The sequence below is a fragment of the Isoalcanivorax pacificus W11-5 genome (genome assembly GCF_000299335.2).
GTDB classification, from domain to species: domain Bacteria; phylum Pseudomonadota; class Gammaproteobacteria; order Pseudomonadales; family Alcanivoracaceae; genus Isoalcanivorax; species Isoalcanivorax pacificus.
In genome coordinates this window covers 573,193-629,630 of sequence record NZ_CP004387.1, presented here as the reverse complement: position 1 = coordinate 629,630, position 56,438 = coordinate 573,193, and the positions used below count along the sequence as shown (strand labels likewise).

57 protein-coding genes, 5 tRNA genes, 2 rRNA genes and 1 pseudogene (2 of these 65 only partly in view) are annotated in these 56,438 nt (G+C 60.4%); 3 read left to right on the top strand and 62 right to left on the bottom strand.

All coding sequences use genetic code 11. The features are described 5' to 3' along the window. A protein-coding gene (locus S7S_RS03000) for a hypothetical protein (protein WP_008740022.1) crosses the window boundary here: on the top strand, positions 1–325 show its 3' portion. It extends 482 nt beyond the left edge of the window; only the last 325 of its 807 coding nucleotides appear in the window; the start codon falls outside the window, past its left edge; the stop codon is at positions 323–325. A gap of 152 nt (positions 326–477) precedes the next feature. Here S7S_RS03000 and rplQ read toward each other — a convergent pair whose 3' ends face one another. From rplQ to S7S_RS02755, 50 genes are all read right to left on the bottom strand, one after another. Then, positions 478–870: a 50S ribosomal protein L17 gene (rplQ, locus tag S7S_RS02995; protein ID WP_008740009.1), complete on the bottom strand. Its 393-nt coding sequence runs from the start codon at positions 868–870 to the stop codon at positions 478–480. A gap of 70 nt (positions 871–940) precedes the next feature. Continuing rightward, positions 941–1,948, bottom strand: coding sequence for a DNA-directed RNA polymerase subunit alpha (locus S7S_RS02990; protein ID WP_008740007.1), 1,008 nt, complete (start codon positions 1,946–1,948; stop codon positions 941–943). A 20-nt stretch (positions 1,949–1,968) separates the two neighbouring features. Continuing rightward, entirely contained in the window at positions 1,969–2,595 is a 627-nt protein-coding gene (gene rpsD / locus S7S_RS02985; protein WP_008740005.1) for a 30S ribosomal protein S4, read from the bottom strand. Between the two features lie 16 nt (positions 2,596–2,611). After that, positions 2,612–3,010, bottom strand: coding sequence for a 30S ribosomal protein S11 (rpsK, locus tag S7S_RS02980; protein WP_008740004.1), 399 nt, complete (start codon positions 3,008–3,010; stop codon positions 2,612–2,614). Between the two features lie 25 nt (positions 3,011–3,035). Further along, complete coding sequence (gene rpsM, locus S7S_RS02975; RefSeq protein WP_008740003.1) at positions 3,036–3,392, bottom strand: 30S ribosomal protein S13; 357 nt, start codon at positions 3,390–3,392, stop codon at positions 3,036–3,038. 133 nt (positions 3,393–3,525) lie between these two features. After that, positions 3,526–3,642, bottom strand: a complete 117-nt coding sequence (rpmJ, locus tag S7S_RS19080) for a 50S ribosomal protein L36 (RefSeq protein WP_008740001.1) — start codon at positions 3,640–3,642, stop codon at positions 3,526–3,528. Between the two features lie 39 nt (positions 3,643–3,681). Then, positions 3,682–5,055 carry a preprotein translocase subunit SecY gene (gene secY, locus S7S_RS02970; protein ID WP_008739999.1) on the bottom strand — a complete coding sequence of 458 codons (1,374 nt, stop codon included), beginning with the start codon at positions 5,053–5,055 and terminating at the stop codon, positions 3,682–3,684. A gap of 15 nt (positions 5,056–5,070) precedes the next feature. Then, positions 5,071–5,505, bottom strand: a complete 435-nt coding sequence (gene rplO, locus S7S_RS02965) for a 50S ribosomal protein L15 (protein WP_008739998.1) — start codon at positions 5,503–5,505, stop codon at positions 5,071–5,073. Positions 5,506–5,507: 2 nt separating this feature from the next. Beyond that, positions 5,508–5,693, bottom strand: coding sequence for a 50S ribosomal protein L30 (rpmD, locus tag S7S_RS02960; protein ID WP_008739996.1), 186 nt, complete (start codon positions 5,691–5,693; stop codon positions 5,508–5,510). Between the two features lie 28 nt (positions 5,694–5,721). Further along, positions 5,722–6,219 (bottom strand): 30S ribosomal protein S5, encoded by a 498-nt coding sequence (gene rpsE / locus S7S_RS02955; protein ID WP_008739994.1) that lies wholly within the window; start codon positions 6,217–6,219, stop codon positions 5,722–5,724. An 11-nt stretch (positions 6,220–6,230) separates the two neighbouring features. After that, positions 6,231–6,581, bottom strand: a complete 351-nt coding sequence (gene rplR / locus S7S_RS02950) for a 50S ribosomal protein L18 (protein ID WP_008739992.1) — start codon at positions 6,579–6,581, stop codon at positions 6,231–6,233. 17 nt (positions 6,582–6,598) lie between these two features. Next, positions 6,599–7,132 (bottom strand): 50S ribosomal protein L6, encoded by a 534-nt coding sequence (gene rplF, locus S7S_RS02945; protein ID WP_008739986.1) that lies wholly within the window; start codon positions 7,130–7,132, stop codon positions 6,599–6,601. 31 nt (positions 7,133–7,163) lie between these two features. Beyond that, positions 7,164–7,559, bottom strand: a complete 396-nt coding sequence (gene rpsH, locus S7S_RS02940; RefSeq protein ID WP_008739983.1) for a 30S ribosomal protein S8 — start codon at positions 7,557–7,559, stop codon at positions 7,164–7,166. A gap of 38 nt (positions 7,560–7,597) precedes the next feature. Then, positions 7,598–7,903 (bottom strand): 30S ribosomal protein S14, encoded by a 306-nt coding sequence (gene rpsN, locus S7S_RS02935; protein ID WP_008739980.1) that lies wholly within the window; start codon positions 7,901–7,903, stop codon positions 7,598–7,600. Positions 7,904–7,914: 11 nt separating this feature from the next. After that, positions 7,915–8,454: a 50S ribosomal protein L5 gene (gene rplE / locus S7S_RS02930; RefSeq protein WP_008739978.1), complete on the bottom strand. Its 540-nt coding sequence runs from the start codon at positions 8,452–8,454 to the stop codon at positions 7,915–7,917. Between the two features lie 15 nt (positions 8,455–8,469). Further along, positions 8,470–8,784, bottom strand: coding sequence for a 50S ribosomal protein L24 (rplX, locus tag S7S_RS02925; protein WP_008739976.1), 315 nt, complete (start codon positions 8,782–8,784; stop codon positions 8,470–8,472). Between the two features lie 15 nt (positions 8,785–8,799). Beyond that, entirely contained in the window at positions 8,800–9,168 is a 369-nt protein-coding gene (gene rplN, locus S7S_RS02920) for a 50S ribosomal protein L14 (RefSeq protein WP_008739974.1), read from the bottom strand. 51 nt (positions 9,169–9,219) lie between these two features. Next, positions 9,220–9,489 (bottom strand): 30S ribosomal protein S17, encoded by a 270-nt coding sequence (gene rpsQ, locus S7S_RS02915; RefSeq protein ID WP_008739973.1) that lies wholly within the window; start codon positions 9,487–9,489, stop codon positions 9,220–9,222. Between the two features lie 2 nt (positions 9,490–9,491). Continuing rightward, complete coding sequence (gene rpmC / locus S7S_RS02910; RefSeq protein ID WP_008739972.1) at positions 9,492–9,683, bottom strand: 50S ribosomal protein L29; 192 nt, start codon at positions 9,681–9,683, stop codon at positions 9,492–9,494. Positions 9,684–9,686: 3 nt separating this feature from the next. Beyond that, positions 9,687–10,100, bottom strand: a complete 414-nt coding sequence (rplP, locus tag S7S_RS02905; protein ID WP_008739971.1) for a 50S ribosomal protein L16 — start codon at positions 10,098–10,100, stop codon at positions 9,687–9,689. A gap of 13 nt (positions 10,101–10,113) precedes the next feature. Further along, positions 10,114–10,809: a 30S ribosomal protein S3 gene (gene rpsC, locus S7S_RS02900; protein ID WP_008739970.1), complete on the bottom strand. Its 696-nt coding sequence runs from the start codon at positions 10,807–10,809 to the stop codon at positions 10,114–10,116. 4 nt (positions 10,810–10,813) lie between these two features. Further along, positions 10,814–11,158 (bottom strand): 50S ribosomal protein L22, encoded by a 345-nt coding sequence (gene rplV, locus S7S_RS02895; RefSeq protein WP_008739969.1) that lies wholly within the window; start codon positions 11,156–11,158, stop codon positions 10,814–10,816. Between the two features lie 16 nt (positions 11,159–11,174). After that, a complete protein-coding gene (gene rpsS, locus S7S_RS02890; RefSeq protein WP_008739968.1) occupies positions 11,175–11,450 on the bottom strand; it encodes a 30S ribosomal protein S19 in 276 nt (91 codons plus the stop codon). Positions 11,451–11,465: 15 nt separating this feature from the next. Then, positions 11,466–12,293 (bottom strand): 50S ribosomal protein L2, encoded by an 828-nt coding sequence (gene rplB, locus S7S_RS02885; RefSeq protein WP_008739965.1) that lies wholly within the window; start codon positions 12,291–12,293, stop codon positions 11,466–11,468. A gap of 6 nt (positions 12,294–12,299) precedes the next feature. Beyond that, positions 12,300–12,602, bottom strand: coding sequence for a 50S ribosomal protein L23 (gene rplW / locus S7S_RS02880; RefSeq protein ID WP_008739956.1), 303 nt, complete (start codon positions 12,600–12,602; stop codon positions 12,300–12,302). Beyond that, on the bottom strand, positions 12,599–13,201 hold the full coding sequence (rplD, locus tag S7S_RS02875; RefSeq protein WP_008739951.1) for a 50S ribosomal protein L4: 603 nt from the start codon (positions 13,199–13,201) through the stop codon (positions 12,599–12,601). The genes rplW and rplD overlap by 4 nt, the downstream gene beginning before the upstream one ends. Before the next feature lie 15 nt (positions 13,202–13,216). Next, on the bottom strand, positions 13,217–13,852 hold the full coding sequence (gene rplC, locus S7S_RS02870) for a 50S ribosomal protein L3 (RefSeq protein ID WP_041025924.1): 636 nt from the start codon (positions 13,850–13,852) through the stop codon (positions 13,217–13,219). A gap of 46 nt (positions 13,853–13,898) precedes the next feature. Continuing rightward, on the bottom strand, positions 13,899–14,210 hold the full coding sequence (gene rpsJ, locus S7S_RS02865) for a 30S ribosomal protein S10 (protein WP_008739947.1): 312 nt from the start codon (positions 14,208–14,210) through the stop codon (positions 13,899–13,901). A 206-nt stretch (positions 14,211–14,416) separates the two neighbouring features. After that, on the bottom strand, positions 14,417–15,610 hold the full coding sequence (gene tuf / locus S7S_RS02860; RefSeq protein WP_041025923.1) for an elongation factor Tu: 1,194 nt from the start codon (positions 15,608–15,610) through the stop codon (positions 14,417–14,419). Between the two features lie 52 nt (positions 15,611–15,662). Continuing rightward, positions 15,663–17,765, bottom strand: a complete 2,103-nt coding sequence (fusA, locus tag S7S_RS02855; protein ID WP_008740419.1) for an elongation factor G — start codon at positions 17,763–17,765, stop codon at positions 15,663–15,665. 77 nt (positions 17,766–17,842) lie between these two features. Then, positions 17,843–18,313 (bottom strand): 30S ribosomal protein S7, encoded by a 471-nt coding sequence (gene rpsG, locus S7S_RS02850; protein ID WP_008740418.1) that lies wholly within the window; start codon positions 18,311–18,313, stop codon positions 17,843–17,845. A 269-nt stretch (positions 18,314–18,582) separates the two neighbouring features. Beyond that, positions 18,583–18,957, bottom strand: coding sequence for a 30S ribosomal protein S12 (gene rpsL, locus S7S_RS02845; RefSeq protein WP_008740416.1), 375 nt, complete (start codon positions 18,955–18,957; stop codon positions 18,583–18,585). 188 nt (positions 18,958–19,145) lie between these two features. Beyond that, positions 19,146–23,348, bottom strand: coding sequence for a DNA-directed RNA polymerase subunit beta' (gene rpoC / locus S7S_RS02840; protein WP_008740410.1), 4,203 nt, complete (start codon positions 23,346–23,348; stop codon positions 19,146–19,148). Between the two features lie 88 nt (positions 23,349–23,436). Continuing rightward, positions 23,437–27,576, bottom strand: coding sequence for a DNA-directed RNA polymerase subunit beta (gene rpoB, locus S7S_RS02835; RefSeq protein WP_008740405.1), 4,140 nt, complete (start codon positions 27,574–27,576; stop codon positions 23,437–23,439). A gap of 250 nt (positions 27,577–27,826) precedes the next feature. After that, positions 27,827–28,198, bottom strand: coding sequence for a 50S ribosomal protein L7/L12 (gene rplL, locus S7S_RS02830; protein WP_008740403.1), 372 nt, complete (start codon positions 28,196–28,198; stop codon positions 27,827–27,829). A gap of 47 nt (positions 28,199–28,245) precedes the next feature. Continuing rightward, positions 28,246–28,752, bottom strand: a complete 507-nt coding sequence (gene rplJ, locus S7S_RS02825; RefSeq protein ID WP_008740402.1) for a 50S ribosomal protein L10 — start codon at positions 28,750–28,752, stop codon at positions 28,246–28,248. Between the two features lie 244 nt (positions 28,753–28,996). Then, positions 28,997–29,692 carry a 50S ribosomal protein L1 gene (gene rplA / locus S7S_RS02820; protein WP_008740401.1) on the bottom strand — a complete coding sequence of 232 codons (696 nt, stop codon included), beginning with the start codon at positions 29,690–29,692 and terminating at the stop codon, positions 28,997–28,999. A 2-nt stretch (positions 29,693–29,694) separates the two neighbouring features. Continuing rightward, the gene (gene rplK, locus S7S_RS02815; RefSeq protein WP_008740400.1) at positions 29,695–30,123 is read right to left on the bottom strand and encodes a 50S ribosomal protein L11; all 429 of its coding nucleotides are present in this window, start codon (positions 30,121–30,123) and stop codon (positions 29,695–29,697) included. A 128-nt stretch (positions 30,124–30,251) separates the two neighbouring features. Next, on the bottom strand, positions 30,252–30,785 hold the full coding sequence (gene nusG, locus S7S_RS02810) for a transcription termination/antitermination protein NusG (protein ID WP_008740399.1): 534 nt from the start codon (positions 30,783–30,785) through the stop codon (positions 30,252–30,254). Positions 30,786–30,794: 9 nt separating this feature from the next. After that, a complete protein-coding gene (secE, locus tag S7S_RS02805) occupies positions 30,795–31,169 on the bottom strand; it encodes a preprotein translocase subunit SecE (protein ID WP_008740398.1) in 375 nt (124 codons plus the stop codon). Positions 31,170–31,207: 38 nt separating this feature from the next. After that, positions 31,208–31,283: transfer RNA gene (locus tag S7S_RS02800), tRNA-Trp, on the bottom strand. Positions 31,284–31,364: 81 nt separating this feature from the next. Beyond that, positions 31,365–32,558 carry an elongation factor Tu gene (gene tuf, locus S7S_RS02795; protein WP_041025923.1) on the bottom strand — a complete coding sequence of 398 codons (1,194 nt, stop codon included), beginning with the start codon at positions 32,556–32,558 and terminating at the stop codon, positions 31,365–31,367. 163 nt (positions 32,559–32,721) lie between these two features. Then, positions 32,722–32,797: transfer RNA gene (locus S7S_RS02790), tRNA-Thr, on the bottom strand. Between the two features lie 62 nt (positions 32,798–32,859). Beyond that, positions 32,860–32,933, bottom strand: a tRNA-Gly gene (locus tag S7S_RS02785). Between the two features lie 468 nt (positions 32,934–33,401). After that, positions 33,402–33,485, bottom strand: a tRNA-Tyr gene (locus tag S7S_RS02780). A gap of 135 nt (positions 33,486–33,620) precedes the next feature. Next, positions 33,621–33,696: transfer RNA gene (locus S7S_RS02775), tRNA-Thr, on the bottom strand. Positions 33,697–33,796: 100 nt separating this feature from the next. Further along, entirely contained in the window at positions 33,797–34,432 is a 636-nt protein-coding gene (locus S7S_RS02770) for an SPOR domain-containing protein (protein ID WP_008740279.1), read from the bottom strand. A 23-nt stretch (positions 34,433–34,455) separates the two neighbouring features. Further along, on the bottom strand, positions 34,456–35,220 hold the full coding sequence (locus S7S_RS02765; RefSeq protein ID WP_008740295.1) for a type III pantothenate kinase: 765 nt from the start codon (positions 35,218–35,220) through the stop codon (positions 34,456–34,458). Then, entirely contained in the window at positions 35,217–36,203 is a 987-nt protein-coding gene (birA, locus tag S7S_RS02760; RefSeq protein WP_035206048.1) for a bifunctional biotin--[acetyl-CoA-carboxylase] ligase/biotin operon repressor BirA, read from the bottom strand. The genes S7S_RS02765 and birA overlap by 4 nt, the downstream gene beginning before the upstream one ends. Further along, positions 36,203–37,891, bottom strand: a complete 1,689-nt coding sequence (locus S7S_RS02755; protein WP_008740297.1) for an AMP-binding protein — start codon at positions 37,889–37,891, stop codon at positions 36,203–36,205. The genes birA and S7S_RS02755 overlap by 1 nt, the downstream gene beginning before the upstream one ends. A gap of 350 nt (positions 37,892–38,241) precedes the next feature. Between S7S_RS02755 and S7S_RS02750 the strand changes: the two genes are divergently transcribed. Next, entirely contained in the window at positions 38,242–38,673 is a 432-nt protein-coding gene (locus S7S_RS02750) for a hypothetical protein (protein ID WP_008740298.1), read from the top strand. A gap of 67 nt (positions 38,674–38,740) precedes the next feature. Here the strand turns inward: S7S_RS02750 and urtE are convergent, their stop codons facing one another. The 10 genes and pseudogenes from urtE to S7S_RS02700 form a co-directional block, all read right to left on the bottom strand. Then, entirely contained in the window at positions 38,741–39,451 is a 711-nt protein-coding gene (gene urtE / locus S7S_RS02745) for an urea ABC transporter ATP-binding subunit UrtE (RefSeq protein ID WP_008740299.1), read from the bottom strand. Continuing rightward, a complete protein-coding gene (gene urtD / locus S7S_RS02740; protein ID WP_008740300.1) occupies positions 39,448–40,287 on the bottom strand; it encodes an urea ABC transporter ATP-binding protein UrtD in 840 nt (279 codons plus the stop codon). Before urtD ends, urtE begins: the two co-directional genes overlap by 4 nt. 13 nt (positions 40,288–40,300) lie before the next feature. Continuing rightward, a pseudogene (gene urtC / locus S7S_RS02735) lies at positions 40,301–41,406 on the bottom strand (urea ABC transporter permease subunit UrtC). Beyond that, a complete protein-coding gene (gene urtB, locus S7S_RS02730) occupies positions 41,406–43,127 on the bottom strand; it encodes an urea ABC transporter permease subunit UrtB (protein ID WP_008740302.1) in 1,722 nt (573 codons plus the stop codon). The pseudogene urtC and the gene urtB overlap by 1 nt, the downstream one beginning before the upstream one ends. A 59-nt stretch (positions 43,128–43,186) precedes the next feature. Next, a complete protein-coding gene (urtA, locus tag S7S_RS02725) occupies positions 43,187–44,479 on the bottom strand; it encodes an urea ABC transporter substrate-binding protein (RefSeq protein WP_008740303.1) in 1,293 nt (430 codons plus the stop codon). Positions 44,480–44,738: 259 nt separating this feature from the next. Continuing rightward, a complete protein-coding gene (locus S7S_RS02720) occupies positions 44,739–45,470 on the bottom strand; it encodes a GntR family transcriptional regulator (RefSeq protein ID WP_238582930.1) in 732 nt (243 codons plus the stop codon). A gap of 11 nt (positions 45,471–45,481) precedes the next feature. Beyond that, a complete protein-coding gene (gene uca / locus S7S_RS02715; protein ID WP_008740305.1) occupies positions 45,482–49,099 on the bottom strand; it encodes an urea carboxylase in 3,618 nt (1,205 codons plus the stop codon). A gap of 5 nt (positions 49,100–49,104) precedes the next feature. Further along, positions 49,105–50,943 carry an allophanate hydrolase gene (gene atzF / locus S7S_RS02710; protein WP_008740306.1) on the bottom strand — a complete coding sequence of 613 codons (1,839 nt, stop codon included), beginning with the start codon at positions 50,941–50,943 and terminating at the stop codon, positions 49,105–49,107. Positions 50,944–51,188: 245 nt separating this feature from the next. Continuing rightward, positions 51,189–51,707, bottom strand: a complete 519-nt coding sequence (locus S7S_RS02705; protein WP_008740307.1) for a hypothetical protein — start codon at positions 51,705–51,707, stop codon at positions 51,189–51,191. A 29-nt stretch (positions 51,708–51,736) separates the two neighbouring features. After that, complete coding sequence (locus tag S7S_RS02700; RefSeq protein ID WP_144401573.1) at positions 51,737–53,239, bottom strand: hypothetical protein; 1,503 nt, start codon at positions 53,237–53,239, stop codon at positions 51,737–51,739. A 339-nt stretch (positions 53,240–53,578) separates the two neighbouring features. Here S7S_RS02700 and S7S_RS02690 point away from each other — a divergent pair. Then, positions 53,579–54,690, top strand: a protein-coding gene (locus S7S_RS02690) for an IS3 family transposase (RefSeq protein ID WP_238582929.1) whose coding sequence is annotated in 2 segments (ribosomal slippage) — positions 53,579–53,840 and positions 53,840–54,690 — 1,113 coding nt in all. Because the reading frame shifts where the segments join, the coding sequence is not laid out codon by codon here. A gap of 671 nt (positions 54,691–55,361) precedes the next feature. Here the strand turns inward: S7S_RS02690 and rrf are convergent. After that, positions 55,362–55,477 (bottom strand): 5S ribosomal RNA (gene rrf / locus S7S_RS02685). 230 nt (positions 55,478–55,707) lie between these two features. Next, a 23S ribosomal RNA gene (locus S7S_RS02680) occupies positions 55,708–56,438 on the bottom strand; it runs 2,162 nt beyond the window's last position.

Sequence of the window (56,438 nt, the reverse complement as noted above, 5' to 3'; positions counted from 1 at the left end):
GCCCTGGCCGGAAGAAGCCTTCGGAGACGCCTGCTGCGTACTGCTGATGCGTGTGAACGGCTGGAGCTATACCCGTGGCGCGGCGGCTGCCAACACCGGCATGGCGGTCGCCTTCAGCGTCCTGCCGGGCGGCAGCGGCTACATTCCGCCGAGCAGTGATGTAGTGGCCGATGCTGCGGTGGTGCGCCTGGAAGATAACGTCGTCATCTGGTCTGCACGTTATATCGGCCCGACCAACCCTGTTGCCATGCGGCGACTGCTCTCGCCCTACTTCAGCAAGGTCTACAACGCCAACGCCTCACTGCCCCGACAAACTGTGAACTGATGCTGGCATGGGCAGACACACCGCAGCGTCCACTCAGCCGCTGCGTTCTGTCCGGGCCGCCGGGCCCGCCACGCATCATTCATATGTGATAAACCCCACAAAAAAGCCGGGCATTGCCCGGCTTTTTTGTATTGATCCGTGTGCCTGAAGCCTTACTCGGCTTCCGCCTCGGCTGCTACGGCGCCTTCCGGACGGTCCACCAGCTCAACGTACGCCATCGGCGCGTTGTCGCCTGCGCGGAAGCCCATTTTCAGGACGCGCATGTAACCACCGGGACGCTCTTTATAGCGCGGGCCCAGGTCGTTGAACAGGATGCCCACGGCTTCCTTGGAGCGGGTCCGGGAGAACGCCAGACGACGGTTCGCCACGGAGTCTTCCTTGGCCAGGGTGATCAGGGGTTCAGCCACACGACGCAGTTCCTTGGCTTTCGGCAAGGTGGTCTTGATGGCTCCGTGTTCGAACAGCGACACCGCCATATTGCGGAGCATCGCCTGGCGATGCGCGCTGGTCCGGTTGAATTTTCTGCCACTTTTGCGATGACGCATGGTTCCGGTTCCTTAAGATTCGGGGCGTCTCACGACGCCCGCACACTGCTATATATGTTGAATGTGCCGCTTAACGCAGTTTGTGCGTCAGGCGGTCATCGTCGCGCAGACTTGCCGGCGGCCAGCTTTCCAGGCGCATGCCCAGGGACAAGCCTTTGGATGCCAGCACGTCTTTAATCTCGGTCAGCGACTTTTTGCCCAGGTTCGGGGTCTTCAGCAGCTCTACTTCGGTACGTTGTACCAGGTCACCGATGTAGTAGATGTTTTCCGCTTTCAGACAGTTCGCCGAACGCACGGTCAGTTCCAGATCGTCAACCGGACGCAGCAGGATCGGATCAACTTCCTCACGCTCCTGTTTCGGCTCCGGCTTGCGGTCCTGCTCCAGGTCGACGAATACGGCGATCTGTTGCTGCAGGATGGTCGCGGCGGAACGAATGGCATCTTCAGGATCGATGGTGCCATTGGTTTCCAGATCGATAACCAGTTTGTCCAGGTCGGTGCGCTGTTCAACCCGCGCGGCTTCCACCACGTAGGCCACGCGCAGCACCGGGCTGTAGCTGGCGTCCAGTTGCAGACGGCCAATGCCACGGGTTTCGTCTTCATCGCTCTGGCGCGCGTCAGCCGGCACGTAACCGCGACCACGGGTGATCTTGAGCTTCATTTTCAGCTCGGTATCACCGGTGATGTTGCAGATCACGTGATCCGGGTTGACGATCTCAACGCTATGGTCGCGCTGGATATCGCCGGCGGTCACAACGCCCGGGCCTTTCTTGCTCAGGTCCAGGATCACTTCATCGCGATCGTTCATGCGCAGCGCCACACCTTTCAGGTTCAGCAGGATGTTGATCACATCCTCCTGGACACCTTCCACGGTGGAGTACTCGTGCTGCACACCATCGATCTCGACTTCGGTAATCGCGGCACCGTACATGCTGGACAGCAGGATACGGCGCAGCGCGGTACCCAGGGTGTGGCCGAAACCACGCTCGAGGGGCTCCAGCACAACCTTTGCATGAGTCGGGCTGATCGCATTGATGGCGATCGAGCGAGGCGTGAGAAAGTCGTTCACGGCGGTCATAGGGCTCCCTCAGGCTGTGCTTACTTGGAATACAGCTCGACGATCAGGTTTTCATTGATCTCGGCCGGCAGGTCGATACGCTCCGGCAGTGCCTTGAGTGTACCTTCCAGCTTCTTCTCGTCCACTTCGAGCCAGCTAGCAAAACCGCGCTGCTGGGCCAGTTCCATCGCGTTCTTCACGCGCAGCTGGTTCTTGGCCTTTTCACGCACGGCGACCAGGTCGCCGGGGCGTACCTGATAGGACGCCACGTTAACAGTCTGGCCGTTTACCGTGATGGCACGGTGGGAGACCAGCTGGCGAGCTTCAGCGCGAGTGGCACCAAAGCCCATCCGGTAAACCACGTTGTCCAGGCGACCTTCCAGCAGCTGCAGCAGCACCTCGCCGGTAGCACCTTTCGAACCAGCGGCTTTTTTGTAGTAGCCGCGGAATTGCTTTTCCAGCACGCCGTACATGCGACGTACTTTCTGTTTTTCACGCAGCTGCACGCCGTAATCAGACAGACGGCTCTGGCGACGGTTGGCCGCTGCCGCACCCGGTGCCTGCTCCGCCTTGCACTTGGAGTCGAGCGGACGAATACCGCTCTTCAGGAACAGGTCGGTGCCTTCACGACGGGAAAGCTTGCACTTGGGACCGATGTATCTTGCCATCTTGCTCTAACTCCCGTTACACGCGGCGTTTTTTCGGCGGCCGGCAGCCGTTATGCGGAATCGGCGTGACGTCGTTGATGCTGGTGATCTTGTAACCACAGGCATTCAGGGCGCGCACCGAGGATTCACGACCTGGACCCGGGCCCTTGACCCGTACTTCCAGGTTTTTCAGACCGTAGTCTTTGGCCGCGTTACCCGCGTTCTCAGCCGCTACCTGGGCTGCGAACGGGGTGCTCTTGCGAGAGCCGCGGAAACCAGCACCGCCCGAGGTCGCCCAGGACAGTACATTGCCCTGACGATCGGAGATCGTGATGATGGTGTTGTTGAAGGACGCATGAACGTGCGCAATACCGTCCGCTACCGTCCGGGTAACTTTCTTACGGCGAGCGCCGGTGTCTTTCTTTGACTTTGCCATAATAATGCCTAGCCCGAATCAGGGTTTACTTGCGGATCGGTTTGCGCGGGCCCTTGCGGGTCCGGGCATTGGTCTTGGTGCGCTGGCCGCGCAGCGGCAGGCCACGACGGTGGCGGATGCCACGGAAGCAACCCATGTCCATCAGACGTTTGATGTTCATGCTCACTTCACGGCGCAGGTCACCCTCGACCGTGATCTTGGCCACTTCGCCCCGGATCTGGTCCAGCTGCTCTTCGCTCAGCTCACGTACCTTGGTGGTCGGCGCGATACCGGTGGCAACACAGATCTTCTGTGCCGTGGTACGACCGATCCCGTAGACGTAGGTCAGCGAGATCACCGCATGCTTGTTATCCGGGATGTTGACGCCTGCAATACGGGCCATCCAAATTTCTCCGCTTAACGCAACTATTCAATGCTGGCCAGACTGCCTGGGGCCTCAAAGGGCGCGAATGGTAGCCTCAGACCAGCAATTTTTCAACTGAACCATGCCAGGAGCGTTCCGGGGGTACCCCGAATCAGCCCTGACGCTGCTTGTGCCGCGGCTCGGCACTGCAAATCACCATTACCCGGCCTTTACGGCGGACAATCTTGCAGTTACGGCACACTTTCTTAACAGAAGCCTGAACCTTCATTGCTTTCGCCTCGCTGTTACTACGCCCGCTACGACTGGGTTACCGCACCAGGCCGGTGCCGCCATAGCCTTTCAGATTCGCTTTCTTCATCAGCTTTTCGTACTGGGTAGACATCAGCTGGGCATTCACCTGCGCCCAGAAATCCATCACGACCACCACCACGATCAGCAGGGACGTACCACCCAGATAGAAGGGTACGTTCCACATGCCCTGGAGAAACAGCGGCAGCAGGCACACCGCGGTCATATAAGCTGCACCAACCAAGGTCAGGCGGCCCATTACCGTATCGATGTACCGGGCAGACTGCTCACCCGGGCGGATACCAGGGATGTAGGCCCCGGACTTCTTCAGGTTGTCTGCCACGTCTTTCGGGTTGAACATCAACGCCGCGTAGAAGTAGCAGAAAAACACAATACCCAGCGTAAACAGCAGGATATACAGCGGCGAACCCGGCATCAGCGCATCAGTGGTGATACGCATGGCGTTCGCCCACCAGGTGTCGGAGCTGCCGGCAAACCACTGGCTGATCGACGCCGGGAACAGCAGGATCGAGCTGGCAAAAATCGCCGGGATTACACCTGCCATGTTCACTTTCAGCGGCAGATGGCTCTGCTGTGCTGCGTACATCCGGCGGCCTTGCTGCCGGCGGGCATAATTCACCGTAATACGGCGCTGGCCACGCTCGAAGAACACCACCGCGAAGATCACCGCCACGGCCACTACCAGCACCGCCAGCAGGATCATCAGGTTCATCTCGCCCTGGCGGGTGGCTTCAAAGGTCTGTGCCACCGCACCCGGCAGGCCTGCGACGATGCCCGCGAAGATCAGCATGGAAATACCGTTGCCGATACCCCGCTCGGTAATCTGCTCACCCAGCCACATCAGGAAGATGGTCCCGGTCACCAGCGACGTTACCGCCACAAAGTAGAACGAGAAGATGTCCATGGTGGCCGGATTCTCCGGTACCAGGGTCACATTCTGGCTGTACAGGCCGGCGGCCACGCCGAACGACTGGATCAGCGCCAGAAACACCGTCAGATAACGGGTGTACTGGGTGATCTTGCGGCGGCCCTGCTCACCTTCCTTGCGCAGTTGCTCCAGCGTGGGGTTCACGGCGGACAGCAACTGGATCACGATGGATGCGGTGATATACGGCATCACACCCAGCGCGAAGATACTCATGCGCTCCAGGGCACCCCCGGAGAACATATTGAACATTGCCAATACGGTGTCGCGGTTCTGGTCGAACAGGCGCGCCATCGCGTCCGGGTTGATGCCCGGGACGGGAATGTGCGCGCCGATCCGGAATACCACCAGGGCGCCCAGCAAGAAGCCGATGCGTCGCCACAGGCCCCGCAGCGCGGACCCGTCCGGGGTATTCTGACTCAGTGTCTGTGCACGGTTCTTGGCCATGAGGATCGCCTTTGATTATTCCTCGACTTTACCGCCGGCTTTCTCGATCGCCTCACGGGCGCCACGAGTGATCAGCAGGCCCCGCACAGTCAGCGCACGATCCAGCTCACCGCTCAGCACAATCTTGGCGCGCTTCATGTCGCGACGGATCACGTTCGCTTTCTTCAGGCTGTCCAGATCCACCACGTCGCCGTCCACACGGGCCAGTTCGGCCAGACGCACTTCCGCAGTGCTCATGGCTTTGCGAGAGGTGAAGCCGAACTTCGGCAGACGACGCTGCAGCGGCATCTGACCACCCTCGAAGCCGGGCTTGACGGTGCCGCCAGAACGGGAAGTCTGGCCTTTATGACCATGACCGCCGGTCTTGCCGAGGCCGCTGCCGATACCACGGCCGAGGCGCTTGGCGGACGGACGGGAACCCTCTGCGGGGCTCAGTTCGTTCAGACGCATCGTCACTCTCCTTCCACCCGTACCATGTACGAGACTTTGTTGATCATGCCGCGTACCGAAGGCGTATCTTCCACCTCAACCGTATGGCCGATACGACGCAGGCCGAGGCCACGCACGCAGGCCTTGTGCTTTTCCAGACGACCGAAAGAGCTCTTCGTCTGGGTTACCTTGATCTTGTTAGCCGCCATCTCTCTGCTTCCGGTTAGTTCGCAGGGCTCAATTCAGGATGTCTTCAACGGTCTTGCCGCGCTTCGCTGCAATATGCTCAGCGGAGGACATGGCACGCAGACCTTCGAAGGTTGCCCGCACTACGTTCACCGGATTGGTGGAGCCGTAGCACTTGGCCAATACGTTCTGCACGCCGGTCACTTCCAGGACAGCACGCATCGCGCCGCCGGCGATCACGCCGGTACCATCGGAAGCAGGCTGCATGTACACCTTGGAGGCGCCATGACGAGCCTTGATCGGGTGCTGGATAGTGGTGCCGTCCAGATCCACCTGGATCATGTTACGGCGGGCAGCCTCCAGGGCCTTTTGGATAGCGGCCGGCACTTCACGCGCCTTGCCACGGCCAAAACCCACCTTACCTTTGCCATCGCCCACCACAGTCAGCGCGGTAAAAGCAAAAATACGACCGCCTTTTACTACTTTGGCAACGCGGTTCACTTGAACCAGCTTTTCCTGCAGACCTTCGTTGGGATCAACCTTCGCCATAACCAATACCCTTAGAATTCAAGCCCGTTTTCACGCGCGGCATCGGCCAGCGCCTTGACCCGGCCGTGATACTTGAAGCCGGAACGATCAAAGGCAACGCGTTCAACGCCTGCCGCCTTGGCGCGCTCGGCAATCAGCTTGCCCACTGCCACGGCTGCATCAGCATTACCGGTTGCGCTACCACGCAGGTCTTTTTCGACCGTGGATGCGCTGGCCAGCACCTTGTCGCCTGCCGCCGTCGTCACCTGAGCATAGATGTGACGCGGAGTACGATGTACGCAAAGACGGACAGCACCCAGCTCGCGGATCTTCATCCGGGTACGTTTGGCTCTACGCTGACGTGATACTTTTTTGTCTATCATGACTTCAGTCTCGACGGTTATTTCTTCTTGGCTTCCTTACGGCGAACCTTCTCGCCTGCATACCGGACACCTTTGCCCTTGTAGGGCTCCGGCGGACGGAAGCCGCGAACGTTGGCTGCCACCTGGCCAATCAATTGCTTGTCGATACCCTTGAGGACAATTTCTGTCTGTGTCGGGGTTTCCGCGGTGATACCTTCCGGCAGTTCGTACGCTACCGGGTGGGAAAAACCGAGCGACAGGTTCAGAACCTTGCCTTGCGCCTGGGCACGATAACCAACACCGATCAGCTCCAGCTTGCGCTCGAAGCCAGCGGAAACGCCGGTCACCATGTTGCTCAGCAGTGCACGCGTGGTGCCTGCCAGCGCCCAGGCTTGCTGGGATTCTTTCTGCGGACGTACGCTCAGCACGCCATCGTCCACTGCCACGGCTACCAGCTCGTGCACCACATGTTCAAGAGCACCTTTGCCGCCCTTGATGGCTACACGCTGGTCGTCGATTTTTACCTCAACGCCCTGCGGCAGTTTAATCGGATTCTTCGCTACTCTTGACATTGCTGCACCTAACCCGTCTATGCCGCTATCGTCAGGACACTTCGCAGATCAGCTCGCCGCCAACATTGGCCTTGCGTGCTGCGCGATCGGTCATAAAACCCTGGTTGGTGGAAACGATCATCACACCCAGACCGCCTTTCACCTTCGGAATGTCGCCAGCACCGCGATAGATACGCAGACCAGGCGTGCTCACCCGTTTGATCTTTTCGATCACCGGGCGGCCTTCGAAGTACTTCAGCTCGATGGTCAGGGTCGGCTTGATGTTGTCACCGTCTACCTGATATCCAGCGATGTAACCCTCATCCTGCAGCAGCTTGGCAATGGCCACCTTGCTGGTGGAAGAAGGAATATCCACCTTGACCTTCTTTGCCATCTGCGCGTTACGGATACGGGTAAACATATCCGCCAGGGTATCTTGCATGCTCATGCTGCTATCGCTCCGCTACTCACGCCTTTGCAGGCTTCTTACCAGCTGGATTTCACCAGGCCCGGTACATCACCGCGCATGGCCGCTTCCCGCAACTTGTTACGACCCAGGCCGAACTTACGGTACACACCGTGCGGACGCCCGGTGATACGGCACCGGTTACGCTGACGGGTACGAGCGGAATCGCGCGGCAGTTTCTGCAACTGCACCTGGGCATCCCACTTGGCTTCCGGCTCAGCAGTCGGGTCGAGAATGATCTTTTTCAGCTCGGCACGCTTGGCAGCAAACTTGGCAACCAGTTTGGCGCGCTTCTGCTCCCGGTTAATCATCGAGGTCTTTGCCATGACAGCTCTCCTCAGCCTCTCATCGGGAAGTTGAAAGCGCGCAACAGGGCGCGGGCTTCATCATCGGTCTTTGCCGTCGTGGTAATGGTGATATCCATGCCACGCAGCTTGTCGATCTTGTCGTACTCGATTTCCGGGAACACGATCTGCTCGCGCAGACCCATGGAGTAGTTCCCGCGGCCATCGAACGATTTCGGGTTCAGACCACGGAAGTCACGCACCCGGGGAATCGCCACGTCGATCAGACGTCCGAGAAATTCGTACATGCGCTGCTTGCGCAGCGTGACTTTACAGCCGATCGGCCAGCCTTCACGGATCTTGAACCCCGCAACGGACTTGCGTGCGTTGTTCACGATCGGCTTCTGGCCGGAAACCGCTGTCATGTCAGCCAGTGCACCATCCATCGCCTTGCGGTCCTGGGCAGCTTCACCGACACCCATGTTCAGGGTGATCTTGGTGATCTTCGGCACTTCCATGACGTTCTTGTAACCGAACTCCTCGATGAGTTTCGGCACAATCTCTTTTTCGTACAGCTCTTTCAGAGTATTCATGCTTCACCCAACCTGTCAGGCGCCGACTACTTCGCCATTGGACTTGAAGATACGGACTTTCTGCCCGTCTTCGACACGGAAGCCCACGCGGTCGGCTTTCTGTGAGGCCGGATTCCAGATCGCCACATTGGAGTGGTGAATGCTGGCTTCCTTCTCAACGATGCCGCCCTGAATCCCACGCTGCGGATTAGCGCGCGTGTGCTTCTTGACAATATTCACACCAGCGACAAACAGGCGGCCATTCGGCAGCACTCTCGTGACTTTGCCACGCTTACCTTTGTCTTTACCGGCGATTACGATGACTTCGTCATCACGCTTGATCTTAAGCATTACCTTCACCCGCCTTTACAGAACTTCAGGTGCCAGGGAAATGATCTTCATGAACTGCTCGGTACGCAGTTCCCGGGTCACCGGGCCGAAGATCCGGGTACCGATCGGTGCCTTGTTGTTGTTCAACAGGACCGCGGCATTTTCATCAAAACGAATTACTGAACCATCCGGGCGACGCACACCCTTGCGGGTACGCACTACCACAGCGTTCATCACGTCGCCTTTCTTGACGCGACCACGCGGAATGGCTTCTTTGACCGTAACCTTGATGATGTCACCAATGCCTGCATAGCGGCGATGGGAACCACCCAGTACTTTGATACATTGTACCCGGCGCGCACCGCTGTTATCGGCCACTTCAAGCATGCTTTCGGTCTGAATCATCGCTTATCTCTCCAACTCCTGCCTTCTGCAGGCAGCCTCAGCAACGCCAGGTCAGGCCTGTTGCGCCTGTTCTACAACGCTGACCAGCATCCAGGTTTTTTTCTTGGAAAGCGGCCGGCACTCTTCAATAGTCACCAGGTCGCCTTCGCGGCACTGGTTGGTTTCGTCATGCGCCGTCAGCTTGGTGGAACGACGAATGAACTTGCCGTACAGCGGGTGCTTCACCTGACGCTCGACCAGCACAGTGATGGTCTTGTCGGCTTTGTTCGAGATCACCTTGCCGGTGGCCGTCCGCTTCGTTTTCTGGTTCGCTTCAGCCATGACTATTTACCCTGCTTCTCTCTGAGGATGGTCTTGACGCGCGCAATGTCACGACGGACCGCCCCGATCTCATGCGTTTTGGACAACTGGCCGGAGGCCTGCTTCATGCGCTGCTTGAACTGCGTTTCGAACAGGCCATTCAGCTCCTGTTGCAGTGCATCAACGCTCTTGTCTCTGAGTTCGCTCGCTTTCATGGCTTACATCACCGTCCTGATCACGACGCGGGTGCTGATCGGCAGTTTAGCCGCAGCCAGACGGAACGCTTCACGCGCCACGTCATCTGCCACACCTTCCATTTCGTACAGCATCTTGCCCGGCTGGATCTGAGCCACCCAGTATTCGACGCTACCCTTACCTTTACCCATCCGCACTTCGAGCGGCTTCTGGGTAATCGGCTTGTCCGGGAAGACCCGGATCCAGATCTTGCCACCACGCTTGACGTGACGGGTCATCGCACGACGCGCAGCCTCGATCTGGCGGGCAGTCAGCCGGCCACGGCCGGTCGCCTGCAGGCCAATGGTCCCGAAAGAGACCTTGCTGCCCCGTTGTGCCAGGCCGCGGTTACGGCCCTTCATGACTTTTCGGAATTTGGTTCGCTTCGGCTGCAACATCGTTCGCTACCCTTTAGCCACGGCCGCGCTTTTTCGGCGCCTTGGTCTGCTTCTCTTCCTGTGCTGCGGCTTGTTCCATGCCACCCAGAATCTCCCCTCGGAAGATCCACACCTTGATACCAATGGTGCCGTAGGTGGTTTCAGCGCGCACATTCGCGTAGTCGATATCAGCACGCAGGGTGTGCAGCGGCACGCGGCCTTCGCGGTACCATTCAGTACGCGCAATCTCTGCACCGCCCAGACGGCCGGATACCTGAACCTTGATGCCTTCAGCGCCAGCTTTCATGGCGTTCTGCACTGCACGTTTCATGGCGCGGCGGAACATCACACGACGCTCGAGCTGACCCGCGATGTTGTCACCTACCAGACGGGCATCCAGGTCGGGCTTGCGCACTTCCTCGATGTTGATGTGCACAGGCACACCCATCTTTTCGGCCACTTCGCGACGCAGGCGCTCAACATCTTCACCTTTCTTGCCGATCACGATGCCAGGACGTGCAGTGCTGATGGTAATGCGCACGTTCTCGCTCGGACGCTCGATCTTGATCCGGCTCACCGATGCGTTCTTCAGGCGCTTGTGCAGGTAATCACGCACTTTCAGATCGGTAACCAGATAATCGGCGTAATGCTTCGGGCTGGCGTACCAGAGCGAGTTATGCTCCTTGACGATGCCCAGGCGAATGCCGACCGGATGAACTTTCTGACCCATCTGATTACTCCTCGCCTTCCGACACTTTGACAGTGATGTGGCAGGTGCGCTTGGTGATGCGATCAGCACGGCCCTTGGCACGCGGCTTGATGCGCTTCAGCGACATCCCTTCGTCCACAAAAATGGTGGACACTTTCAGCTCATCCACATCAGCGCCGTCGTTGTTTTCCGCGTTGGCGATTGCGGACTCCAGCACCTTCTTGACAATCTTGGCGGCCTTCTTCGGGCTGAAAGTCAGCACGTTCAGTGCCTTTTCAACCTTCAGACCACGCACCTGGTCTGCGACCAGGCGTGCTTTCTGTGCCGAGATTCTTGCCCCGCGCAGGCGGGCTGCAACTTCAGTCGCCATGGTTATTCACCCACCCTTAACGCTTGGACTTCTTGTCCACAATGTGCCCGCGAAAGTTGCGGGTCAGGGCGAACTCGCCCAGCTTGTGGCCAACCATATGTTCAGACACCAGCACCGGTACGTGCTGTTTCCCGTTATGCACCGCAAGAGTCAGGCCCACCATCTCCGGAATGATCATGGAGCGGCGCGACCAGGTCTTGATCGGCTTGCGGGAGTTACCTTCCACCGCTTCTTCCACCTTTTTCAGAAGGTGGTGATCCACGAAAGGACCTTTTTTCAGTGAACGTGGCACAGGCTAATCCTCTTGTTACTTCGCCCGACGATCGCGAACGATCATCTTGCGGGTACGCTTGTTGGTACGGGTCTTGTGACCCTTGGTCGGAACACCCCACGGGGTCACCGGATGACGGCCACCGGAGGTACGACCTTCACCACCACCGTGCGGGTGATCAACCGGGTTCATGGCCACACCACGCACCGTCGGACGCACACCACGCCAGCGGGACGCACCAGCCTTACCCAGAGACCGCAGGCTATGCTCACTGTTGGAGACTTCGCCCAGGGTCGCACGACATTCCGCATGCACCTTGCGCATTTCGCCGGAGCGCAAACGCAGGGTCACAAACTGACCTTCTTTCGCCAGCACCTGAACCGAGGTGCCTGCAGAGCGCGCCAGCTGACCACCCTTGCCCGGGCGCATTTCCACGTTATGCACCGTGGAACCCAGCGGGATGTTGCGCAGCGGCAGCGCGTTACCGGCCTTGATCGGCGCATCCTGACCGGAACGCACCATGTCACCTGCCTTCAGCCCTTTCGGTGCCAGGATGTAGCGACGCTCACCATCCTTGTACTTCAGCAGTGCAATGTGGGCAGAACGGTTCGGATCGTATTCCAGACGCTCAACTTCGGCGGCAATGCCGTCCTTGTTGCGACGAAAATCGATCAGACGATATTTCTGCTTGTGACCACCGCCTTTGTGACGGGTGGTGATCCGGCCGTTGTTACTACGACCACCATTCTTCGCCTTGCTTTCGGTCAGCGGGGCGTAAGGAGCACCTTTGTGCAGTTCCTCATTGACCACCTTGACCACAAAGCGGCGGCCAGGAGAAGTCGGCTTACACTTCACGATCGCCATGATTAATTACCCCTGCTCTGCCGCCAGAAAATCGATGTCCTGGCCTGCCTGCAAAGAGACATAAGCCTTTTTCCAGTCGCTGCGCTTACCCTGAACGCGGCCAAACACCTTGCGCTTGCCTTTTACGTTCACGGTCTGCACTGACTCGACCTTGACATCAAACAGCTGCTCGACAGCTTTCTTGATCTCAAGCTTGGAAGCGTCCTTGGCGACCTTGAAGACCACTTGATTGGCCTTTTCGGCAACAACGCTTGCCTTTTCGGATACGTGCGGTGCCAGCAGCACCTTGAAGATACGCTCCTGGTTCATGCCAGCGCCTCCTCAAGCTTTTTCAGCGCCGGCACAGTCACCAGCACCTTTTCAAAAGCGATCAGGCTGACCGGGTCGATGCCAGCGGCATCGCGCACGTCGACACGCGGCAGGTTGCGAGCGGACAGGAACAGGTTCTCGTCCACTTCATCAGCCACGATCAGCACGTTGGTCAGATCCAGCGCCTTCAGTTTTTCCAGCAGCACCTTGGTTTTCGGCGCGTCGAGTGAAAACTCGTCGACCACAACAAGGCGATCCTGACGGACCAGCTCGGAGAAGATGCACTGCAGCGCGCCGCGATACATCTTCCGGTTGACCTTTTGCTCGTAGTCGCGCGGCTTGGCGGCGAACGCCACACCACCGCTGCGCCAGATCGGGCTGCGGATGGTACCTGCGCGGGCACGACCGGTGCCCTTCTGACGCCACGGCTTCTTGCCGCCGCCACTTACTTCCGAACGGGTTTTCTGTGCCTTGCTGCCCTGACGGCCGGCAGCCATGTAGGCCACGACCACCTGGTGTACCAGCGGCTCGTTGAAGTCTTTCCCGAAGGCGACTTCAGACACAGAAACAGTTCCTCCAGAGGCAGTATTGAGATTCATCCTCTATATCCTCTCTCAGGCCTTCGCCTTGACTGCCGGGCGAACAATGACGTCGGCGCCAGTCGCGCCGGGCACTGCACCCTTGATCAGCAGCAGATTCTTTTCGGCATCCACGCGCACCACTTCCAGGTTCTGGACAGTGACTCGCTCGGCACCCATATGGCCTGCCATCTTCTTGCCCTTGAACACACGACCCGGGGTCTGGTTCTGACCGATGGAACCCGGCGCACGGTGGGACAGCGAGTTACCGTGGGTGGCATCCTGAGTGCGGAAGTTCCAGCGCTTGATCACGCCCTGGAAGCCCTTGCCCTTGGAAATACCGGTAACGTCAACGATCTGACCGGCTTCAAAGATTTCCACGGTGACAGCGCCACCGGCGGCCAGATCACCTGGCTCAGCACGGAATTCCCATACACCGCGACCAGCCTCCACGCCTGCCTTGGCAAAATGCCCGGCGGCGGGACGAACTACCCGGGACGCACGACGCTCACCAGTGGTGACCTGCACCGCCTGATAGCCGTCCGTTTCTTCGGTTCTGATCTGGGTCACCCGGTTAGGGCTGACCTCAATGACGGTAACCGGAATGCTGGCGCCGTCCTCGGTGAATACCCGAGTCATCCCGCACTTCCGACCGACTACACCAATAGCCATTGTCTACCTCTTCACAACCAGCCGCAGCGTCTGCCGCAGCGTGCCGTTATCCCAGGCTGATCTGCACGTCCACACCAGCAGCCAGATCCAGTTTCATCAGCGCGTCCACGGTCTTGTCCGTGGGCTCGACGATATCCACCAGGCGCTTGTGGGTGCGAATCTCGTATTGATCCCGCGCATCTTTATTGACATGCGGAGAGACCAACACCGTAAATTTCTCTTTGCGCGTCGGCAGAGGAATGGGCCCCTGAACCTGTGCACCGGTCCGTTTTGCCGTATCAACGATCTCCTGGGCGGACTGATCGATCAGGCGATGATCAAAGGCCTTGAGCCGGATACGGATTCTTTGGTTAGCCATAGCTAACAAACTCCAGACTGTTTCAAACCATACTTCAGATGGCAAAAAACCCGCCCGACCTTCCTGCGAAGGCGGTGGGTAGCAAATCAGTCCCGGGAACGATGCCCCGGTTGGTTCAGCCTTTCTGCCACTTATGGGACAGGAAGGGCGCGAACTATACAGAGGAAATCCGGCGGGGGCAAGCCCCCACCGGACTTTCTGCGGTATTACTCGAGGATCTTGGCGACCACGCCGGCGCCGACGGTACGGCCACCTTCGCGGATCGCGAAGCGCAGGCCTTCTTCCATCGCGATCGGAGCGATCAGCTTCACCGTCATCTTCACGTTGTCACCCGGCATCACCATTTCGATGCCTTCCGGCAGGTCACACGCACCGGTCACGTCGGTGGTACGGAAGTAGAACTGCGGACGGTAACCATTGAAGAACGGGGTGTGACGGCCACCTTCGTCCTTGCTCAGGATGTACACTTCAGCCTCGAAGCCGGTGTGCGGCTTGATCGTGCCCGGCTTGGACAGTACCTGGCCACGCTCAACCTCGTCACGCTTGGTGCCACGCAGCAGCACGCCCACGTTCTCGCCTGCGCGACCTTCGTCCAGCAGCTTGCGGAACATCTCAACGCCGGTGCAGGTGGTCTTCTGGGTATCGCGGATACCCACGATTTCCACTTCCTCACCCACTTTCACGATGCCACGCTCTACACGGCCGGTTACTACCGTACCGCGACCAGAGATCGAGAACACGTCCTCGATCGGCATCAGGAAGGTACCGTCCACGGCGCGCTCCGGCTCCGGGATGTACTCGTCCAGGGTTTCAACCAGCTTCTGTACGGCCGGTACACCGATGTCGCTGGTGTCGCCTTCCAGTGCCTTCAGGGCAGAACCTTTCACGATCGGGGTGTCGTCGCCCGGGAAGTCGTACGCGCTCAGCAGTTCGCGCACTTCCATTTCAACCAGTTCCAGCAGCTCTTCGTCATCGACCATGTCCGCCTTGTTCAGGAACACGACGATGTACGGTACGCCTACCTGACGGGACAGCAGGATGTGCTCGCGGGTTTGCGGCATCGGGCCGTCCGCGGCGGACACTACCAGGATCGCGCCGTCCATCTGTGCCGCACCGGTGATCATGTTCTTCACATAGTCAGCGTGGCCCGGGCAGTCTACGTGCGCGTAGTGGCGGGTCGGGGAATCGTATTCAACGTGAGAGGTCGCAATGGTAATACCGCGCGCACGCTCTTCCGGGGCGTTGTCGATCTGGTCGAAAGCTCGCGCTTCGCCTGTGCCCCACACGTCGTGGCACACTTTCGTCAGCGCCGCGGTCAGCGTCGTCTTGCCATGGTCTACGTGACCAATCGTGCCTACGTTCAGGTGCGGTTTATTACGTTCAAACTTTGCCTTTGCCACGGATATATCCTCTAGATTCTGTTCGTTGTTACTGTCCTGTCACCGGGGCCGATCAGCCCCGGCTCTTGATGACTTCCTGAGCGACGTTATTCGGGGTTTCCGCGTAACGGATGAACTCCATGCTGTAGGTTGCACGGCCCTGGGAAGCAGAACGCAGCGCCGTGGCATAACCAAACATTTCCGACAGCGGGACTTCAGCATGCAGCTGCTTGCCGCCACCCGGCAGGTCTTCCATACCCTGAACAATGCCGCGACGGCGGTTCAGGTCACCCATGATGTCGCCCATGTAGTCTTCCGGTGTTTCCACCTCGACCTTCATCATCGGCTCCAGCAGGACGATACCGGCTTTGGGCGCACCCTCACGCACTGCCAGGGCACCCGCCATACGGAAGGCGTTTTCGTTGGAATCCACTTCGTGGTAGGAGCCATCGTACAGGGTCGCTTTTACACCCAGCACCGGGAAGCCTGCCAGCACGCCGGATTTCAGCTGCTCGCGAACACCCTTCTCGATCGCACTGAAGTATTCCTTCGGCACCACACCGCCGTGAATTTCTTCAACGAAAATGAATTCTTCTTCATTGTCGGCACCCAGCGGTTCCAGACGTACGCGCACGTGGCCGTACTGACCGCGACCACCGGACTGCTTGACGAACTTGCCTTCGGCTTCGACCGACTTGGTGATGGTCTCGCGGTAGGCCACCTGGGGCGCACCGATGTTCGCTTCGACGTTGAACTCACGCTTCATGCGGTCAACGATGATCTCCAGGTGCAGCTCGCCCATGCCGGAGATGATGGTCTGGCCGGACTCTTCGTCGGAACGCACACGGAAGGACGGATCTTCCTGCGCCAGACGGCCCAGTGCGATACCCATCTTTTCCTGGTCCGCCTTGGATTTCGGCTCCACGGCAACAGAAATCACCGGCTCCGGGAATTCCATCCGCTCAAGAATGATCGGCTGGTCCAGAGCGCACAGTGTTTCACCGGTGGTCACGTCTTTCAGACCTACGCAGGCACAGATGTCACCGGCGCGCACTTCCTTGATCTCTTCGCGGCTGTTGGCATGCATCTGCAGCAGACGGCCGATCCGCTCTTTCTTGTCCTTGGTCGCGTTGAGCACGGTTTCACCCGAGTTCAGCACGCCGGAGTAAGCGCGGATAAACGTCAGGGAACCCACGAACGGGTCGGTGGCGATCTTGAACGCCAGCGCCGCAAACGGCTCATCGTCGGAGGAGTGACGTTCGGCGGCTTCACCGTTCGGCAGCTCACCACGGATGGACTCGACGTCGTCCGGTGCCGGCAGGTAGCGCACCACGGCGTCCAGCATCGCCTGCACACCCTTGTTCTTGAACGCGGAGCCACAGAAGGCCGGCACGATCTCACCCGCCAGCACGCGCTGACGAATAGCCGAGTGGATTTCGTCCTCGGTCAGCTCTTCGCCGCCCAGGTACTTTTCCATCAGTTCTTCGTTGGCTTCAGCGGCGGATTCAACCAGCTTCTCGCGGTATTCGGCGCACAGGTCAGCCATCTCGGCCGGCGGATCCTGCAGCTCATAGGTCAAGCCCTGATCCGCTTCGTTCCACCAGATAGCCTTCATGGCAACCAGGTCAACCACGCCCTTGAAGTTTTCTTCCTGGCCAATCGGCAGCTGCATCACGATGGCATTGGAGCCCAGACGCTTTTTCATCTGCTCGACAACGCGCAGGAAGTTCGCACCGGTACGGTCCATCTTGTTGACGAACGCGATACGCGGCACGGCATATTTGTTGGCCTGACGCCATACGGTTTCGGATTGCGGCTGTACGCCACCCACCGCGCAGTACACCATCACGGCGCCATCCAGCACACGCATGGAGCGCTCCACCTCGATGGTGAAATCCACGTGTCCAGGGGTGTCGATGATATTGACGCGGTGCTGTTCGAACTGCTGCCCCATGCCACTCCAGAAGCAGGTCGTGGCCGCGGAGGTAATGGTGATACCCCGCTCCTGTTCCTGCTCCATCCAGTCCATGGTGGCCGCGCCGTCGTGCACTTCACCGATTTTGTGGGATACGCCTGTGTAGAACAGGATCCGCTCGGTGGTGGTGGTCTTGCCAGCGTCGATGTGGGCGCTGATACCGATGTTTCTGTAGCGATTCAGAGGAGTCTTGCGTGCCACGTTGCTATCCTCGCGTCATGCTTGCTGCGAATACGAAAACCGGCCTGTAGGCAGGCCGGTTCCAATGCGTGCCTGGATCAGAAGCGGTAGTGCGAGAACGCCTTGTTGGCTTCCGCCATACGGTGAACATCTTCACGCTTCTTGATAGCCGAACCTTTGCCGTCGGCTGCATCCAGAATCTCACCCGCCAGGCGGGCGGCCATGCTTTTCTCGCCACGCTTGCGGGCAGCGTCCACCAGCCAGCGCATGGCCAGTGCGGTACGGCGGCTCGGGCGTACTTCCACCGGCACCTGGTAGGTCGCACCACCGACACGGCGGGACTTCACTTCCACCATCGGGCGGATGGAATCCAGCGCTTTTTCAAAGAACTCGAGTGGCTCAGCTTTCTTGCGATCTTCAACAACGTCCAGGGCACCGTAAACGATGCGCTCGGCAACAGACTTCTTGCCCGATTCCATCACGTGGTTGATGAACTTCGCGAGCAGCTGGCTTCCGAATTTCGGGTCAGGCAGGATCTCGCGTTTGGCGGCGACGCGTCTTCTTGGCATGGATGTGTTCCTCTTACAACCCCGCGGGCGGGGAATGCTTCAGGGTTAACCGGGACAACCCGACATGGGCAGCCCGTCCTTACTCATCCCGCCGCAAGCCCTGGGCTTGCGGTAGTCTAAGCGGAGCCTTGGCTCCTGATTGCCATCACGCCAGCACAGGGCGCAACGACGAAAGGAAGCCAGCGGCTTCCTTTCCGGTACCGGCCACTCCAGCAGAGCACCAGCATCGAAACTGCAGCGGTCAGCGCCCCGGGGGCGCCGGCCAGGTGTTATTTCTTCGGACGCTTGGCACCGTACTTGGAGCGGCGCTGCTGACGACCGTTAACACCGGCGGTATCCAGGGTGCCGCGCACGGTGTGGTAACGCACACCCGGCAGGTCCTTCACCCGGCCACCACGAATCAGGATCACGGAGTGTTCCTGCAGGTTGTGACCTTCACCACCGATATAGGAGGTGACTTCGTAGCCATTGGTCAGACGCACACGGCAGACTTTACGCAGCGCGGAGTTCGGCTTCTTCGGGGTAGTGGTGTACACCCGGGTGCAGACGCCACGACGCTGCGGGCTGCCTTGCAGCGCCACGGAATCACTTTTTTCTACCTTGCTCTTGCGCGGTTTACGCACCAGCTGGTTTACGGTTGCCATGAAAACTAACGCTCCACGCTTACATTTCTGTGACGATTACCGGGATGACCCAAGAATACGTCACCCGAAAGGGTGCGAATTCTAGGGAACGACCCTGCGGCAAGTCAAGCCGGCAGGGTCAGCGCCCATCCTACCTGTGTTCTTTGTGGTCCTTTGCCCACCGGCCGGAGCCGGCGGGCGGCAGGCCCTCAGCCCTCGTCGGAGAAGCTGAGCGCCTCGGACAGCGCCTGTTCCACTTCGTCCATGGTCGGTGCTTCCGGCCCACGGGCCAGATCGCGCTGACGCCGGCGCTCCATGTGATAGGCATAGCCCGTACCGGCCGGGATCAGACGACCCACGACCACGTTCTCTTTCAGGCCGCGCAGGCCATCTTCCTTGCCGGTGACCGCTGCTTCGGTCAGTACCCGGGTGGTCTCCTGGAAGGAGGCCGCGGAGATGAACGACTCGGTGGCCAGCGACGCCTTGGTGATACCCAGCAGCATGCGGTCGAAACGCGGCAGCATCTTGTCGGCCGCCTTGAGGCGGTCGATTTCGGTCAGCACGCGCGCCAGTTCCACCTGCTCGCCCTTGATGAAGGCCGACTCGCCCACTTCGGTGATTTCCACCTTGCGCAGCATCTGGCGGATGATCACTTCGATGTGCTTGTCGTTGATCTTCACACCCTGCAGGCGGTAAACCTCCTGCACCTCGTTGACGATGTAGCGGGCCAACTCGGTCTGGCCCAGCAGGCGCAGGATATCGTGCGGGTTCAGCGGGCCGTCGGAGATCACCTCGCCCTTGGCCACGTGCTCACCTTCGAACACGTTCAGCTGGCGCCACTTCGGAATCAGCTCTTCATGGACGTCACCACCGTCATCCGGGGTGATGACCAGGCGCACCTTGCCTTTGGTCTCTTTACCGAACGACACCACACCGCTCTTCTCGGCCAGGATCGCCGCTTCTTTCGGCTGACGGGCTTCGAACAGGTCGGCCACACGCGGCAGACCACCGGTGATGTCACGGGTCTTGGAGGATTCCTGCGGAATCCGCGCAATCACGTCACCAGTCTTGATCTCGGCGCCATCTTTCAGGCCGGTCAGCGAGCCGGCCGGCAGGAAGTACTGCGCCGGGGTCTCGGAGTTCGGCATGGTGATCGGCTTGCCCTTGGCATCCAGCACCCGGATCACCGGACGCATGTCCTTGCCGGCGGCCGGACGGTCCTTGGCATCGATCATCTCGATGGTGGTCAGACCGGTCAGTTCGTCGGTCTGGTAGTTGACGGTGATGCCTTCTTCCATATCACCGAACTGCACGCGACCTTCCACCTCGGCGATGATCGGGTGGGTATGCGGATCCCAGGTCGCGACGACCTGACCGCCCTCCACCACATCACCTTCTTTGGCGGTAATCAGTGCACCGTAGGGCACTTTATAGCGCTCGCGCTCGCGGCCGATCTCATCGGCCACGGCCAGTTCACCGGAGCGGGATACCGCCACCAGGCCATCTTTATGCGACACGGTCTTGATGTTGTGCAGACGTACGCTGCCGCCATGCTTGATCTGGATGCTGGACACCGCAGACGCCCGGCTCGCCGCCCCACCGATGTGGAAGGTCCGCATGGTCAGCTGGGTACCCGGCTCACCGATGGACTGGGCCGCGATAACACCCACGGCCTCGCCGATGTTGATGCGGTGGCCACGGGCCAGGTCACGGCCGTAGCACTGGGCGCACACGCCGTAGCGGGTAGCACAGCTGATCGGCGAGCGCACCAGCACTTCGTCGACACCGCTGACTTCCAGCACGTCCACCCAGTTTTCGTCCAGCAGTGTACCGGCCGGAGCCAGCACCTCATCGGTACCCGGCTTGATCACGTCACGGGCGGCCACACGTCCGAGCACACGCTCGCGCAGCGGTTCCACCACATCACCGCCTTCGATCAGCGGTGTCATCAGTACACCTTCCTCGGTACCGCAATCCGGTTCGGTGACGACCAGATCCTGGGCCACGTCCACGAGACGACGGGTCAGGTAACCGGAGTTCGCGGTTTTCAGCGCGGTATCGGCCAGACCTTTACGGGCACCGTGGGTGGAGATGAAGTACTGGAGTACGTTCAGACCTTCACGGAAGTTCGAGGTGATCGGCGTTTCGATAATGGAACCATCCGGCTTCGCCATCAGGCCGCGCATACCGGCGAGCTGGCGAATCTGTGCAGCGGAACCCCGCGCGCCGGAATCGGCCATCATCCAGATCGAGTTGAAGGAGCCTTGCTGCTCTTCCTTGCCGTCACGGTTGATGACGGTCTCGCTCTTGAGGTTGTCCATCATCGCCTTGGCGATCTGGTCGTTGGTGCGCGACCAGATATCCACGACCTTGTTGTAGCGCTCGCCACGCGTCACCAGACCGGAAGCGAACTGCTCTTCGATCTCGCGCACCTCGTCTTCGGCGGACGCCAGGATCGAGACTTTCTCGTCCGGGATCACCATGTCCTCGATACCGACGGACGAACCGGAATAGGTCGCCTCGCGGAAGCCAAGGTACATCAGCTGGTCAGCGAAGATACAGGTCTGCTTGGTGCCCAGGATGCGGTAGCACTGGTTCAGCAGGCGCGACACTGCCTTCTTGGTCATCGGCTGGTTCACGGCTTCGAACGCCATGCCCGTCGGCACGATTTCCCACAGTTTGCAGCGGCCGGCAGTGGTATCGGCAATATAGGTACGCTCAGTGACGTTGCCGTCCTTGTCGCGCACGCTTTCCTCGATACGCACCTTGATGCGGGCGTGCAGGTGAATCGCCTTGTTGCCCAGCGCGCGGCTGACTTCGCGGGTGTCCGCAAAGAACATGCCTTCGCCCTGTGCATTCACCCGGTCACGGGTGATGTAGTACAGGCCCAGTACCACGTCCTGGGTCGGCACGATGATCGGCTCACCGCTCGCCGGCGACAGGATGTTGTTTGTGGACATCATCAGCGCACGGGCTTCGAGCTGGGCTTCCAGGGTCAGCGGTACGTGTACCGCCATCTGGTCACCGTCGAAGTCGGCGTTGAAGGCCGCACACACCAGCGGGTGCAACTGGATTGCCTTGCCTTCGATCAGCACCGGCTCGAACGCCTGGATACCCAGACGGTGCAGCGTCGGCGCACGGTTCAGCAGCACCGGGTGCTCGCGAATCACTTCGGCCAGGATATCCCAGACCTCGGCGGTTTCGCGCTCGACCATCTTCTTGGCCGCCTTGATGGTGGTGGCAAGTCCTCGTCCTTCCAGCTTGGCGAAGATGAACGGCTTGAACAGTTCCAGCGCCATTTTCTTCGGCAGACCGCACTCGTGCAGTTTCAGCGTCGGGCCTACCACGATCACGGAACGACCGGAGTAATCCACGCGCTTGCCGAGCAGGTTCTGACGGAAACGGCCCTGCTTGCCCTTGATCATGTCGGCCAGGGACTTCAGCGGGCGCTTGTTAGAGCCGGTAATGGCACGGCCACGACGGCCGTTGTCCAGCAGCGCGTCCACGGACTCCTGCAGCATGCGCTTTTCGTTGCGCACGATGATGTCCGGCGCCGCCAGGTCCAGCAGGCGCTTGAGACGGTTGTTACGGTTGATCACGCGGCGATACAGATCGTTCAGATCCGAGGTCGCGAAGCGGCCGCCGTCCAGCGGTACCAGCGGACGCAGGTCCGGCGGCAGCACGGGCAGCACCGTCATGATCATCCACTCCGGACGGTTGCCGGAGGCCTGGAAGGCTTCCATCAGCTTGAGGCGCTTGGACAGCTTCTTCAGCTTGGTGTCGGAACCGGTGGACTCGATGTCCTGGCGCAGGTCAGCGATGTCCTGCTCCAGATCCAGGTCCGCCAGCAGGTGCTGTACAGCTTCGGCACCCATGCGGGCATCGAACTCGTCACCGAACTGTTCCAGTGCCTCGAAGTACTCTTCGTCGGACAGCAGCTGGCCTTTCTCCAGGCTGGTCATGCCCGGCTCGACCACCACGAACGATTCGAAGTACAGCACGCGCTCGATATCACGCAGTGTCATGTCCAGCATCAGGCCGATACGGGACGGCAGCGACTTCAGGAACCAGATGTGCGCGACCGGGCTGGCCAGCTCGATGTGGCCCATGCGCTCACGGCGCACTTTGGAGAGCGTGACTTCAACGCCACACTTCTCACAGATGACGCCACGGTGCTTGAGGCGCTTGTATTTGCCGCACAGGCACTCGTAGTCCTTGATCGGACCAAAGATGCGCGCGCAGAACAGACCATCCCGTTCCGGCTTGAAGGTACGGTAGTTGATGGTCTCCGGCTTCTTGACCTCACCAAAGGACCAAGAACGGATCAGGTCTGGCGGTGCCAGACCGATCTTGAGTTTGTCAAACTCAGTGACTTGTCCCTGACTTTTCAGAAGATTCAGCAAGTCTTTCAAGGCCAGTCCTCCAACAGGAGCGTTAGCTCGCTATTCGTTAATCCGGGTTGCTCTGTGATCCGGGCTTCCGTTATTCAGAAACGTCGGATCACTCGTTTTCCAGCTCGATATTGATACCGAGGGAGCGAATTTCCTTCAGCAGTACGTTGAAGGATTCCGGCATACCCGGATCCATACGGTGATCGCCATCGACAATGTTCTTGTAGATGCGTGTCCGGCCGTTCACGTCGTCGGACTTCACCGTAAGCATTTCCTGCAGGGTGTACGCTGCGCCATAGGCTTCCAGCGCCCACACCTCCATCTCACCGAAACGCTGACCACCAAACTGCGCCTTACCGCCCAGCGGCTGCTGGGTGACCAGGCTGTAGGAGCCGGTCGAACGCGCGTGCATCTTGTCGTCCACCAGGTGGTTCAGTTTCAGCATGTACATGTAGCCAACGGTCACCTGGCGATCGAATTTATCGCCGGTCCGACCGTCCCACAGTTGCGACTGCCCGGACGGATGTACGTCGGCCAGTTCGAGCAGGGCTTTCAGCTCGAACTCTTTGGCGCCGTCGAAGACCGGGGTGGCCATCGGCACACCGGCACGCAGGTTCTGCGCCAGCTCGACGATTTCCGCGTCGCTGAAGGTTTTCAGCTCTTCGCGGTTATGCACGTCGCCGGTTTCGTTGTACAACCGCTCGAGGAACTCGCGCACCTCGGCAATTTTCTTCTGCTCGTCGAGCATGCGGCCGATCTTCTCGCCCAGGCCTTTGGCAGCCCAGCCCAGGTGGGTTTCGAGAATCTGACCGATGTTCATCCGCGACGGTACACCCAGCGGGTTGAGCACCACGTCCACCGGCACGCCATGCTCATCGTGCGGCATGTCTTCTTCCGGCATGATCACCGAGATCACACCCTTGTTACCGTGACGGCCAGCCATCTTGTCGCCCGGCTGGATGCGACGCTTGATCGCCAGGTAGACCTTGACGATTTTCAGTACGCCATGCGCCAGGTCGTCGCCGCCGGTGATCTTGCCCTGCTTGTCCTTGTAGCGCTCTTCCTGCTCTTTCTTGTGCGCTTCAAGGTACTGCTGGGCGCGCTCGAGCTGCTCAGCAACATCGTCGTCCGCCGGGCGCAGTTCAAACCACTGTTCCGACTTGAGGCTGTCGAGCAGTTCGTTGGTCAGCTCGGTGCCGCGCTTCTGGCCAGCACCACCGTTGACCTTCTTGCCCACCAGCTCGCGGCGCAGACGCTCGAGCATGTCCTGCTCGAGAATGCGGTACTCGTCTTTCAGGTCCTTGCGGAACTGGTCGAGCTGCATCTGTTCGATCTGCTTGGCGCGCTCGTCTTTGTCCACGCCGTCGCGGGTGAAGACCTGCACGTCGATCACGGTGCCTTTCACGCCGGACGACACACGCAGGGAGGTGTCCTTCACGTCGGAGGCTTTCTCACCGAAGATCGCACGCAGCAGCTTTTCTTCCGGTGTCAGCTGGGTCTCGCCTTTCGGTGTGACCTTGCCCACCAGAATATCGCCCGCGCCGACTTCGGCACCGATGTAGACAATGCCGGACTCGTCCAGTTTGGACAGCGCCGCTTCACCGACATTGGGAATATCGGAGGTGATTTCCTCCGGCCCCAGCTTGGTGTCGCGGGCCACACAGGTCAGTTCCTGAATGTGGATGGTGGTGAAGCGGTCTTCGCGTACCACCTTCTCCGAGATCAGGATCGAGTCTTCGAAGTTGTAGCCGTTCCAGGGCATGAAGGCGACGCGCATGTTCTGGCCCAGCGCCAGCTCGCCCATGTCGGTGGACGGGCCGTCGGCCAGGATGTCCTTCGGCGCCACCACATCACCCACTTTCACCAGCGGACGCTGGTTGATGCAGGTGTTCTGGTTAGAACGGGTGTATTTGGTCAGGTTGTAGATATCAACGCCGGCTTCGCCTTCGGCGATCTCGTCGTCGTTCACCTTGACGATGATCCGGCCTGCATCCACTTTGTCGATCACACCGCCACGGCGGGCCACCACACAGACACCGGAGTCGCGCGCTACGTTGCGCTCCATGCCGGTACCTACCAGCGGCTTCTCGGCACGCAGGGTCGGCACGGCCTGACGCTGCATGTTCGAGCCCATCAGTGCGCGGTTCGCGTCATCGTGCTCCAGGAACGGAATCAGCGCGGCCGCTACCGACACCACCTGGTGCGGGGACACGTCCATATGGGTGATGTGTTCCGGCTGCATCACGGTGAATTCGTTGCGGTGACGCACGGTCACGAACTCTTCCACGAAGCGGCCGTCTTCCATTTTCGAGTCGGCCTGCGCGATCACGCACTCGGCTTCTTCGATGGCGGACAGGTATTCGATGTCGTCACTGACCTTGCCGTCGATCACCTTGCGGTACGGGCTTTCCAGGAAGCCGTAGTCGTTGGTGCGGGCATAGGTGGCCAGCGAGTTGATCAGACCGATGTTCGGGCCTTCCGGCGTTTCAATCGGGCACACGCGGCCGTAGTGGGTCGGGTGCACGTCACGCACTTCAAAGCCGGCACGCTCACGGGTCAGACCGCCCGGGCCCAACGCCGAGACACGGCGTTTGTGGGTGATCTCGGACAGCGGGTTGTTCTGGTCCATGAACTGGGACAGCTGCGAGGAACCAAAGAATTCCTTCACCGCCGCCGCCACCGGCTTGGCATTGATCAGATCCTGCGGCATCAGGCCTTCGGATTCCGCCAGGCTCAGACGCTCTTTCACCGCACGCTCGACACGCACCAGGCCAACGCGGAACTGGTTCTCGGCCATTTCACCGACAGAACGCACGCGGCGGTTGCCCAGGTGGTCGATGTCGTCAACGATGCCGTTGCCGTTACGGATATCCACCAGGGTACGGATCACTTCGACGATGTCGGAGGTGCCGTCGCCCAGCTCGTCGAAGAAACGCTTGCCTTCTTCGTCGTTGCGCAGGCTGAAATAGCGACCGTCATAGAGAATGCCCGGGCCACCGGTTTCATCCCGGCCCAGACGACGGTTGAACTTCATGCGGCCCACGCCGGAGAGGTCATAGCGCTCTTCGGTGAAGAACAGGTTCTTGAACAGGTTTTCCGCAGCGTCCTTGGTCGGCGGTTCGCCAGGGCGCATCATGCGGTAGATTTCCACCAGCGCTTCGAGCTGGCTGCGGGTCGCATCGACGCGCAGCGTGTCGGACATGAAGGCGCCGTGGTCCAGGTCGTTGGTGTACAGGGTTTCAAATTCCTGCACGCCAGCCTTTTCCAGCTTCGCCAGCACATCAGCGGTGAGCTCGGTATTGCACTCTACCAGGATCTCGCCAGTCTCCTGGTCGATCACCGAGCGGGCCAGCACCTTGCCATTCAGGTATTCGCCCGGAATTTCCAGGTACTCGATGTTGGCCTTTTCCAGCTCGCGGATGTGGCGCGCGGTAATACGACGACCGGCTTCCACCACAACCTTGTCACCCGCCAGAATGTCGAACGTGGCGGTTTCACCGCGCAGACGCTCGGCGATCAACTGCATCTTGTAGACGCCGTCCTGCACCGCGATCTGGTTGGTCTCGAAGAACATTTCGAGAATTTCGTCGGAGTTGTAACCCAGCGCGCGCAGCAGCACGGTCGCCGGCAGCTTGCGGCGACGGTCGATACGGACGAACACCATGTCCTTCGGATCGAACTCGAAGTCGAGCCAGGAACCACGGTAGGGAATCACGCGTGCGGAATACAGCAGCTTACCGGAGCTGTGGGTCTTGCCCTTGTCGTGATCGAAGAACACGCCCGGCGAACGGTGCAGCTGGGACACGATGACACGCTCGGTACCGTTGATGATGAAGGTGCCGTTTTCGGTCATGAGCGGGATTTCGCCCATGTACACCTGCTGTTCGCGGATGTCCTTGATCGCACCGGAAGACTCTTTATCGTAGATCACCAGGCGAATACGGACACGCAGCGGGGCAGCGTAGGTCGCGCCACGGAGCATACACTCCTTGACGTCGAAGACAGGCTTGCCGAGTTCATAACCGGCATACTCCAGCGCCGCATTGCCGGAATAGCTGGAGATCGGAAATACGGACTTGAAGGCAGCTTCCAGACCCGTGGCTTCACGCGTTTCGCTGCCCTTGTCCTGTTGCAGGAAGGTGCGATACGAATCAAGCTGGATGGCCAGGAGGTAGGGGACCTCCATGACTTTGGGAAGCTTGCCGAAATTCTTGCGGATCCGCTTTTTCTCAGTAAATGAGTATGCCATCTGCGTTCCTCGGCTGTTGATCCATCGCCCGGTGGCGACGTCTTTACACGCTTACGTGCTGAACTTCTCAGGCCCGGGCCTGATGCACTGCCGTCTCAAGACGACAATGGCTTCCGGCCGAAACCGGTGCTGTCACCGCGCACACGGCGCTGTCGACAGCGCTTTGTCAGAAACGACAAAAGGCTGGCAGCCGAAAACGGCTGCCAGCCGGCGTCTTTCCCACTAGCCGGAAAGACTGGCGCATAGGCGCTTACTTGAGCTCGGCAGTACCGCCAGCTTCTTCGATCTTCTTCTTGATCGCTTCAGCTTCGTCTTTGGACACGCCTTCTTTCACCGGAGCCGGAGCGCCTTCTACCAGGTCCTTGGCTTCTTTCAGGCCCAGGCCGGTGGCTTCACGTACGGCTTTGATCACGCCTACTTTCTTGTCGCCGAAACCGGTCAGGATAACGTTGAACTCGGTTTGCTCTTCAACAGCGGCAGCAGCAGCACCCGGTGCAGCAGCAACAGCCACGGCAGCAGCAGACACGTTGAACTTCTCTTCGAAAGCGGAGATCAGCTCAACCAGCTCCAGTACGGACAGCTCGCCGATAGCGTTCAGGATTTCGTCTTTGGACAGTGCCATGTTCAATTTCTCCAAAAATCTTCAATGAGGTGTGGATCAGGCGGCGATCAGGCAGCCTGCTCTTCGTTCTTTTCCTTCAGCGCGGTCATCAGGCGGCCAAACTTGGATACCGGTGCCTGCAGCAGCGATACCAGAGTGGTCAGGGCCTGTTCGCGGTTCGGGAGCTTGGCCAGTACGTCGAGTTCGTTGCCGGTGAACAACTTGCCATCGAACACGCCGGACTTGAGCTCCAGCTTGGTGTTGTCCTTGGCAAAGTCCTTGAACAGACGGGCAGCTGCGCCCATGTCGTTCTCGGACATCGACATACCGATCAGGGTCGGGCCTACCAGCGAGTCGTTCAGCAGTTCGAAGTTCGTGCCTTCCAGCGCGCGACGCGCCAGTGTGTTACGAACAACGCGCAAATAAACGTTGTGCTCGCGGGCCTGGTTACGCAGCGTGGTAATCTGCGAGACCGTCAGGCCACGGTAGTCGGCGACCACAGCAGAGAAAGCACTGTCGGCGGCGTCCTTGACGGCCGCGACAATGGCTTTCTTGTCTTCCAGTTTCAGAGTCACTGTGTCATCTCCTGGATTGTCTTCAACCGGCCCGGAGGCCGATCACCCGGTTTATGAAGGCGAAGCCTTCATACGCGGGGGCACAGTGGAACCTGAACCACACCGCGTCTGCGCAGGCTGGTGTTTTAAGCCCCGTCATCAGGGCGCCTGTGGTCTTTGACGCCAGCCCGCCGAAACGGGCAACTCAAAGTCCGTAAAGCCGCCACCACCCTCAGGGCAGCAGCGGCCAACTTCCTGCCGTCGATCAGATCGCCAGGGTAGCCAGGTCGATGGACAGACCCGGGCCCATGGTGGTCGACAGCGTAATTTTCTTCAGGTACACGCCTTTGGCGGAGGACGGCTTGATCTTCTTCAGATCAGCGACCAGTGCTTCCAGGTTTTCCTTCACTGCGTTCACATCAAAGCCAACCTGGCCGATGTTGCAGTGAATGATGCCGCCTTTGTCGGTGCGGTAGCGCACCTGGCCGCCCTTGGCGTTTTTCACCGCAGTGGCCACGTCAGCGGTCACGGTACCCACTTTCGGGTTCGGCATCAGGCCGCGCGGGCCGAGGATGGTACCCAGTTTACCGACCACACGCATCGCGTCCGGGGTAGCGATCACCACGTCGAAGTTGATCTCACCGCCCTGTACCTGCTCGGCCAGATCGTCGAAACCGACCACGTCGGCGCCGGCTTCGCGCGCGGCGTCAGCGTTGGCGCCCTGGGCGAACACCGCCACACGGACGGTCTTGCCGGTGCCGTGCGGCAGCACGGAAGCGCCACGCACGTTCTGGTCAGATTTACGCGGATCAACACCCAGGTTGATGGCGGCGTCGATGGATTCCTTGAACTTCACCTTCGACAGCTCGGCCAGCAGGCTGACGGCTTCGTCGATGGCGTAGGCTTTGCCCGGAACTACCGCTTCACGGATCGCGCGGGCGCGTTTGGAAAGCTTGGCCATGCTTATTCCTCCACGTCCAGACCCATGGAACGGGCACTGCCCGCAATGGTACGAACCGCTGCATCAAGGCTTGCTGCAGTCAGGTCCGGCTCTTTGGTCTTGGCAATTTCTTCAAGCTGGGCACGGGTCACCTTGCCCACCTTGTTTTTGTTCGGCACGCCGGAGCCGCTCTTGATGCCCGCTGCTTTCTTCAGCAGGAAGGACGCCGGCGGCGTCTTCATGACGAAGGTGAAACTGCGATCGCTGTACACGGTGATCACCACCGGTACCGGAGCGCCTTTTTCCAGCTCCTGAGTCTGGGCGTTGAACGCCTTGCAGAACTCCATGATGTTCACGCCGTGCTGACCCAGTGCAGGGCCGACCGGCGGGCTCGGGTTGGCCGCACCCGCTGCAACTTGCAGCTTGATGTAGGCCTGAATCTTCTTAGCCATGATGTACTCCCTTGGGTTCCAGCGCCTCACCAGACCTTCGCCTGGCTATGGCTCCCCTGAGGTTTGCCACATTGCCCGGCGAACGCCGGACACCATTAAGCGGGCCGTCTCGCGACAGCCCGCCCCGATCAGTTCTTCTCGACCTGACCGAATTCCAGTTCCACCGGAGTGGAACGACCGAAGATCAGCACTGCAACCTGCAGGCGGCTCTTCTCGTAATTCACTTCCTCGACCACGCCGTTGAAATCGGCGAACGGGCCATCGATCACACGCACCACTTCACCCGGCTCGAACAGCGTCTTCGGCTTAGGCTTGTCAGTGCTGTCATCCATGCGCCGCAAAATCGCATCCGCTTCGCGGTCGGTGATCGGCGACGGCTTGTCCGGCGTACCGCCGATAAAGCCCATCACCTTGGGGGTTTCCTTGATCAAGTGCCAGGTGCCTTCGTTCATTTCCATCTGCACCAGCACATAACCCGGAAAGAATTTGCGCTCGGACTTGCGCTTCTGGCCACCCTTGATCTCCACCACTTCTTCCGTGGGAACCAGGATGTCACCGAAGTCTTCCTCCATGCCACGCAGCTTGATCCGCTCCTCAAGCGCACGCTTGACGTACTTCTCAAAGCCGGAATAGGCATGTACCACATACCAGCGCTTCGCCATGTCTACCCCTTATCCGATGACTCGGGACACGATGCCGTTGAGCACCCAGTCGAAAAAGAAAAGAATGAGGGAGACCAGCAGCACGAACGCCAGCACGATAAGAGTGGTCTGCACGGTTTCCTGACGTGTTGGCCAGACCACCTTGCGCACTTCGACCATGGCATCCTTGCGCAACTGGTTAAAAGCGCGGCCCTGCTCAGTCTGCAACGCGACAAATGCCGCCACCAGACCAATGGCCACCACCGCCAGCGCGCGATACAACGGAGACACCTCGGCGTAGTAGCTGTTGCCCCAGACGGCAACACCCACCAGCACGGCAACTACCAGCCATTTGACGGCTTCGAGAGCGGATGCTCCGGACTGCGCTTCTGCCTTTTCACTCATTACTGACACCCCGCTACTACTGTAGCGCCGGGAAAATTTGGCAGGCCAGGAGGGACTCGAACCCCCAACCCCCGGTTTTGGAGACCGGTGCTCTACCAATTGAACTACTGGCCTGTAACCTTTTATCGCAAACGCAGTAGGCCGAGGGGCTGATTTGCACACCTCGGCCTGGATGCCAGAAACCTGGCTGCGCCTTTACTCGAGGATCTTGGCCACCACGCCGGCGCCGACGGTACGGCCACCTTCGCGGATCGCGAAGCGCAGGCCTTCTTCCATCGCGATCGGAGCGATCAGCTTCACCGTCATCTTCACGTTGTCACCCGGCATCACCATTTCGATGCCTTCCGGCAGGTCACACGCACCGGTCACGTCGGTGGTACGGAAGTAGAACTGCGGACGGTAACCATTGAAGAACGGGGTGTGACGGCCACCTTCGTCCTTGCTCAGGATGTACACTTCAGCCTCGAAGCCGGTGTGCGGCTTGATCGTGCCCGGCTTGGACAGTACCTGGCCACGCTCAACCTCGTCACGCTTGGTGCCACGCAGCAGCACGCCCACGTTCTCGCCTGCGCGACCTTCGTCCAGCAGCTTGCGGAACATCTCAACGCCGGTGCAGGTGGTCTTCTGGGTATCGCGGATACCCACGATTTCCACTTCCTCACCCACTTTCACGATGCCACGCTCTACACGGCCGGTTACTACCGTACCGCGACCAGAGATCGAGAACACGTCCTCGATCGGCATCAGGAAGGTACCGTCCACGGCGCGCTCCGGCTCCGGGATGTACTCGTCCAGGGTTTCAACCAGCTTCTGTACGGCCGGTACACCGATGTCGCTGGTGTCGCCTTCCAGTGCCTTCAGGGCAGAACCTTTCACGATCGGGGTGTCGTCGCCCGGGAAGTCGTACGCGCTCAGCAGTTCGCGCACTTCCATTTCAACCAGTTCCAGCAGCTCTTCGTCATCGACCATGTCCGCCTTGTTCAGGAACACGACGATGTACGGTACGCCTACCTGACGGGACAGCAGGATGTGCTCGCGGGTTTGCGGCATCGGGCCGTCCGCGGCGGACACTACCAGGATCGCGCCGTCCATCTGTGCCGCACCGGTGATCATGTTCTTCACATAGTCAGCGTGGCCCGGGCAGTCTACGTGCGCGTAGTGGCGGGTCGGGGAATCGTATTCAACGTGAGAGGTCGCAATGGTAATACCGCGCGCACGCTCTTCCGGGGCGTTGTCGATCTGGTCGAAAGCTCGCGCTTCGCCTGTGCCCCACACGTCGTGGCACACTTTCGTCAGCGCCGCGGTCAGCGTCGTCTTGCCATGGTCTACGTGACCAATCGTGCCTACGTTCAGGTGCGGTTTATTACGTTCAAACTTTGCCTTTGCCACGACTCTCTACCTCTCAGTTCGATTGTGCATTCCTGCCTGAACAGCAAAGCATCGCTCGGAAAACACAAAAAGGACCACGCGCCCACAGGACATCGTGACCACCCACGACACCACGCCCCGAGAGATGAAGCCGGCCCCGGGATCACTCCCGGGGCCGGTGCATTGGAGCTCATAACCGGATTTGAACCGGTGACCTCTTCCTTACCAAGGAAGTGCTCTACCTACTGAGCTATATGAGCGTAAACCTCATCCCACCAGTGACGGCGGTGAAACTCTGTTGTTACGGCCTGCCCAGCACTGCTGGAGCGGGTGGCGGGAATCGAACCCGCGTCATCAGCTTGGAAGGCTGAGGTTCTACCATTGAACTACACCCGCGAACCTTGCCTTCCAGGGCCGGGCTCGCCAGCCTTGGGCCGTAACTCTGCAAACTGTGCCGAACAAGAAATCGGCTGGCGCCAGGGGCGCCTCTTTTTACGTGGAGGGGGCTGGATTACTCCGGCCTGCAGCCTCCGCCCCTTCGGGGCCGGCAGCCGCTTCGCGGTGCCGTTCGGTCGCTGAAGCGACCGTCGAACCGTCTGGTTCGAACCCAGCCCCCCGCCAAACTTCCGGGGTACTGGCCAGCGTCTTCCGTGCTTCCGACGCCGTGCTTCCTGTCAAAACTTGGTGGAGGGGGCTGGATTACTCCGGCTGCGCCTCCGCCCTTCGGGCCAGCACCGCTTTGCGGCGCTGTTCGGTCGCCTGCGGCGACACGTCGAACCGTCTGGTTCGATCCAGCCCCCGGCGAACTTTCGGGGTACTGGCCAACGTCAAACTGTGCTCTGACGCTGCGATTCTCTCAAAACTTGGTGGAGGGGGCTGGATTCGAACCAGCGAAGCTTGCGCGTCAGATTTACAGTCTGATCCCTTTGGCCACTCGGGAACCCCTCCCAAAAAAGGGCCTACATTCTCTTTTTGGGCCTGTTGGTTGTCAACCTCTTTTCATGTGCTTTCGAGGCCAGGAACGGCGTATTCCACGGGCTCTGGCGGCAAACCAGAGGACAACCACCCTGCGTAACCGGAGAATGGAGCTGGCGAGAGGAATCGAACCCCCGACCGGCTGATTACAAATCAGCTGCTCTACCTACTGAGCTACGCCAGCCTGCAAAGGACGCGCATTGTAATGAATGCCGACAGCCCAGGCAATTGAATTGGACGTGACATTTTCAAAACCGCCAAGAAATCCGGGAATTCCCGCCAAATCAACCTGTTGCACAACCTGCCTGTGCCATCTCCACGCCAGCACCGGCCGCAGCCTGGCGAATGCGTTCGCCTGCCCCGGCATCAGGCACCGGATAGTAGAGCCAATATTCAGTGATCTCTTTCCACGTCTCGCGCACTTCTGCCGGGTAACCGGCGTTGCGCATTTTCACCTGAAGCCCGCGCGCTGACTCGGCACTGCTGAAATAGCCCAGGGAAATCGCGTTGGCGTCCTCGCCCTCCGCGACGATAAAGCTGTCCACCCCGCGCCCCTGCAGCTCACGCAGCTGCTGCAGGGCGGCATCGCGGTCTTCGGTGGCAGGCAGATAGACCCAGCTCAGGCGATCCTTGCGCACCGGCACGGCACGCAGCTCGCCGGGGCCAGCCAGTCCACGCAGGGTGCGCTGCAGGCTTTCGGCGGCGCCACGCTCCCCCCAGGGCCCGACCACCAGGCACAGCGCCTGGCGCGGCAGTGCCGGGCGGTCGCTGCCGCCCTGTTCGTTGAGCAATTGAAGCTGCCGCGGCGCAGCCACGACAGCAGCCCGGGCGGGCTCCGCCGGCGGCGCCACGCGCGCCAGCAACTGCCAGCCCAGATAAACCACGTTGAGGATCAACAGACTGTAGAACACCCAGCGCATGACCGTTTCCCCCTGCTGCCCGTTCAGGCCGGTTCTTCTCCACTGGCGCCGGCCGCCACCACCCGTTCCAGGCCATCCAGCACGATATCGGCATCGGCGAGCGCCGCGAACGGCAAGTGCGGCTGTAGCACGGCAGCATCACCGCCGGTCATGAAGACCGGGCAAGTATCGGTAAGGGTTTTGCGCAGTTCAACCACCACATCCGTGATGAAGGCCACAGACATGCGCAATACGCCATTCTCGACCCCTGCGCTGGTGCTGCGGCCAGGCGCCAGCGATGTGCTCACCGGGTCCGTCACCCGCACCTGGGCCGTGCCCCGGAACAGGCTGGTCCGCAGCATGGTCAGCCCCGGCACGATGTAGCCCCCGAGATGCATGCCGTCGGCATCGACGGCATCAATGGTCAGCGCACTACCGCAATCGACGATGATGGCCGCGCCTTCGCGGTGCCAGGCCTCCACCACTGCCAGCCAGCGATCCACACCCAGCCGGGCCGGGTCAGCGTATGCATTGCGCAGGCCCAGGTCCGTGGCGGGGGAGTAGTAGAAACGCGGCGTCACATTCAGAACGGCCTTCAGCGCCTGCGCCAGTTCGGCATCTGCCTCGCGGCCCGCCACCGAGCCGACCCAGAGCACTGCGGGGGGTTGCTGCGCACACACCTGCGCCAGTTCCGCCGCCAGCCCCCACCAGTCACGCTGATGGGCATGCCCGCCCTGCCTGCACCCGCCATCAGGCAGGTTCAGCCGCCACTTCATGGCGGTATTGCCAATATCCAGGAACAGCCTCATGCCATCCTCAAGCTGACTTCACCCCCGTGAAAGCGCTGCATCTCGCCTTCCACGTCCAGCAGCAGCGCCCCTTGTTCGCTGACCCCACAGGCCACGCCGGTGATGCGTTTGTCACCGAGCAGCAATTGTACCTCGCGCCCGGCGCAACCGTCGTACTGCTGCCAGCGTTCGCGCAACGCCGCAAAGCCCCCGGCGCGAAAGGTGTCCAGCACCGCCAGCAAGGACGCCAGCAATTCACCCGCCAGCCGATTGCGGTCTGGCGGTGCACCCAGCTCCCGGCCCAGGTCGGTCCAGGGCTGGTCGATCTCCGCACCGGCCTGCGCCGGCATGGCGCCGTTGATGCCAATGCCGATCACCGGCATGCAGACCCCGTCCATCTCCCCGGCCAGTTCGACCAGAATGCCGCCGAGCTTGCGGCCGCCGACCAGTACGTCGTTCGGCCACTTCAACTGCACGCGCGCGCCCAGGCCAGAGGCCGCCAGCACGTCCGCAACAGCAACACCGACCGCCAGGCTTACGCCTTCCAGTGCGGTCGCGCCGCCGCTGAAGCGGGATGCGAGGGACAGGTACAGGTTGCTGCCAAACGGCGACTGCCAGGGCCGGCCACGGCGACCGCGCCCGGCGCTCTGGTATTCCGCCAGCACGGCCAGCGGCCGCACCAGGCCACCGGCAATCATCGCCAGGGCGTCGGCATTGGTAGAGACCGTAGTTTCTTTCAGCACCAGATCGAAGGCATCCGCCGGCAGCCCGGCGGCGGCGCGCAGCGCCGTCTCGTCCAGCAGGCTCAGGCCACCGGCAATGCGATAGCCCTTGCCGCGTACCGACTCGATCGCCAGGCCAAGCTGCTCCAGTTTCTGCAGCCGTTTCCAGATACCCGCGCGCGAGATGCCCGACAGCGCCCCCAGGTCCTCACCGGAATGAAAACGGCCATCCGCCAGGCAGCGGATGACCGCACTGTCCACCTGAATGGACGTCTCCGGCATCAGCGCGCCCAGACCACGCCGCGCTGCGCGGCCCAACCGGCGAGCCGGTCTTTGTAGACTTTTTCCAACTCGTTGCGCTTGAGTTTCAGCGTCGGGGTCAGCAGGTTGTTTTCCACGCCCCAGGACTCGGAAACCACCACCATCGCGTCCAGCCGCTCGTGCGCATCCAGCTCGCCGTTGACGCGCTTGAGCAGCGCCTGCAGCCCGTCGATGTACGCCTGCTTGGCCGCGTCGTCTTTAAGATGCGCCTCTTCTTCCGGCGACAGGCACAGCAGCGCCAGCGGCTGCGGCATGTCCACGCCCATCACACAGGCCTGGTCGATGCCGGGGTGCGAGACGATCCTGTTCTCGATCGGCGCCGGCGCCACGTACTTGCCTTTTTCGGTCTTGAAGATTTCCTTCACACGGCCGGTGATACGCAGCCGCCCCTGCTGGTCGATCTCGCCCACGTCGCCGGTGTGCAGCCAGCCATCTTCGGTCAGGTCTTCGCGGGTTTTCTCCGGGTCTTTGTAGTAGCCCTGCATGTTGGCCACCGAGCGCACGAGGATCTCGCCATTTTCGGCGATACGCTGCTCCACTCCCTCGTTGGGCTTGCCAACCCAGCCGATCTGCTGGTCGCCCTCACGGGTCGTGTGCGACCAGGCCATGTTCTCGGTCATGCCATACACTTCCAGGATTTCCAGCCCGAGCGCCTTGAACCAGGTGATCACCTCCGGCGACAGGGCAGATGCGCCAGACAACGCGATACGGCAGTCCTGCAGCCCCATGGCGGACAACACCTTCTTTTTGATGACGCGGTTGAGCAGCGGAATTCTCAGCAGTTTCTTCAGCTTCGCTGGCGGCACCGCATCGCTGGCCTTCTGGTAGAACTTGGTCCAGATACGCGGCACGGCAAAGAAGATCGTCGGCTGGGCACGCTTGATGTCGTCCGCGAAGGTTTCAAGCGATTCAGCAAAGAAGACCCGCAGGCCCACATAGAGCATGGCCAGTTCCACAGCGGCCCGCTCCGCCACGTGCGACAGCGGCAGGTAGGAAATCGCGCGATCCTGGCTGGACAACTGATACACCCCCGGCATTTTCTCGCCCATGATGGCGAGGTTGCCGAAGTTGTGCATCACCCCTTTCGGTGTGCCGGTAGTGCCGGATGTGTAGATGATAGTGGCCAGATCGCCCGGCGCAGGGCGCGCCACATCCGTCAGTGGCGCCTGTGCCGCAATGATGTCCGGCCAGCAGGGGAATGCCTGGCGGGCATCCGCCGGGGAAAGAGAGAAGGAGACTTTCGGCAGCTCTGCCGGCACGCCGGCCTGGGCCTCGTCCCACACATCCAGCTTGCCAACAAACAGCAGCCTGGCGCCGCTGTGCTCAAGAATCTGGCGCACGCTTTGCGAGGTCAGCGTGGGGTACAACGGAACACTTACATGACCCGCCATCCAGATAGCCCAGTCGGCTATCATCCACTCGGCACAGTTCTTGGACATCAGCGCGATATTCGAACCTGGCGGCAACTCCTGTGCCTTCAGGTATGCCGCCATGCGGCGTGCTTCATCATCCAGTTCCGCCCAGGTGTATTCCCGTAGCGCACCGCCGCCGAGCGGCTGGATCATCGCCACATCCTTGCCCTGCCGGGTCACACGCTCCTGGAGCGCGTCCAGCGGGGATTTCATCTGGGTGTTGGCTGTTGCGTTCATGCTCCGTCTCCCTCTCCGTTGTTCTCATCATCCAGTCCAGTGCGTCCTGCCCGAGCCGGCCAGACACCGCGACAGAACTGCTGCCCAAAGGGGCACAGGAATCACCTGGGGTTATCCAGAGGTCCCAACACCGGCACCACTCAAGCGTGGGGCGCCAATCAACGCCGATACTCCCGAATATTCGCCACCAGCACAACGGCTAACCTTAACATTTCTCAATGACAAAATGCCCGGTAACATACAGCAGACCGTCCAATCGTCACCCAGCAACAAGGCGTGCTGTACCGACCTGTGACCTGCCGGGACAGCCTCGCACCTGATCTGCATCGACTGACATGGAGCAGCTGCCTATGTCCTGGCTGAAAGCGTTCGTTGCCGGTTTCCTCGCCACACTGCTGTGCCACCAGGCCGTGGTGGGGCTGTTTTACCTGGCCGGCATGATTCCCGCACCGCCTTTCAATCTGTCTCCGGTGCCACCACTGGGGGTGCCCCAGGTCATTTCACTGGCGTTCTGGGGTGGTGTCTGGGGCCTGCCATTGTGGTGGCTGATCCGCAGCCGTCGTCGCCTCAAGTATACGCTTACCGCACTGGTGGCAGGCGCCATTGCACCGACCGCGGTGGCCATGCTGGTAGTGTTTCCGCTCAAGGGGCTGGCGGTGAACCCGCAGACCGTACTCGGCGGCCTGCTGGTCAACGGCGCCTGGGGGCTGGGAGTGGCGGTGCTGATGTGGCTGATCCACCGGCAGCGACCGCCCGTGTTCCAGGATAAAGGCGGGCGCTAGATACCCGTCTCCTGCAAAAACCCGGCAAAGGGGGCGGGCCGCCGGGGCCACGCGTGGCGCGGGCATTTCAGACCGTCAGGTGATGCCTGATCAAGTCGTCATTGAGGGCCTCAATCGCTCCCCCTCCGACCATGCGCCCCTTGTCGATAATGCGGAAGTCACTGGCCACACGACGCGCAAAAGGCAGTTTCTGTTCCACCAGCAGGACGGTCAGGCCCTGCTCGCGGTTCAGCCGTATAATCAGATCCCCGATTTCCTGCACGATATTCGGCTGAATGCCTTCCGTGGGTTCATCCAGTATCAGCAGGCGCGGCTCAAGCACCAGCGCACGCCCGATGGCAAGCTGCTGTTGCTGCCCACCGGAGAGGTCGCCGCCGCGCCGCCGTGCCATCTGCCTGAGCACCGGGAACAGGCTGTAGATATGATCCAGGATGGCCATGGATTTATCCGGCCGGGCATATACCGCCAGCTTGAGGTTTTCCTCGACGGTCAGGCGCGGAAAGATTTCTCGCCCCTGGGGCACGTAGCCGATGCGCAGGCCAGCCCGTGCTTCGGCGCGCAGTGTCAGCAGATCCCGGCCATCAAACTGTACTTCGCCGCTGCGCACCGGCAGCAGACCCATGATGCATTTCAGCAAGGTGGTCTTGCCCATGCCGTTGCGGCCCATCAGGCAGGTACAGGAGCCGGCGGGCACATCCAGCTCCACATCCCAGAGCGTGTGGCTGCCGCCATAGAGCTGGTTCAGGCCGCGCACGGCAAGCAGTGAAGTCTGTGTCATGCCTGTTCCCCCAGATACACCTCGACCACGCGCGGATCACGCTGCACCTGTTCAATGCTGCCCTCGGCCAGCACGCTGCCTTCGTGCAACACGGTGACAGTGCGGGCAATCGAACGCACGAAATCCATGTCGTGCTCCACCACCACGACGGAATGGCGCCCCGCCAGTGACAACAGCAGTTCAGCCGTGCGTTCGGTTTCCTGGGGCGTCATGCCTGCCACGGGTTCGTCCACCAGCAGCAGCGCCGGCTTCTGCATCAGCAGCATGCCGATTTCCAGCCACTGTTTCTGCCCGTGCGACAGCGCCCCCGCCTGGCGATGCCGATGCTCGGTGAGGCCGATCACGCCAAGCACCTCATCGATATCTGCACGCTGCGCGGGTGTCAGCCGCGCGAACAGCATTTTCCAGGCACGCCGGTCGCCGGCCATGGCCAGCTCCAGGTTCTCGAACACTGTGTGCTGTTCGAACACGGTCGGCTTCTGGAACTTGCGGCCGATGCCGGCCTGGGCGATGTCCGGCTCGCTCAGGCGCAGCAGGTCAATGCTCTGGCCGAAATAGGCCGTGCCGCTGTCGGGACGGGTCTTGCCGGTGATCACGTCCATCATGGTGGTCTTGCCGGCACCGTTGGCGCCGATGATGCAGCGCAGCTCGCCGGCATGGATATACAGCGTCAGGTCATTGAGCGCGCGGAAACCGTCAAAGCTCACGGTAATATCTTCCAGATAAAGGATGGTTCCGTGGCTGGTGTCCAGCTTTGGCGAGCGCACCGCCGGGTTGACGACATCAAATACCCGGCTGCGGTCGGTAAACTCCGCCAGCGACTTCGGCAACTTCATGCTGCACTCCTTTTCATGATTCGCTCCGCCGGAAACGTTGCAGGATGCCGACAATGCCTTTCGGCAGAAACAGCGTGACCACCACAAACAAGGTGCCCAGTGCGTACAACCATGCTTCCGGCCAGGCCACTGTGAAATAGGTCTTGGCATAATTCACCAGCACCGCTCCGACCACTGCCCCATAGAGCGTACCGCGGCCACCGACGGCCACCCACACCACCGCTTCGATGGCGTTCAGCGGCGCGAATTCACCCGGGTTGATGATGCCCACCTGCGGCACGTACAGGGCGCCGGCAACACCGGCGAGCATGCCGGAGATAACAAACAGCCAGAGCTTGTAGTGCTCCACCCGATAGCCGATAAAACCCGGGTGCGGCCCTCGCTGTCACGTATCGCGGCAATGATGCGGCCAAACCGCGACGTGACGATCCAGCGACAGAGCACATAACCCAGCCCGAGCGCTATGGCAGAGACCACGAACAGGCCGATACGGGTACTGCGCGCCTGGAGGTCGTAACCGAGAATTTCCTTGAAATCGGTCAGCCCGTTGTTGCCGCCAAACCCCATCTCGTTACGGAAAAACGCCAGCAACAGTGCGTAGGTAAGCGCCTGCGACATGATCGAGAAATACACCCCTGCCACGCGCGAACGAAACGCCAGCCAGCCAAACACAAACGCCAGCAGACCGGGCACCACCAGCACCATCAGCGCGGCGAACCAGAACATGTCAAAGCCGTGCCAGTACCAGGGCAGCTTTTCCCAACTCAGGAACACCATGAAATCCGGCAGGACCGGATCGCCGTACACACCCCGGCTGCCGATCTGGCGCATCAGGTACATGCCCATGGCATAGCCACCCAGGGCAAAGAACGCCGTATGGCCAAGGCTGAGAATGCCGCAGTATCCCCAGATCAGATCAATAGAGATCGCCAGCAGCGCGTAGGTCATGTATTTGCCCACCAGCCCGAGGGTGTAGGTGGACGGATGCAGCGCGGAACTGGCCGGCAGCAGAAGGTTCGCCAGTGGCATGCCAACACCGATCACGAACAGGATCGCCAGAAACACCAGGCTGCCGCGTTCGCTGCGCAACAGTTTCGACAACATGCTGTGCTCACCCATCAGTGATCCTCCCCGGCCCGACCTTTCTGCGGGAACAGGCCCTGCTTGCGGCGCTGGATAAACAGAATGATGAATACCAGCATCAGGATCTTCGCCATCACGGCGCCCACATGCGGTTCGAGGAACTTGTTTGCCACGCCGAGCGTCATGCCGCCCACCAGCGTGCCCCAGAGATTGCCGACGCCGCCGAACACCACCACCATGAAGGAATCGATGATGTAAGACTGCCCGAGATTGGGGCCGACGTTGGTCAGCAGGCTCAATGCCACGCCGGCAATACCGGCAACGCCGGAACCCAGGCCAAAGGTCAGCGCATCCACCCGGTCCGAGCGCACTCCCATGGCCCGCGCCATGGCACGGTTCTGCGATACTGCTCTCACTTTCAGGCCCAGTGAGGTCCGGTTCAGCACCAGCCACAGCAGCGCGAACACCAGCAGCATGAAGATGATGATGTAGAAGCGGTTCCAGGTGATCGCGAACACATCGTTGATGCGCCACAGGCCACTCATCCATTCCGGCGCCTGCACCGTGCGGTTCAGGGGCGAAAAGATGGAACGGACCAGCTGTTGCAGCAGCAGGCTGATACCGAACGTCGCCAGCAATGTCTCCAGCGGCCGGCCGTACAGGAATCGCACCACGCCACGCTCAATCAGAATGCCCATCAATCCGGACACCAGGAATGCCGCCGGCACGGCCAGCACAATGGCCAGCCCGATATGATTCGGCAACAGCAGTTGCATGACATAGGAAGTGTAGGCGCCCAGCATGATCAACTCACCGTGGGCCATGTTGATGACCCCCATCACACCGAAAGTGATCGCCAGGCCAATGGCCGCCAGCACCAGCACCGAGCCAAAACTCAGGCCGAAGAACAGGGTTTCCAGGCCACCGAAAATACTGCGGCGCTGTTCAATGCGGTCGATGGCGCGCTGCGCCTGCACCCGCACCTGTGCGTCCGGTTCCACTGGATTGCCCTCGGCATCGGTGGCCAGCAGGCGCTGCACCCGGTTATAGACATCGTTGGCCAGTTCGCCGCTGAGCACGTCCAGCGCTGCCAATCGTGTGGCGGCTTCCGTGCTGTCCAGATCATGCAGCGCCAGCGCCACGTCAAGTTCGTTGCGCACGCCACTGTGCTGTTCCAGCGGTAACCGCTCGCGCATCAATGCCACGGCATCGTTATCCAGATCGCGGCGCAGCTCGGCAATCGCTGCCTTGCGCACCGCTGGCGATTCATCCGCCATATCAAAACGTGCAACCGCACCACGCAAGGCACGACGCAACTGATTGTTGGTGCGGACCTCTTTCAATCCCTGTTTGTCCGCGATCTCCACTTCGGTGCCATCAAGCGGATCCAGGCGGATCAGCACACCGCTTTGTTCACGCAACACGTATACCTTTGCCGGATCACCATCATCGTGAAACAGTTCTCCGGCGAGCATCCCGGCCAGCACCGCGCGCACGCCGTGCCAGGATTGTTGTTGCAGGTTATTCACCAGGCGACGCTTTTCCGGGAAGCTGCCGGTGGCCAGATTCGCCAGTTGCTCCCGCCGTTGCTGCAACGGATCAACCATGGTGCCTGCATTGTCGGCCATCACCACCGGTGCATCCGGCGTGGTTTGCGCCTGCGCACCGCCCGTCGCCAGCAGGCAGAGCACAACCATACCGGACAGCAGCCAGAGGCTGCGCCAGCCTGTCCGGTGCCGTACTGCCGGATATGCCATGTCGGATTCCTTCTACTCGCTGTTGCAGTGCCCGCCGGCGAACCGGCGGGCACCCCCACTCAGAAGTTCTGGCCGGAACAGGTCTTGGTTTCGGTGTTGTAGTTACCGCATTTCAGTTCCACCCAGTCGGCAACGATGTTCTTGCTGCCGTCGAGGAAGTCGGACCAGGCATCCCCTTCCACTTCACCGTCAGTCTCCCAGACCACGTCGTACTGCCCATCCTCACGGATTTCACCAATCAGCACTGGTTTCGTGATGTGATGGTTCGGCAGCATGCGCGCCACGCCACCGGTCAGGTTCGGCACTTCCAGGCCCGGCAGCGCATCAATGACTTTGTCGACATCGGTGGTACCGGCCTTCTCGACAGCCTGTGCCCACAGGTTGAAGCCGACATAATGCGCTTCCATCGGATCGTTGGTCACACGCTTCGGATCCTTGATGTAGGTGTGCCAGCTTTTTATAAAGGCTTCGTTTTCCGGTGTGTCCACGCTCATGAAGTAATTCCAGGCGGACAGGTGGCCGACCAGATTGCTGGTGTCGATGCCGGAGAGTTCTTCCTCACCCACGGAGAAGGCCACCACCGGGATGTCCTCGGCGGACACCTGCTGGTTGGACAGCTCGTTGTAGAACGGTACGTTGGCGTCACCGTTGATGGTGGACACCACCGCGGTCTGTTTGCCGGCGGAGCCGAAGCGCTTGATCTCGGCCACGATGCTCTGCCAGTCGGAATGGCCGAACGGGGTGTAATTGATCATGATGTCCTCATCCTTGACGCCCTTGCTCTTGAGGTAGGCTTCAAGAATGCGGTTGGTAGTGCGCGGGTAAACGTAATCGGTACCTGCCAGCACCCAGCGCTCCACCCCCACGTCGTTCATCAGGTAATCCACCGCCGGGATGGCCTGCTGGTTCGGCGCGGCGCCGGTGTAGAACACATTGCGGGAAGACTCTTCGCCTTCATACTGCACCGGGTAGAAAAGCAGCCCGTTCAGTTCCTCAAACACCGGCAGCACGGACTTGCGTGATACCGATGTCCAGCATCCGAACACCACATCCACTTCGTGGCGTTGCAGCAGTTCCCGCGCGCGCTCTGCGAACACCGGCCAGTTGGAGGCCGGGTCGACCACCACGGGTTCCAGCTTTTTGCCAAGCAGGCCGCCTTTTCGGTTCTGCTCTTCAATCAGCATCAGCACCGTGTCTTTCAGCGTCGTTTCACTGATTGCCATGGTGCCGGACAGAGAGTGCAGCACACCCACCTTGATAGTGTCCTCGGCCTGTACCGCAGCGGCCCCGAACAGCGTGGATACGGCCAGGCAGGCCGACGCAATCTGTTTGATAAAACCTTGCTTGTTCATGTGATCGTCTCCTTGCATGAGGCTGGCGCTGGCCAGCCCGTCCGGTTAGATCTGCGTCCGCAGACCGATTGAGAACACGTTATCGCTGCCGGAAACCTGCGGGCAGGCCATCAATGCTGAATGACGCTGTAATGAATGTGTTGCCGTGTTCATGGTGTTACCCCCGACATTCCATTAGTGAAAGACATTCCCACGTTCCCCCTGGTCCTTGCCGGAACACCCTGCCGCCCTGTCGGCGGAGGATGATCCCGATACGGGTCTACATCGCATCGCGATCCGCATCAGCGCGCGCGCTGTAGAGCATATGCAGTGTGATCTTGCGCACTTCGCGCCGGCTTTCCTCGATATGCGCACGCAGCATCATCTGTGCCTCATCGGCACGGCGCTGCATGATTGCCCTGAGCACCTTCCCGTGCTCGAGATAGGTGGCCTCGACCCGCGGTGGCTTGGTGAAATCCAGCCGCCGGATAATGCGGATCTTTTCGCTGATCTCACGGTGAATGCGTGCCATCTCGTCATTGCCAGCGGCTTCCACCAGCATTTCGTGGAAGCGCTCGTCCAGCGCCGACAGGCTGCTCATGTCGGTCAGCCGTTCGCTGGCCGGCACCAGCCAGATGCGCTTGAGATCCTCAAGCTGTACTGCACCCTGCTCCTGTTCGCACAGGCGTTTGACGGCGGCGGTTTCCAGAATGGTGCGCACGTCGTACAGGTTCTCGAAGTACTCGAAATTGAATGGCCGCACGCGCCATCCGTTGCGGTAGAGCACCTCGACATAGCTTTCGCGTTGCAGGCGGAACAACGCCTCACGTACCGGCGTGCGGCTCACTCCCATTCGGTCGGCCACGTCGCTTTCAGTAAAACGGTCGCCCGGCAGCAGACGAAAGTCGAAAATGTCCTGCTTGAGCTTGTGATAGATACCTTCCGCCAGATTTCCCGCACGTCCTGTTGCGCGGCTTCCCTGGTGCTGATTACCTGACAGCTCTATCATCATCCCGCCCCGGTTTACGCCGCCACGCTCTCGGCAATCACGAGCAGAGGATCGCCCGCCTGGATCACCCGGCCTTCTTCGCAGTGCACCGTATGAATCACGCCATCCGATGGCGCATGTACCGCGAATTCCATTTTCATCGCCTCGATCACCAGCAGAGGATCGCCTGCCTTGACAGCGTGACCAGGTTGCACCAGCAGCTTCCAGACGTTGCCGCTGATGTCCGCTGACACCAGCTCGCCACCGGCCAGATCGTCTTCGCTGAGCGCGGCATTGCGTTCACGGCCATGGATTTCGTCCAGCGCTGCGTCTTCCTGCCAGAGCGCCACTTCGGCGTCGAAAGCTGCTTTCTGCCTGGCACGAAACTCGACCAGCTCGGGTTCGATGCTGTCCAGGAAGCGCTGGTACTCACCCAGATCGAATACTTCCTCCTGGATATCAAGCGTCATCTGCCCTTCGCGGAAGGCCTCCCGCATCTGCATCAGTTCGTCTTCGGTGACCGGGTAGAAGCGCACCTGGTCAAAAAAGCGCAACAGCCAGGGCTTGCCATCGATGAACACTTCGTTCTTCAGGAATTTGTTCCAGATCGGCAGAGTGCGGCCAATCAACTGATAGCCGCCCGGCGAGTCCATGCCATAGATGCACATGTACACACCACCGATACCCACCGTGCCTTCCGCCGTGTAGGTGCGCGCCGGGTTGTACTTCGATGTCAGCAAGCGATGACGCGGGTCGACAGGCACGGCGCAGGGCGCCCCCAGATAGACATCGCCCAGGCCCAGCACCATATAGCTGGTCTCGTAAACGATCTCCCGAACCTGCTCAATGCTGTCGAGGCCATTGATGCGGCGGATGAATTCGACGTTGCTCGGCAGCCAGGGCGCCTTGTCCCGGACCGACTGGCGATAGCGCGCCACCGCATCCAGCGTGGCAGAATCCTCGAAGGCCAATGGCAGATGAATGACGCGTGTCGGCACTTTCATTTCGCCGACTGGCGGCAATGCTGTTTCCACAGCCAGCAGCGCTTCGATCAGCGCGCGCTGCGGCAGTACACGACTGTCGTAGTTCACCTGCAGGGAACGCACACCCGGGGACAGTTCCAGAATGCCGTCGACCGGATTGGCATTCAGTGCTTCCATCAGCGCGTGGATGCGAAACCGCACGGGCAGATCGAGAACGTTCGGACCGTACTCGATCAGCACATAACGATCCCCCGCCTGGCGATACGCCACGGCGGGGCAGCCGTCACGTGCCGGTAATTCAGCAAGCACCGTCTCGGACACCGTGCCCTCCGGCACACAACCCAGCCCGCTCTCCGCCGCCGCTGCCACCGGCGACAGCGCGGCAATCGACGCATCCTGCGCGAGCTCCATTGCCCGGGCTTCATCGAACCCGATACGGCGGAAGCGAATGCGATCTCCCGGTTTCACCTGGCCGACTTTCCACAACTCGGCCTTGCAGATGGTGACCGGGCAGACAAACCCGCCGAGGCTGGGTCCGTCACGCGTCAGAATGACCGGCATGTCACCGGTAAAATTGATGCTGCCGATCGCGTACTCGCAATCGTGGATGTTTGAAGGATGCAACCCGGCTTCACCACCATCGCTGCGGGTCCAGGTGGGCTTGGGGCCCATCAGGCGTATGCCGAGACGATTGGAGTTGTAGTGCACCGCCCAGTCCGTCTCGAAGAACGTCTCGATGGATTCGCTCTGGAAAAAATCCGGTGCGCCGTGTGGGCCGTACAGCACCGCGATATCCCAGTGATCACCGTACTGGGGCACCAGCGCCTCGTCAGCCGCCGCAGGTTCAGCCGTGGCCGGCGTGCCCCGGACAAGCTCCAGGAGATCCCCGCCGCGCAGGGGGCGGCCACCGTGGCCACCGAACTGCCCCAGTGCGAAGGTGGATTTACTGCCCAGATATTCGGGGACATCAATGCCGCCGCGCACGGCGAAATAGGTACGGCAACCGCTGACCGCCCTGCCCACACGCAGCACCTGCCCGGCCTTGACCGCCAACGGTTTCCAGAACACCACCGGCACATCGTCCAGCGTCGCGTCGGTCTGCGCGCCGGTCAGCGCAACCGTGGTGTCGCAATGAAAGCGCAGCGTTGGGCCGATCAGAGTGCACTCCAGCCCCGCCGCATCGTCGCCATTGCCAACAATTCGATTGGCAAGACGGAAGGCGTAGTCATCCATGGGGCCGGATGGCGGCACACCGATATGCCAGTAGCCTTCGCGTCCCGGATAGTCCTGCACGGTGGTGTAGGTACCAGGGGCGACCACTTCCACCGCCTCCGGCGAAAAGGCAAAACTGTCCAGATAACGTGTCGAAAACTGACCTTTGCAGAAGTCGTCTGTCGCAATAATGGCGCGCAGATACGCCAGGTTGGTGGTGATGCCACACAGTCGTGTGGCCTCCAGTGCCTGAGCCAGGCGTTTTACTGCCTGCGCACGGTCCGCCCCCTGCACCATCAGTTTCGCCACCATCGGATCATAGTGTGGCGACACTTCCGTGCCGGTGCTGACCCAGCCGTCCACCCGCACATCCGCCGGGAAGAAGACTTCTGTCAGCAGCCCCGGCGACGGTTGAAAATTGCGTACCGGATCTTCGGCATAAAGGCGCACCTCAATGGCCGCGCCCTGCGGCACGATATGCAGGCCCGCAAGGTCCGGTGGCGAGCCGGCGGCAGTGCGCAACATCCATTCCACCAGGTCCACACCAGTGACCATTTCGGTGATGCCATGCTCCACCTGCAGACGGGTGTTCACTTCCAGGAAATAGAACTCGTCACGCTGGCCGTCGTAGATGAACTCTACCGTGCCGGCAGACTGGTAACTGACCGACTCACCAAGCCGCACTGCGGCATCCAGCAGTTTCTCCCGCGTCGCGGCTGGCAGGCCCGGCGCCGGCGTTTCCTCGATCACTTTTTGATTGCGGCGCTGGATGGAGCAATCCCGCTCGCCCAGGGCGATTACCTTGCCGAGGCCATCGCCGAAGATCTGTACTTCGATGTGGCGCGCCTGGTCAACGAAACGCTCGAGGAACACACCACTGTCGCTGAAGAAATTCTTGCCCAGCCGCTGCACCGACTCAAAGGCATCGCTGAGCGCCTGATCGCTGTCGCAGCGGGTCAGACCGATACCGCCGCCCCCCGCTGTGCTTTTCAGCATCACCGGGTAACCGATCCCCTCGGCCGCTTCCAGTGCCTGCTCGACCGATGTCAGCAGCGCAGTCCCGGGCGCCAGCGGCACGCCTGCCTGCTCGGCCAGCGCACGCGCTTCGTGTTTCAGCCCGAAGTTTCGCATCTGCATCGGTGTCGGCCCGACAAACACGAGACCGGCCTGCGCACAGGCTTCGGCGAAACCGGCATTTTCCGACAGGAATCCGTAACCGGGAATAATTGCTTGCGCGCCGGTGCTTTTCGCCGCTTCGATGATACGTTCGCCCACCAGATAACTTTCTGAGGGCGCCGCACCGCCAATGGCAACCGCCTCATCTGCTTCCAGCACATGCAGGGCGTTGCGGTCGGCATCGGAGTACACCGCCACACTCGCCACCCCCAGTTTCTTCAGGGTGCGGATAATGCGTACAGCGATTTCGCCCCGGTTTGCGATCAATACTTTGCTGAACATGCTACTCACCCCGCCCTGTTATCCATCGCCGGCGCCGTGTTCCCGGTGACGCTGGCCATATAGGCACGCCAGCCGCCGAATGTGGTGATGTCCTGCGCGGCAGCCCGCGCCCAGTCTTCACAGATAAAGCCCTTCACTTCGCGTCCGTCCGCGAGCGTGATCGTGCCGATCCCCAGTGGCGCCGGAATCATCTGCACAAAGGAGCCGAACGCCGCGACGGGCACGTCCCACAACTCCACCTGAATGGCCGCGCCGGCTCCCAGTTTCATCAGGCCTGGCTTTGGCGGCACTGTGCCGGCCAGAGCAAACAGGCGGTAATCCGCGGAGGTCATGGTGCTTTCCACGAAGCGCGCATCACGTTCGGTGAGTTGGTGGTTCAGCGGCATGCCGGAGAGGTGTGCGCCGACGACGGCCAGACGCACATAGCGTGCAGAGGGCTCTGTCCCGGGGGACGTCATCGCGGGTAGCGGCTGTCCTGTTGCGCCTCGGGTCCAGTCCAGTTGCTCTTGCCAGCGACGCGCAAAATGCAACAGGGCAAAGTCTCGCCACGCGGCGGCGATCAGTGTGATGCCGGCCGGTAAACCGTCCTGCCGAAACACGCCGGGCAGCGCCAGCGCGCACATATCGAGCAGATTGACGAAGTTGGTATAGGTCCCGAGGCGGGAGTTGAGCCGCACCGGATCACGGCGGATATCTTCGATGCGATAATGAGTTGGCGCGGTCGGCACCAGCAGGGCGTCCACATTCGAGAGCAGTTCGTCGGCCTGCTGCTTGATGGCTGCACGGCGGTATTCGGCACGGAAATAATCGGCAGCGGTGGGCTGCTTGCCTCGAGCGACAATGCCTGCCACCACAGGATCCAGCCCCGCCACGTCGTCAGCCACGGCCTGCCCGACGGCGACGTACCGCTCCGCGAGCCAGGGGCCGTCGTACAGCAATGCAGCAATTTCCAGTAGCGGCGCAAAATCGGTCGGCACCAGCGTTGCGCCAAGTGCCTCCAGTTTCTGGCAACTTTCCTGAAAGGCTTTCTCCGCCGCTGCATCTCCGAACCAGTCCGGCGTCATCGGTACGGCAAAGCGCGGCTTTGCCGGCAATTGATCGAACCGGATTTCTGCCGATGACCGTCGTGAGTAGGGGTCCCCCTTGTCCTCGGCCACCAGCAGATTCAGCACGTATTCCGCGTCGCAGACATCCAGGGCGAATACCGACAGGCAATCCAGCGAACGGCAGGCCGGCACTACCCCACGGGCACTCACCGCACCCCGTGTCGGCTTTACGCCGACGAGATTGTTGAAGCCTGCAGGCACACGTCCGGAACCCGCCGTGTCCGTTCCCAGGCTGAACGGCACGCTGCCCTCTGCAACCGCCACCGCCGAACCGGAGCTGGAACCGCCGGAGATGTAGGCAGGATTGAACGCGTTGCGCACTTCACCGTACGGAGAACGTGTCCCCACCAGCCCGGTGGCGAACTGATCAAGATTGGTCTTGCCCATCACGATCGCGCCGGCGTCCAGCAGCCTCTGCACACCGGGCGCAGTGCTGGCGGGCTGATAACCGAAACCCGGGCAGCCCGCCGTCGTGGTCCAGCCCGCGACATCGACATTGTCTTTGACCGCAAACGGCACACCGTACAGCGGCAACCCCGAAATATCCCCGCCCGCAGCCTCCAGCTTCACCGCCAGATCGGTAAGCTGTCGTGCCAACTGACTGTCCGTGGCCACACTGATCCAGACCGGATTGTCACTGGTGCGCAGTTTTTCGACCAACGCCCCCAGCAACGCCTGCGGTGTGCTGCGGCCTTCTGCGTAGGCCGCCAGCCAGTCCCTTATCGTCCACCCGTACACGGTTATGAGCACCTTCTTGTACACAAGTTTGAGTGCTAGAAGTGCAAGGGGTGTGCCAGCCTACGGATGTGACGACAAAGACAGGATAACTTGCTGAAATATTTCGGGGTTCTGGAGTGGCGTACCGGACAGGACGCACCGACCTGGCCGGTGCGGCACGCAGGCGGTGCCTTCTGACGAAGCAGGCCGCACCAGGTTGGCGCGGCCTGCTTCAGATTGAACAAAGACGGTGCGCGACCTCCGTCTCATTCTTCTTCGTGCAGAATCACCTCTTCCGCAGGCAGCACAACCGGCCCCGGGTCCATGGTTTTCTGCGCAGCCACTTCATCAGGCTCACCGACCAGGACGATTGCCGACAATACCCGGGCCGTCTCACGCCCGTCGACTTTCACCCGGCAATGCAGATGCAGGTAGTAACGCCCCGCCGGCATGGCGTCCAGCGATACGGGAATCTCGTAGTATTCCCCCGCCGCAAGGTCAAAATGCATGACAGGCATGTCGTTCATGAGCAGCCCCCGACCTGGCGTGAGCGTGACAGTCATCTCACCCGCGTCATAGCCGCTGTCGAGACGAAGGCTCAGGGTTTCTGCGCCAGCGCCGGACAACCTGTACAACGGCCCGTCGCTTAGCGATACCGCCGCGCCACCTTTACCTACACTGCGTTCGACGGTTGTTTTCGCCAGATCCTGATGTCGATGCCCGGCATCGCAGGCCGGCAGCAGCAGTACGGCGAACAGCGCAGATAGCGCGGCAAAACGTGACATATATCCTCTCCCGCTCAACATTTCTCTGGCTACTGCATCAGGCTGACGGCAAAACAATGCTCCAGTGGCAAGGGTTCGCCCCAGTAGGCCATTGATGCGTCATACACGTTCAGCACATACTCGCCTGCCGGCAGGCCTACCGTCAGTTGCTCCACATCGCCTTCGCTTCCCTCTCCCGAAAACACCATCCGGCCTGCGTGATACACCACCACATCCGGATCCGTCACCCGCGCAGACCCGTCGACTTTCTCGACCAACAGGGTGTAAGCCGCAGACTGCGGGACGCTCAAGTACAGGAACGCTTCTGCACCAAGACCGTTATAGGTACCAAACCGGGACGTGATGCACACTTCCGCCGGCTCACCATTCGCTATCAACGGCTTGTACAGTGGCAGCGCTCCGGGATAGTCACCGTTATTGGTTTCTCCGGCACCCAGATGGCCGCGCCCATGCACGTTGTTTTCGGTCAGCAGGAGATCCAGCATCGCGCCCCACTGCGGAAACAGGACCATTTGTGACTCGGCATAGGAAAACAGTGTGGCAAGTCCTGCGCTCTCCCGGAATTCGTCACTGAACAGGGGCTGCAGCACAGGTGACAAGGCCCCACTGTTCTCGTGAAAACGGTATACAACGCTGCCGACTGAACCCTCGCTGTACCAACCAATACTTTCCTGTTCAACAGCGCGCACATCGTTGCGAAACCCCCACGCCTGTGCCCCGCCACTGCTGTCATGGTAAATCGGGTCCGCCAGCGCGATACCTGCCAGCGCGTTGGCCAGCCCTTCAGAGAATGCGACCCGTGGATCCAGCCGGTCAGCACGCGTGTGCGCACCACCCAGCGAATCATCCCGTGACAGGGCCGACTGCAGGAAATGGGTCCACTCGTGGAGCACGACATGGCGGTCATACTCATCCGTATCCACGTCTTCCGAGCCCAGCAGGTAAATCAGATGTGTGTCGGTTTCCGGAACGTACTGGTAGAAACTGGTCCCGATTTCCACCAGCGACAGCTCTCCCCCGGCGGGCACATTATCGATGCTCCAACGCACCTCCAGATAAGGCAGCGCCGGAATGTCGCCCGCAGAGGCCAGATGCCGAACGCCTTGATGAAAGGTATCGAGAATCGCAAACGGCGCCGCCGCGCGAACCGAGGCATAGGAGGCACCATCCCACCCCGATGCTGCATGCAGATTCCGTTGCGTCGGCCTGCGCCCTGTGCTGACCAGGCTTCCGTCCAGCACATACAGCCGGTTATCCCGCACATTGTCTGTCACACGCACATGCCATGCCGGTGCCTCCGTCAGCATCATTTCGGATGCGACACGCACCTTTACCATGCTGTCTGCTGGCGCCATGAACTGATAGTGGCCGGTTTCGTCACTCAGTGTGGTTGCCAGGATCTCTCCTCTCGCATCCAGGAGCTCAACCCGCACATGGCGCACAGGTCGCCGCTCGATACGTTCATAATCCAGGCCGTTATCCGCCTCTTTCTCTGGCACAAAATCGAAAGTAATAAAGCCGTGCAACTGCACAGACTCCACCACCGGAACAGAAACACCCCCTGAGCCACCCCCGCATGCGGAGAGCAGACAGACAAACAGCAGAGCGACACGACCTGAGCACATAGTGAATGAGCGTTATTGTGTGATTTTTTTGGCTTTATGAGCCCCCTGAAAGGCATGAGGCACTAAATATCAAGAGGACGCAAGGACCTGCGCAAGCTAAAGGGTGCACTCCGTGACAGGGCTTTTTTTGGGCTTGCGCGCTCAGGTCGTTGTGGTGCGGACTTGGTGCCTGTGTAACCATCCCCTAAAATCGGTGCATGCGTAATTAGAGTTCTCCGACCTACAATGAGGCAAACGGAGAACGACATGAAGAAATCACGGTACAGCGAGTCACAGATCGTCAAGATTCTGAAGGAGGTCGAGGGCGGTCGCCTGGTCAAGGAAGTGTGTCGGGAGTACGGCATCTCCGATGCGACCTACTACAACTGGAAATCCAAGTACGGCGGAATGGAAGCCTCTGATGTGAAGCGCCTCAAGGAGCTTGAAGAGGAAAACCGCCGACTGAAGCAGATGTACGCCGAGCTGAGTCTGGATCACAAACTGCTGAAGGATGTGATCGAAAAAAAGCTGTAAAGCCAGCCGTTCGACGAGAACTGGTGAATTACCTGAAGCAGGCGCATGGTGTCAGCATCCGCAGAGCCTGCCGAATTGCTGGCATCAGCGACTCTGTGTACCGGTATCGGCCGGATACCTCCCGGGATGAACCGGTGATTGCTGCGCTTCAGAGCGCGACTGAACGCTATCCCGCCTATGGTTTCAGCAAACTGTTCAAGGTGCTGCGACGCTGGGGACACGGGTGGAATCACAAGCGGGTACATCGGCTGTATTGTGCGCTCAACCTGAACAAACGACGACGGGGCAAAAAACGACTCCCGACACGAAATCCGGAGCCATTAAGCGTACCAGCGACCGTCAATAGATGTTGGTCCATGGATTTCATGAGCGACAGTCTGTTCTGTGGTCGCCGCTTCCGTACCTTCAACGTAGTGGACGACCTCAACCGCGAGGTACTGGCTATTGAGGTTGATCTGAACCTACCAGCTCCGAGGGTCATACGGGTTCTGGAACGCATCATCGCTTGGCGAGGCTACCCGGCCAAACTACGCATGGATAACGGCCCGGAATTCATCTCGATCGCCTTGGCAGACTGGGCCGAGCAACACGGCATTGCGTTGGAATTTATCAAACCCGGGACACCCACTCAGAACTCGTATGTTGAGCGTTTCAATCGAACTTATCGGGACGAGATCCTGAACATGTATGTCTTCCGGAACCTCACCGAGGTGAGAGAACTGACCGAGTCATGGATGACAGAATACAACGATGAGCGCCCACACGATTCACTGGAAGATCTGACACCATGGGAATACCTGGCGAAACACAAACGGGCGGAGAACTCTAATCAACGGTGCAACTGAAACAGGGATGTTTACACCTGGAAGGCTCTACTTGGGTTGCAGGCGCTGCGAGGTAGGGAGAGGAGTTCATCGTGTCCTGCTCACACATGGGGGCGGAGCCACACGTCTTTCGCCGCCTCGCGGCGAGTGTGGCGTAGCGCCGCCGGGCTATGCCCGGTGGCCGGACCCGCGCAGCGGGCCCCACGGATAAAAAGCGGGGCACTCCATGTGAGAGAAGACGCCCTGCCCAACGTGCGATAGAGAGTTCGTGCACTCAGATCGTTATGGGAGTGAGCGTGGGCATGGTCGGTCCTACTTGATCAACGCGGTGCGTTGACCCCTTCGGGGCGCCTGCGGCGTCCACCGGCCTGCAGGCCGGTGTCACATGGCAGCGCGTTGCGCTGCGAGGTAGGGAGAGGAGTTCATCGTGTCCTAAAAATGAAAAACCCCCGACGCGAAGCGGCGGGGGTCTTTCATTTTTAGGAGCCTGACGATGGCCTGCTCACACATGGGGGCGAAGCCACACGTCTTTCGCCGCCTCGCGGCGAGTGTGGTGTAGCGCCGCCGGGCTATGCCCGGTGGCCGGACCCGCGCAGCGGGCCCCACCTATAAAGAGCAGGTTTCCCCATGTGAGAGCGCACATAAGTAAAACGCCCTGCCAGGATTCCCTGACAGGGCGTTTTAGTTTAGGAGCCTGACGATGTCCTACTCTCACATGGGGAAACCCCACACTACCATCGGCGATGCGTCGTTTCACTTCTGAGTTCGGTATGGGATCAGGTGGTTCCAACGCTCTAAAGTCGTCAGGCAAACTGGTTTGGTTTCTTGCTCTGTGGCGAGGCCACAGTACTGGCTGCAAGATCCCAAAGGCGTCTGCCTTGTTACATCCCGCATTTGCGGGCGGCATCAAGACATGCTGGATAGGAAGTCGAAGTAATGATGCAAGGTCTGAATACACTTGCGTCTTTCGTCGTGTCTCTGACACGTCCTGCCATTGTACCCGGATCGCGCTGCATGGCGCTGACCGCTTTGGGTTATATGGTCAAGCCGCACGGGCAATTAGTACTGGTTAGCTGCACGCCTTACAGCGCTTCCACACCCAGCCTATCAACGTGGTGGTCTTCCACGGCCCTTCAGGGGAATCAAGTTCCCAGGGAGACCTTATCTTGAGGGGGGCTTCCCGCTTAGATGCTTTCAGCGGTTATCCCGTCCGCACATAGCTACCCGGCAATGCCACTGGCGTGACAACCGGAACACCAGAGGTGCGTCCACTCCGGTCCTCTCGTACTAGGAGCAGCTCCTCTCAAGTCTCCAACGCCCACGGCAGATAGGGACCGAACTGTCTCACGACGTTCTAAACCCAGCTCGCGTACCTCTTTAAATGGCGAACAGCCATACCCTTGGGACCGGCTTCAGCCCCAGGATGAGATGAGCCGACATCGAGGTGCCAAACACCGCCGTCGATATGAACTCTTGGGCGGTATCAGCCTGTTATCCCCGGAGTACCTTTTATCCGTTGAGCGATGGCCCTTCCATACAGAACCACCGGATCACTAAGACCTACTTTCGTACCTGCTCGACTTGTGGGTCTCGCAGTCAAGCACCCTTGTGCCTTTGCACTCAGCGCACGATGTCCGACCGTGCTGAGGGTACCTTTGTGCTCCTCCGTTACTCTTTGGGAGGAGACCGCCCCAGTCAAACTACCCACCACACATTGTCCCTGATCCGGATAACGGACCGAGGTTAGAACCCCAAACATGCCAGGCTGG

Excerpts from the sequence above, each read along its gene's own strand:
- rplQ (WP_008740009.1), bottom strand. The coding sequence starts at position 870 with ATGCGTCATCGCAAAAGTGGCAGAAAATTCAACCGGACCAGCGCGCAT.
- S7S_RS02990 (WP_008740007.1), bottom strand. The coding sequence starts at position 1,948 with ATGACCGCCGTGAACGACTTTCTCACGCCTCGCTCGATCGCCATCAAT.
- rpsD (WP_008740005.1), bottom strand. The coding sequence starts at position 2,595 with ATGGCAAGATACATCGGTCCCAAGTGCAAGCTTTCCCGTCGTGAAGGC.
- rpsK (WP_008740004.1), bottom strand. The coding sequence starts at position 3,010 with ATGGCAAAGTCAAAGAAAGACACCGGCGCTCGCCGTAAGAAAGTTACC.
- rpsM (WP_008740003.1), bottom strand. The coding sequence starts at position 3,392 with ATGGCCCGTATTGCAGGCGTCAACATCCCGGATAACAAGCATGCGGTG.
- rpmJ (WP_008740001.1), bottom strand. The coding sequence starts at position 3,642 with ATGAAGGTTCAGGCTTCTGTTAAGAAAGTGTGCCGTAACTGCAAGATT.
- secY (WP_008739999.1), bottom strand. The coding sequence starts at position 5,055 with ATGGCCAAGAACCGTGCACAGACACTGAGTCAGAATACCCCGGACGGG.
- rplO (WP_008739998.1), bottom strand. The coding sequence starts at position 5,505 with ATGCGTCTGAACGAACTGAGCCCCGCAGAGGGTTCCCGTCCGTCCGCC.
- rpmD (WP_008739996.1), bottom strand. The coding sequence starts at position 5,693 with ATGGCGGCTAACAAGATCAAGGTAACCCAGACGAAGAGCTCTTTCGGT.
- rpsE (WP_008739994.1), bottom strand. The coding sequence starts at position 6,219 with ATGGCGAAGGTTGATCCCAACGAAGGTCTGCAGGAAAAGCTGGTTCAA.
- rplR (WP_008739992.1), bottom strand. The coding sequence starts at position 6,581 with ATGATAGACAAAAAAGTATCACGTCAGCGTAGAGCCAAACGTACCCGG.
- rplF (WP_008739986.1), bottom strand. The coding sequence starts at position 7,132 with ATGTCAAGAGTAGCGAAGAATCCGATTAAACTGCCGCAGGGCGTTGAG.
- rpsH (WP_008739983.1), bottom strand. The coding sequence starts at position 7,559 with ATGAGCATGCAAGATACCCTGGCGGATATGTTTACCCGTATCCGTAAC.
- rpsN (WP_008739980.1), bottom strand. The coding sequence starts at position 7,903 with ATGGCAAAGACCTCGATGATTAACCGGGAGCAGAAGCGCGCCAAACTG.
- rplE (WP_008739978.1), bottom strand. The coding sequence starts at position 8,454 with ATGAATACTCTGAAAGAGCTGTACGAAAAAGAGATTGTGCCGAAACTC.
- rplX (WP_008739976.1), bottom strand. The coding sequence starts at position 8,784 with ATGCTTAAGATCAAGCGTGATGACGAAGTCATCGTAATCGCCGGTAAA.
- rplN (WP_008739974.1), bottom strand. The coding sequence starts at position 9,168 with ATGATTCAGACCGAAAGCATGCTTGAAGTGGCCGATAACAGCGGTGCG.
- rpsQ (WP_008739973.1), bottom strand. The coding sequence starts at position 9,489 with ATGGCTGAAGCGAACCAGAAAACGAAGCGGACGGCCACCGGCAAGGTG.
- rpmC (WP_008739972.1), bottom strand. The coding sequence starts at position 9,683 with ATGAAAGCGAGCGAACTCAGAGACAAGAGCGTTGATGCACTGCAACAG.
- rplP (WP_008739971.1), bottom strand. The coding sequence starts at position 10,100 with ATGTTGCAGCCGAAGCGAACCAAATTCCGAAAAGTCATGAAGGGCCGT.
- rpsC (WP_008739970.1), bottom strand. The coding sequence starts at position 10,809 with ATGGGTCAGAAAGTTCATCCGGTCGGCATTCGCCTGGGCATCGTCAAG.
- rplV (WP_008739969.1), bottom strand. The coding sequence starts at position 11,158 with ATGGCGACTGAAGTTGCAGCCCGCCTGCGCGGGGCAAGAATCTCGGCA.
- rplB (WP_008739965.1), bottom strand. The coding sequence starts at position 12,293 with ATGGCGATCGTGAAGTGTAAGCCGACTTCTCCTGGCCGCCGCTTTGTG.
- rplW (WP_008739956.1), bottom strand. The coding sequence starts at position 12,602 with ATGAACCAGGAGCGTATCTTCAAGGTGCTGCTGGCACCGCACGTATCC.
- rplD (WP_008739951.1), bottom strand. The coding sequence starts at position 13,201 with ATGAATCTCAATACTGCCTCTGGAGGAACTGTTTCTGTGTCTGAAGTC.
- rplC (WP_041025924.1), bottom strand. The coding sequence starts at position 13,852 with ATGGCTATTGGTGTAGTCGGTCGGAAGTGCGGGATGACTCGGGTATTC.
- rpsJ (WP_008739947.1), bottom strand. The coding sequence starts at position 14,210 with ATGGCTAACCAAAGAATCCGTATCCGGCTCAAGGCCTTTGATCATCGC.
- rpsG (WP_008740418.1), bottom strand. The coding sequence starts at position 18,313 with ATGCCAAGAAGACGCGTCGCCGCCAAACGCGAGATCCTGCCTGACCCG.
- rpsL (WP_008740416.1), bottom strand. The coding sequence starts at position 18,957 with ATGGCAACCGTAAACCAGCTGGTGCGTAAACCGCGCAAGAGCAAGGTA.
- rpoB (WP_008740405.1), bottom strand. The coding sequence starts at position 27,576 with ATGGCATACTCATTTACTGAGAAAAAGCGGATCCGCAAGAATTTCGGC.
- rplL (WP_008740403.1), bottom strand. The coding sequence starts at position 28,198 with ATGGCACTGTCCAAAGACGAAATCCTGAACGCTATCGGCGAGCTGTCC.
- rplA (WP_008740401.1), bottom strand. The coding sequence starts at position 29,692 with ATGGCCAAGCTTTCCAAACGCGCCCGCGCGATCCGTGAAGCGGTAGTT.
- rplK (WP_008740400.1), bottom strand. The coding sequence starts at position 30,123 with ATGGCTAAGAAGATTCAGGCCTACATCAAGCTGCAAGTTGCAGCGGGT.
- nusG (WP_008740399.1), bottom strand. The coding sequence starts at position 30,785 with ATGGCGAAGCGCTGGTATGTGGTACATGCCTATTCCGGCTTTGAGAAG.
- secE (WP_008740398.1), bottom strand. The coding sequence starts at position 31,169 with ATGAGTGAAAAGGCAGAAGCGCAGTCCGGAGCATCCGCTCTCGAAGCC.
- S7S_RS02770 (WP_008740279.1), bottom strand. The coding sequence starts at position 34,432 with ATGCGCTGGGTGTTCTACAGTCTGTTGATCCTCAACGTGGTTTATCTG.
- S7S_RS02765 (WP_008740295.1), bottom strand. The coding sequence starts at position 35,220 with ATGAGGCTGTTCCTGGATATTGGCAATACCGCCATGAAGTGGCGGCTG.
- birA (WP_035206048.1), bottom strand. The coding sequence starts at position 36,203 with ATGCCGGAGACGTCCATTCAGGTGGACAGTGCGGTCATCCGCTGCCTG.
- S7S_RS02755 (WP_008740297.1), bottom strand. The coding sequence starts at position 37,891 with ATGAACGCAACAGCCAACACCCAGATGAAATCCCCGCTGGACGCGCTC.
- S7S_RS02750 (WP_008740298.1), top strand. The coding sequence starts at position 38,242 with ATGTCCTGGCTGAAAGCGTTCGTTGCCGGTTTCCTCGCCACACTGCTG.
- urtE (WP_008740299.1), bottom strand. The coding sequence starts at position 39,451 with ATGACACAGACTTCACTGCTTGCCGTGCGCGGCCTGAACCAGCTCTAT.
- urtD (WP_008740300.1), bottom strand. The coding sequence starts at position 40,287 with ATGAAGTTGCCGAAGTCGCTGGCGGAGTTTACCGACCGCAGCCGGGTA.
- urtB (WP_008740302.1), bottom strand. The coding sequence starts at position 43,127 with ATGGCATATCCGGCAGTACGGCACCGGACAGGCTGGCGCAGCCTCTGG.
- urtA (WP_008740303.1), bottom strand. The coding sequence starts at position 44,479 with ATGAACAAGCAAGGTTTTATCAAACAGATTGCGTCGGCCTGCCTGGCC.
- S7S_RS02720 (WP_238582930.1), bottom strand. The coding sequence starts at position 45,470 with ATGATGATAGAGCTGTCAGGTAATCAGCACCAGGGAAGCCGCGCAACA.
- uca (WP_008740305.1), bottom strand. The coding sequence starts at position 49,099 with ATGTTCAGCAAAGTATTGATCGCAAACCGGGGCGAAATCGCTGTACGC.
- S7S_RS02705 (WP_008740307.1), bottom strand. The coding sequence starts at position 51,707 with ATGTCACGTTTTGCCGCGCTATCTGCGCTGTTCGCCGTACTGCTGCTG.